Annotated in this window: 44 protein-coding genes (2 of these 44 cut by a window edge); 23 read left to right on the top strand and 21 right to left on the bottom strand. The window is 61.0% G+C overall.

What is annotated here, in order from left to right; all coding sequences use genetic code 11:
- On the bottom strand, window positions 1–453 hold the beginning of the coding sequence (locus CCANI_RS12265; protein ID WP_222432949.1) for a Na/Pi symporter. The gene continues 750 nt to the left of window position 1, outside the view; the window shows 453 of its 1,203 coding nt (coding positions 1–453); its start codon is at window positions 451–453; the stop codon falls past the left edge of the window.
- Between the two features lie 141 nt (window positions 454–594).
- A complete protein-coding gene (gene thiC / locus CCANI_RS12260) occupies window positions 595–2,298 on the bottom strand; it encodes a phosphomethylpyrimidine synthase ThiC (protein WP_146324608.1) in 1,704 nt (567 codons plus the stop codon).
- 201 nt (window positions 2,299–2,499) lie between these two features.
- Between thiC and CCANI_RS12255 the strand changes: the two genes are divergently transcribed.
- Complete coding sequence (locus tag CCANI_RS12255; RefSeq protein ID WP_290211321.1) at window positions 2,500–3,684, top strand: multidrug effflux MFS transporter; 1,185 nt, start codon at window positions 2,500–2,502, stop codon at window positions 3,682–3,684.
- On the opposite strand, the gene CCANI_RS12250 is transcribed toward CCANI_RS12255, so the two are convergent.
- From CCANI_RS12250 to CCANI_RS12230, 5 genes are all read right to left on the bottom strand, one after another.
- Window positions 3,681–4,049 carry a MarR family winged helix-turn-helix transcriptional regulator gene (locus tag CCANI_RS12250; protein ID WP_186750280.1) on the bottom strand — a complete coding sequence of 123 codons (369 nt, stop codon included), beginning with the start codon at window positions 4,047–4,049 and terminating at the stop codon, window positions 3,681–3,683. The genes CCANI_RS12255 and CCANI_RS12250 overlap by 4 nt on opposite strands.
- Before the next feature lie 215 nt (window positions 4,050–4,264).
- The gene (gene cls / locus CCANI_RS12245; protein ID WP_146324611.1) at window positions 4,265–5,731 is read right to left on the bottom strand and encodes a cardiolipin synthase; all 1,467 of its coding nucleotides are present in this window, start codon (window positions 5,729–5,731) and stop codon (window positions 4,265–4,267) included.
- Entirely contained in the window at window positions 5,731–6,510 is a 780-nt protein-coding gene (locus CCANI_RS12240) for an exodeoxyribonuclease III (protein ID WP_146324612.1), read from the bottom strand. Before CCANI_RS12240 ends, cls begins: the two co-directional genes overlap by 1 nt.
- Window positions 6,511–6,520: 10 nt before the next feature.
- Window positions 6,521–7,489 (bottom strand): N-acetylglutamate synthase, CG3035 family, encoded by a 969-nt coding sequence (locus CCANI_RS12235; protein WP_146324613.1) that lies wholly within the window; start codon window positions 7,487–7,489, stop codon window positions 6,521–6,523.
- Entirely contained in the window at window positions 7,482–8,078 is a 597-nt protein-coding gene (locus tag CCANI_RS12230; protein WP_146324614.1) for a peptide deformylase, read from the bottom strand. The genes CCANI_RS12235 and CCANI_RS12230 overlap by 8 nt, the downstream gene beginning before the upstream one ends.
- Window positions 8,079–8,121: 43 nt before the next feature.
- Here CCANI_RS12230 and CCANI_RS12225 point away from each other — a divergent pair, with 43 nt between their 5' ends.
- From CCANI_RS12225 to CCANI_RS12215, 3 genes are read left to right on the top strand one after another with little or no spacing between them, the layout of a single operon-like run.
- Entirely contained in the window at window positions 8,122–8,364 is a 243-nt protein-coding gene (locus CCANI_RS12225; RefSeq protein WP_146324615.1) for a DUF3263 domain-containing protein, read from the top strand.
- A 3-nt stretch (window positions 8,365–8,367) separates the two neighbouring features.
- Complete coding sequence (locus CCANI_RS12220; RefSeq protein WP_146324616.1) at window positions 8,368–9,009, top strand: LytR C-terminal domain-containing protein; 642 nt, start codon at window positions 8,368–8,370, stop codon at window positions 9,007–9,009.
- Entirely contained in the window at window positions 9,009–10,130 is a 1,122-nt protein-coding gene (locus CCANI_RS12215) for a glutamate--cysteine ligase (protein WP_146324617.1), read from the top strand. The genes CCANI_RS12220 and CCANI_RS12215 overlap by 1 nt, the downstream gene beginning before the upstream one ends.
- A gap of 1,817 nt (window positions 10,131–11,947) precedes the next feature.
- Here the strand turns inward: CCANI_RS12215 and mnhG are convergent.
- From mnhG to CCANI_RS12175, 8 genes are all read right to left on the bottom strand, one after another.
- Window positions 11,948–12,313 carry a monovalent cation/H(+) antiporter subunit G gene (gene mnhG / locus CCANI_RS12210; RefSeq protein ID WP_146324618.1) on the bottom strand — a complete coding sequence of 122 codons (366 nt, stop codon included), beginning with the start codon at window positions 12,311–12,313 and terminating at the stop codon, window positions 11,948–11,950.
- Window positions 12,310–12,582, bottom strand: a complete 273-nt coding sequence (locus CCANI_RS12205; RefSeq protein WP_146324619.1) for a monovalent cation/H+ antiporter complex subunit F — start codon at window positions 12,580–12,582, stop codon at window positions 12,310–12,312. The genes mnhG and CCANI_RS12205 overlap by 4 nt, the downstream gene beginning before the upstream one ends.
- A gap of 2 nt (window positions 12,583–12,584) precedes the next feature.
- Entirely contained in the window at window positions 12,585–13,079 is a 495-nt protein-coding gene (locus tag CCANI_RS12200; RefSeq protein ID WP_146324620.1) for a Na+/H+ antiporter subunit E, read from the bottom strand.
- The gene (locus CCANI_RS12195; RefSeq protein WP_146324621.1) at window positions 13,076–14,683 is read right to left on the bottom strand and encodes a Na+/H+ antiporter subunit D; all 1,608 of its coding nucleotides are present in this window, start codon (window positions 14,681–14,683) and stop codon (window positions 13,076–13,078) included. Before CCANI_RS12195 ends, CCANI_RS12200 begins: the two co-directional genes overlap by 4 nt.
- Entirely contained in the window at window positions 14,680–15,162 is a 483-nt protein-coding gene (locus tag CCANI_RS12190) for a Na(+)/H(+) antiporter subunit C (protein ID WP_146324622.1), read from the bottom strand. Before CCANI_RS12190 ends, CCANI_RS12195 begins: the two co-directional genes overlap by 4 nt.
- 3 nt (window positions 15,163–15,165) lie before the next feature.
- Window positions 15,166–18,024: a Na+/H+ antiporter subunit A gene (locus CCANI_RS12185; RefSeq protein ID WP_146324623.1), complete on the bottom strand. Its 2,859-nt coding sequence runs from the start codon at window positions 18,022–18,024 to the stop codon at window positions 15,166–15,168.
- Between the two features lie 252 nt (window positions 18,025–18,276).
- Entirely contained in the window at window positions 18,277–18,852 is a 576-nt protein-coding gene (locus CCANI_RS12180) for a 2-isopropylmalate synthase (RefSeq protein WP_146324624.1), read from the bottom strand.
- A gap of 248 nt (window positions 18,853–19,100) precedes the next feature.
- Window positions 19,101–20,456, bottom strand: coding sequence for a dipeptidase (locus CCANI_RS12175; RefSeq protein WP_146324625.1), 1,356 nt, complete (start codon window positions 20,454–20,456; stop codon window positions 19,101–19,103).
- Window positions 20,457–20,728: 272 nt separating this feature from the next.
- On the opposite strand from CCANI_RS12175, the gene CCANI_RS12170 reads away from it, so the two are divergent.
- From CCANI_RS12170 to ppk2, 13 genes are all read left to right on the top strand, one after another.
- On the top strand, window positions 20,729–21,295 hold the full coding sequence (locus CCANI_RS12170) for a hypothetical protein (RefSeq protein WP_146324626.1): 567 nt from the start codon (window positions 20,729–20,731) through the stop codon (window positions 21,293–21,295).
- On the top strand, window positions 21,292–23,895 hold the full coding sequence (locus CCANI_RS12165) for a vWA domain-containing protein (protein WP_146324627.1): 2,604 nt from the start codon (window positions 21,292–21,294) through the stop codon (window positions 23,893–23,895). The genes CCANI_RS12170 and CCANI_RS12165 overlap by 4 nt, the downstream gene beginning before the upstream one ends.
- Window positions 23,896–23,920: 25 nt before the next feature.
- Window positions 23,921–27,520 carry a tubulin-like doman-containing protein gene (locus tag CCANI_RS12160; protein WP_146324628.1) on the top strand — a complete coding sequence of 1,200 codons (3,600 nt, stop codon included), beginning with the start codon at window positions 23,921–23,923 and terminating at the stop codon, window positions 27,518–27,520.
- Window positions 27,520–30,273, top strand: a complete 2,754-nt coding sequence (locus CCANI_RS12155; RefSeq protein ID WP_146324629.1) for a hypothetical protein — start codon at window positions 27,520–27,522, stop codon at window positions 30,271–30,273. Before CCANI_RS12160 ends, CCANI_RS12155 begins: the two co-directional genes overlap by 1 nt.
- Entirely contained in the window at window positions 30,274–32,499 is a 2,226-nt protein-coding gene (locus CCANI_RS12150; RefSeq protein ID WP_186750282.1) for a SaeA-related protein, read from the top strand.
- Window positions 32,486–34,636 carry a GAP1-N2 domain-containing protein gene (locus CCANI_RS12145; RefSeq protein WP_146324632.1) on the top strand — a complete coding sequence of 717 codons (2,151 nt, stop codon included), beginning with the start codon at window positions 32,486–32,488 and terminating at the stop codon, window positions 34,634–34,636. Before CCANI_RS12150 ends, CCANI_RS12145 begins: the two co-directional genes overlap by 14 nt.
- Window positions 34,633–35,568, top strand: a complete 936-nt coding sequence (locus tag CCANI_RS12140; RefSeq protein WP_146324633.1) for a hypothetical protein — start codon at window positions 34,633–34,635, stop codon at window positions 35,566–35,568. Before CCANI_RS12145 ends, CCANI_RS12140 begins: the two co-directional genes overlap by 4 nt.
- Window positions 35,569–36,645, top strand: coding sequence for a TRAFAC clade GTPase domain-containing protein (locus CCANI_RS12135; RefSeq protein WP_146324634.1), 1,077 nt, complete (start codon window positions 35,569–35,571; stop codon window positions 36,643–36,645).
- Between the two features lie 73 nt (window positions 36,646–36,718).
- Window positions 36,719–37,009, top strand: coding sequence for a hypothetical protein (locus tag CCANI_RS12130; RefSeq protein ID WP_146324635.1), 291 nt, complete (start codon window positions 36,719–36,721; stop codon window positions 37,007–37,009).
- A gap of 177 nt (window positions 37,010–37,186) precedes the next feature.
- Entirely contained in the window at window positions 37,187–38,827 is a 1,641-nt protein-coding gene (gene groL, locus CCANI_RS12125) for a chaperonin GroEL (RefSeq protein WP_146324636.1), read from the top strand.
- Window positions 38,828–39,464: 637 nt separating this feature from the next.
- Window positions 39,465–39,605 carry a hypothetical protein gene (locus CCANI_RS12120; protein ID WP_186750284.1) on the top strand — a complete coding sequence of 47 codons (141 nt, stop codon included), beginning with the start codon at window positions 39,465–39,467 and terminating at the stop codon, window positions 39,603–39,605.
- A 50-nt stretch (window positions 39,606–39,655) separates the two neighbouring features.
- Window positions 39,656–39,778, top strand: a complete 123-nt coding sequence (locus CCANI_RS12115; protein ID WP_281285000.1) for a hypothetical protein — start codon at window positions 39,656–39,658, stop codon at window positions 39,776–39,778.
- Window positions 39,779–39,934: 156 nt separating this feature from the next.
- Window positions 39,935–40,834 (top strand): polyphosphate kinase 2, encoded by a 900-nt coding sequence (gene ppk2 / locus CCANI_RS12110; RefSeq protein WP_146324637.1) that lies wholly within the window; start codon window positions 39,935–39,937, stop codon window positions 40,832–40,834.
- A gap of 1,583 nt (window positions 40,835–42,417) precedes the next feature.
- Here the strand turns inward: ppk2 and CCANI_RS12105 are convergent.
- A complete protein-coding gene (locus CCANI_RS12105; RefSeq protein ID WP_290211282.1) occupies window positions 42,418–43,791 on the bottom strand; it encodes a helix-turn-helix domain-containing protein in 1,374 nt (457 codons plus the stop codon).
- Window positions 43,792–43,835: 44 nt separating this feature from the next.
- On the opposite strand from CCANI_RS12105, the gene CCANI_RS12100 reads away from it, so the two are divergent.
- The gene (locus tag CCANI_RS12100; protein WP_146325322.1) at window positions 43,836–44,084 is read left to right on the top strand and encodes a hypothetical protein; all 249 of its coding nucleotides are present in this window, start codon (window positions 43,836–43,838) and stop codon (window positions 44,082–44,084) included.
- 272 nt (window positions 44,085–44,356) lie between these two features.
- On the opposite strand, the gene CCANI_RS12095 is transcribed toward CCANI_RS12100, so the two are convergent.
- From CCANI_RS12095 to CCANI_RS12080, 4 genes are all read right to left on the bottom strand, one after another.
- The gene (locus CCANI_RS12095) at window positions 44,357–48,154 is read right to left on the bottom strand and encodes a Pls/PosA family non-ribosomal peptide synthetase (RefSeq protein ID WP_146325321.1); all 3,798 of its coding nucleotides are present in this window, start codon (window positions 48,152–48,154) and stop codon (window positions 44,357–44,359) included.
- Between the two features lie 6 nt (window positions 48,155–48,160).
- Window positions 48,161–48,610 (bottom strand): MarR family winged helix-turn-helix transcriptional regulator, encoded by a 450-nt coding sequence (locus CCANI_RS12090; RefSeq protein WP_146325320.1) that lies wholly within the window; start codon window positions 48,608–48,610, stop codon window positions 48,161–48,163.
- Window positions 48,611–48,776: 166 nt separating this feature from the next.
- Window positions 48,777–49,064 carry a rhodanese-like domain-containing protein gene (locus CCANI_RS12085; RefSeq protein ID WP_146325327.1) on the bottom strand — a complete coding sequence of 96 codons (288 nt, stop codon included), beginning with the start codon at window positions 49,062–49,064 and terminating at the stop codon, window positions 48,777–48,779.
- A 13-nt stretch (window positions 49,065–49,077) separates the two neighbouring features.
- Entirely contained in the window at window positions 49,078–49,554 is a 477-nt protein-coding gene (locus CCANI_RS12080) for an inorganic diphosphatase (protein WP_146325319.1), read from the bottom strand.
- A 101-nt stretch (window positions 49,555–49,655) separates the two neighbouring features.
- Between CCANI_RS12080 and dacB the strand changes: the two genes are divergently transcribed.
- From dacB to hpt, 3 genes are read left to right on the top strand one after another with little or no spacing between them, the layout of a single operon-like run.
- Window positions 49,656–50,873, top strand: coding sequence for a D-alanyl-D-alanine carboxypeptidase/D-alanyl-D-alanine endopeptidase (dacB, locus tag CCANI_RS12075; protein WP_146325318.1), 1,218 nt, complete (start codon window positions 49,656–49,658; stop codon window positions 50,871–50,873).
- The gene (gene tilS, locus CCANI_RS12070) at window positions 50,870–51,793 is read left to right on the top strand and encodes a tRNA lysidine(34) synthetase TilS (RefSeq protein WP_146325317.1); all 924 of its coding nucleotides are present in this window, start codon (window positions 50,870–50,872) and stop codon (window positions 51,791–51,793) included. Before dacB ends, tilS begins: the two co-directional genes overlap by 4 nt.
- Window positions 51,794–51,818: 25 nt before the next feature.
- A complete protein-coding gene (gene hpt / locus CCANI_RS12065; protein ID WP_146325316.1) occupies window positions 51,819–52,406 on the top strand; it encodes a hypoxanthine phosphoribosyltransferase in 588 nt (195 codons plus the stop codon).
- A 1,054-nt stretch (window positions 52,407–53,460) separates the two neighbouring features.
- Here hpt and CCANI_RS12060 read toward each other — a convergent pair.
- Entirely contained in the window at window positions 53,461–54,843 is a 1,383-nt protein-coding gene (locus CCANI_RS12060; RefSeq protein WP_146325326.1) for an MDR family MFS transporter, read from the bottom strand.
- A 308-nt stretch (window positions 54,844–55,151) separates the two neighbouring features.
- On the opposite strand from CCANI_RS12060, the gene ftsH reads away from it, so the two are divergent.
- Both ftsH and folE read left to right on the top strand, forming a co-directional pair.
- The gene (gene ftsH / locus CCANI_RS12055; RefSeq protein ID WP_146325315.1) at window positions 55,152–57,560 is read left to right on the top strand and encodes an ATP-dependent zinc metalloprotease FtsH; all 2,409 of its coding nucleotides are present in this window, start codon (window positions 55,152–55,154) and stop codon (window positions 57,558–57,560) included.
- Window positions 57,561–57,671, top strand: partial view of a GTP cyclohydrolase I FolE gene (gene folE, locus CCANI_RS12050; protein WP_146325314.1) — the beginning only. 468 nt of this gene lie beyond the right edge of the window; 111 of the gene's 579 nt are visible here — the first part of the coding sequence; the start codon lies at window positions 57,561–57,563; its stop codon lies beyond the right edge, outside the window.

Below are 57,671 nucleotides of genomic sequence, written 5' to 3'. Positions count from 1 at the left end.
GAAGAAATCGTGCACCGTGGAGGCCGCGAAGGCGCGGCGGAACTCGGCCTTATTGCCGATGTGACCGAGCGACGCCAGCGTGTTGGTCACGGAGGTGCCGATATTCGCGCCCATGATCATTGGGACGGCGACCTCCACCGGCAGCGCGCCCGCGCCGACGGCGGTGACCACCAGCGTGGTGGTGGTGGAAGAGGACTGGATGATTGCCGTGGCCAGGATGCCGACGAACAGGCCGATAAACGGGTTCGTAGCAAAATCGAACAGGCTCTGGGCAGTGTCTTTGCCCAGGCCTTTGAAGCCATCGCCGATCACGCCGATGGCGACGATCAGCAGGTACAGGGTGGCGAGGGTACCAAGCCACAAGAGCCAATGGGGAAGCGCGGCGCGTTGGGGGGCCTTTTTGGCCACCCCAGCGGTGGTCTTCTTGTCGGCGGTGGTGGTGTTCTGCGTCACGATGGACAGCCTCCGAGAGTAGGTAGAACGAGCAAGCGTACGTTTCCTACTCAACACACCGTGAGCTACGAACAGGCCTACGGGAGGTAAACACTAGGTGAACATTCCCGTAAGCCTTGGTGATCTATAGGTTGGATCCGGCTATTTCGTGGTGAGCGGAAGGTATACCCGATCGCCCCCGGCCTGGAATTCCGCGGATTTCTCCCGCATGCCGGCCTCGATCGCGGCGACCGTATCCAAACCATTGGCCGCCGCGTAATCCCGCACGTCCTGCGAAATGCGCATCGAACAGAACTTCGGACCGCACATAGAGCAGAAGTGCGCGGTTTTCGCCGGCTCGGCGGGCAGGGTTTCGTCGTGGAACTCCAACGCCGTGTCCGGATCCAACGCCAGTGCGAATTGGTCGTGCCACCGGAACTCGAAGCGGGCCTTGGACAGCTCATCGTCGCGTTCCTGCGCCCGCGGGTGCCCCTTGCCCAAATCGGCGGCGTGGGCGGCGATCTTATAGGTGATCACGCCGGTTTTCACATCGTCGCGATTCGGCAGGCCAAGGTGCTCCTTCGGCGTGACGTAGCACAGCATGGCCGTGCCCGCCTGGCCGATAATTGCGGCACCGATGGCGGAAGTGATGTGGTCATAGCCCGGAGCGATATCCGTGGCCAGCGGGCCCAGGGTGTAAAAGGGCGCGTCGTGGCACCACTTTTCCTCCCACTCCACATTCACCGCAATCTTGTGCATGGGAACGTGGCCGGGCCCTTCGATCATGACTTGACAGCCCCGGGAGCGGGCAATGAGCGTGAGTTCGCCAAGGGTTTCGAGCTCGGCGAGTTGCGCGGCGTCGTTGGCGTCCGCGATCGAGCCGGGGCGCAGGCCGTCGCCAAGCGAAAACGTCACGTCGTACTTCGCCAGGATGTCGCACAGCTCCACGAAATTGGTGTACAGGAACGACTCCTGATGGCGGTGCAAGCACCACGCCGCCATAATCGAACCGCCGCGGGACACAATGCCCGTCACGCGGTTCGCGGCGAGCGGCACATAACGCAGCAGCACGCCCGCGTGCACGGTCATGTAATCGACACCTTGTTCGCACTGCTCGATAATGGTGTCGCGGTAAATTTCCCAGGTCAGCTTGGTGGGATCACCGTTGACCTTTTCCAGCGCTTGGTAGATCGGCACGGTGCCCACCGGCACCGGCGAGTTGCGCAAAATCCACTCGCGGGTTTCGTGGATATCGTTGCCGGTGGAAAGGTCCATGATGGTATCCGCGCCCCAGCGGGTCGCCCACACCATCTTTTCCACCTCCTCGGCGATGGAGGAAGTCACGGCCGAATTACCCATGTTCGCATTGATCTTTACGGCGAATTTCCGCCCGATGATCATAGGTTCGATCTCCGGGTGATTGTGGTTCGCGCAGATCACGGCGCGGCCGGCGGCAACCTCAGCGCGCACCTCCTCCGGGGTGAACCCCTCGCGCTCCGCACAAAACACCATTTCCGGGGTGATTACGCCCGCGCGCGCCCACGCCAGCTGCGTTTGCACGCGCAACTCCGGGTGCTCTTCCGAGGCCGGAACCGGGGCGTGGCGCGGCCAGGTATCGCGAACCTTTTCGAGGCCCGCCGCTAGGTCCAGCTCCGGATTCTCGTGGGTGTAAATCCCAGACGTGTCGTACACATCAAACGTTGTGTCGTTTGTGAGTTCGATGCGGCGGGCGGGGATTTGCAGGGTGACGCCCTGGAATTCCACGGGCCTGTACACCTTGTGGCTGCGGTAGATCGGCCCCGTGGTTACCTCCCCCGCTGCTGGTGGCGCGCTCTTGCGTTTCTTGGCTTGGACACGTTGATTCATCAAAACTCCTCCCTACGTCGGCATGACCCGGACAGGTTCGAAAACGGTCGGCGCTCCTGATTAGCGCCCTCTCAGCGTGGTTGGATCGGCCACGCTCCCGCGGACACAGTGCATCCTACTGTAGTGAAAATTGCACCCGTTCATGTCACTTTCCGGCACGAGTTTCCACACTTTAGGGTGTAATGCGCCATGATCGAACACGTGAGGACTGATGTGAAACAACGTTTGAACCCGACGCTGCTATCCGCGTTGGCGCTGCTCGCGGCGGGCGGTCCGTTTGCCATTGATATGTACCTGCCGACCCTGCCGAACATCGCCGCCGACCTGCACACCTCGCCCGCAGCCGTGCAGCTTACCCTGAGCGGATTTATGTTCGGTATGGCATTGGGGCAGGTGGGCAGCGGGCCGATATCGGACGCGTGGGGGCGCCGCGGCCTTTTGATCGGAGGGGCGGTGCTCGCGGCCATCGCCTCATTGGCCTGCGCTTTTGCGCCCAATATCGGGGTGCTGATCGCCGCGCGCGTGATCCTGGGCCTGGGCTCGGGGGCCTGCGTGGTGCTTGCGCGTACCACGATCGCGGACCTTGCCACCGGTGCCGCAGCGGCGAAAGCGTTTTCGGTCATGATGACCATTCAGGGCCTCGCGCCGGTGGTTGCCCCGGTTGTCGGCGGTTTGCTCGCCCAACCCCTCGGGTGGCGAGGACTCTTCGTGGTGCTCGCCGTGATCGCGCTATTGCAGCTGGTAGTGGCCGTAACCATCGTGCGCGAAAGCCATCCACCGGAGCGTCGCACCGCCGCCAGCGTGGGTGCGTTTTTCGGTGGCATTGGCTACGTCCTGCGCAATCGACGCTTCCGCGGCTACACCGTCGCCTACGCCCTTGGATTCGGCGGTTTGTTCTCCTATATTTCGGCTTCGCCCTTCGTATTTCAGCAGCAATTGGGGGTAACCGAAGTGGGGTTCTCCGTGCTGTTTGCGCTCAATTCGCTCGGCATCATGCTCGGCAGCGCGATTAACGCACGTTTGGTCGATCGCTGCGATCCCCATGTGCTTGTGCGCAACGCAATGTGGGTGATGTTCGCGTGCGGCATCGGCGTGCTTATCGACGCCCTGTTCGGCCCGCACCTCTACGTCACCGCACCGTTGCTGTTTATTGCGCTCGCCAATCTTGGACCGGTTTTGGGCAATGCGACGGCCTTGGGCACGGGCGTAGTGCGGGAACGCGCAGGCGCGGGCTCTGCCATGATGGGTTTTGCACAGTTCATCATGGCAGGCTGCGTGAGCGCCCTGATGGGCGCAGGGGACAACCCGGCGCTGGCCATGGGGATTGGGTTATCCGCATGCCTAGCGGGCGGGCTGATCGGGCTGGGGAGCGCTCGAAAGGGTTAACTATTGATCTCGGAGGCGAGGTCGTGCGCGGCGGTTTGCAGATACTCAAAGGTTTCCGCGTAGCCGCGCAAGGCCTGCACGTCCTCCGGTCTCATACGTTCGACGATGGCACCGACAATCTCGGCCCATTGATCGAAGATGCGGGAGATGCACTCTAGGCCCTCATCGGTGAGGAATAGCTGCTGGCAGCGGCGATCTGTGGTGCTGTCGGCTCTCCGGATAAAGCCTTGCTTGGTGAGCAATCGTACTGTCGAGCTTACGTTCGGCGTGCGGAGCTGCCGCACGCGCGCGATTTCGCTGATGCTACAGCCGGGGAATCGTTTGACGTAGTACAGGATCTCAACCTCGGATTGGGTGAGGTCCATGTCACTGTTTGGCCTTTCGGCCAATCTACGTAACGATGCGACCGTGCCATAGAGTGACCGTGCCAAATCTTGCAAGTGGGCTTCATTGAGTGGTGGTCGCTCGACCATAAGTGGGCTCCTACGGGACGCAATATAACGATATTATTAACTTTATTGCTCAGGTTTTTGCTGGCCTAATCAATGGTTGTCGTGTATCCCCCCAAAATGGGGGCATGCTACTGTAATGCCGAGGTCAGACGCATTGCGTTATCAATGTAGCGCCTCCAGAACCCTCGTTCGGACCACTCCGAAAGGGGGAGTGGACGGGAGTTGTTGATGTACACCTCAGCCAAATCTGTAAGCTGATCGATCAGCACGCCGCGCGCCGCCATCACAGAAACTTCATAGTTTAATCCGAAGCTTCTCATATCCATGTTGGACGATCCCATGATCGCCACGGCATCGGCGTGCGGGTCCGCAACCATAAACTTGGAATGCAGCACCGCAGGGGCGCGATACAGGTGGATATTCACCCCCGCCTCCAGCAGACCCTGATAATAGCTGGATTGCGCGTGGCCGACCATAAACTGGTCGGACTCCTCGTTGACCAGCAAGTCAACCTGCACCCCACGATAGCAGGCGGTGGTAATGGCCTCCAGCAAGGATTCATCCGGGATGAAATACGGGGAGCACAAAATGATCCGCTCCTTGGCGTGATGCACCACCGTATTGAAGATCCGAAGGTTTGGCTCCGTGGTGTATCCCGGCCCCGAAGGCACCATCTGCAGGATATTCTCCGCGGAGGATTTCACCGTGGGGTTCGGGGCCACGATCGCCACGTTTTCACCCGACTCCTGGTACCAATCCACCGCAAACACCATTTCCATCGAGGCGACGATCGGGCCGGTGAGTTCAACCATAATGTCGATCCAGCGGCGATCGTGCTTGACGTTCTTTTGCAGTAAGTACGTGTCATCGATGAGGTTTTGGGAGCCCATGAAGCCGACGCGGCCGTCGATAATCACGAGCTTGCGGTGATTGCGCAGGTCAGGCCGCCGGAAACGCCAACGCCAGGGTTGCAGTGGCAACATCAAATGCCAATCCACGCCAATCTCCGTGAGGCGCCGGCCCAACGATAGATAGCCCCGGTATTTCCACGAACCCACCTGGTCAAACAGCAGGCGGACCTTGACGCCGCGGGCGGTGGCGCGCTGCAATGCCTGGAAAAACACGTCGGTGCTGGAGTCCCAGGCCACGATATAGACCTCGACGTGGACGTACTCCTTCGCCTCGTCGATAACTTCGGCCATACGGTCGAATGTGGCCTGGTAATCCGTGTGCAGGCCGACGACCGTGCCGGGCAGCGCGGGCATGCCGGTAAGGCGGCGATTCAGCTTGACCATCGAACAGAGTTCCGAGCCGACGTCTTCGCCGTCCGGGAGGTCCGGCAAGTCCGCATGGATATCACCGGTCATCGCCGTGGCTTCCTGCTGCACGCGGTGCCGGCGGCGGTTAATGTACGGGCTGCCCATGAGCAGGAACAGGGGCAAGCCCACGATAGGCAACACCAAAATGGCGAGCAGCCACGCGTTGGAAGAGCCTGGCTTGCGGCCTTCCGGCACGGTACCGATGGCCATGATCTTGATCGTGTAATCGAAAATCAGACCGACGGTCTGCCACCATTCCAGGTTGATATCTAGCATTAGACCTCGTAATCCACGATCACAGGGGCATGGTCGGAAGCGCCCTTGCCGGAGCGCTCATCGCGATCGATAAAACCGCCGGTGGCGCGTGCCGCAAGGGCAGGCGTGGCCAGCTGAAAATCGATCTTCATGCCCTCGCCCCGCTGGAACCGCGCGCCTTTGTAGTCCCAGTAGGAGTAGCCGGCGTCGAAACGCCGGGAGGTCTCCACCAGGCCAGCCTCCTCAAGCTGGGCGAAGGCGATGCGCTCCGGCTCCGTCACGTGCGTGGCGCCCGCAAAGGCCTGAATGTCCCACACGTCGGTGTCAAAGGGGGCTATGTTCATATCGCCCAAATAGACAGCCAGTTCGGGAGCCTGGAGGGCGTGGCGGCGCAGCGCATCCAGCCAGCGAAGCTTGTAATCGTAGTGGCGGTCCGCGATCTCCCGGCCATTTGGCACATACAAGCTCCACACGCGAACGCCGCCGCAGGTAGCGCCCAGCGCGCGGGCCTCGAGCTGTTGCGGCTTTTCGGGATCCTTATGAAAGCCGGGTTGGCCCGCGAAATGGTCCTCGACGTCGGTCAATCCAACGCGCGACGCGATGGCTACGCCGTTCCACTGGTCATAGCCCACGTGTGCGACTTCATAGCCGACGCCCTGGAACATGAGGTATGGGAATTGCTCGTCTTTACACTTGGTTTCCTGCATGGCGAGGACGTCCACGTCCTGCCTGCTCAAGAACTCAAGGACTCGATCCGCGCGGGTGCGAATCGAGTTCACATTCCAATTGACAATTCGCATGCGTTCAAGATTATCCTTCCTCCGCATAGCGGTGTCGGTGGTGCTCAATGAAACCGAGTGTTTTATACAATTCAATGCCCGGGGTATTCGATGAAATCACTTGCAAATAGGCCGCCGAAGCGCCCAATGATCGCCCCCAATGCAACATCGAATGCCCGAGGGCGGTGCCGAGGCCGCGGCGTCGATAAGCGGGGGCAACCTCAACCGCCGAATAGCCCAGCCATGCGCGCCCGTCTTCGGAATAGGTCACCGTGCCGCGGGTGATAGCCACGGTGCTATCGCCGCAGGTCAGCCGCCCGAAGCCCATGTGGCCTTCGATGCTAGTGCGCAGCAAATTCAGCGCATGGACGGGCAGCGGTTTGCCGCGGAAATGGTACATATTCAGCCAGGCCTCGTCGGGTTGGTCATCCACGCGGAATTCGTAGCCTTCCGGCAGCTCGCGGACATCGATGGTGTCCAATGGACGCGTCATTACCAGGATATCCGGACCGCGCTTCCACTTCGCGCACACTACCTCCGCCGAGCGCGCGATTCGATCCGGAAGTAGGATACGCGTAGGCATATTTTGGCGTCGATAGAATTCTCGAATTGCCTCGAGAGGCACCTGGGAAAGGCCGGCGGAACTCCCCAGCGGAGCCGCGGAATTCGAGCGTTCCGTAATGCCATCGCCCGCCCGCAACAGCCACCCGTTGTGCCAAATGTGTTCGGTGCCGGGAAACGCCGCAGCCGTCGCTTGCTCCACCGCACGTATGTCCGAATTGCGCACGCGGCGCGGGGGTAGCACCTTGCAAACCTGCACCTGCTCGGCGGGGATAACCACGGCGTCCTTGTCGGAAGGCAGGCCGCCCACCGCCTGCGGGCGCACGGTGAGCGGGTCCAAGTCCAGCACGTGCCCGATGATGTCCGAAAGGTGCCCCGCCGAGCCCGGCACGTGACGTCGAACAATTACTCGATCGCCGAGTTGGGGCGCCCTATTCATCTACGTCCTCATCGTCGTGGCCGAAGGGGTCCGGGTCCACGCCCGGCAGCCAGCTCAGCCCGGCCTCCGTCCAACCGTTGCGCTTGACCATTTTTTTGGCTTGGCGCCGCCATCGGCCGATCAGCGTGTCCGTGTACACCAGGCCATCGAGGTGACCCACCTCGTGTTGGAAACAACGTGCGAGGAAACCGGTGCCTTCGATGGTGACAGGGTCCCCGTGTTCGTCGATACCCGTGACGCGCGCCCACTCCGCGCGGCCGGTGGGGAAGGACTCGCCGGGGACGGAAAGGCAGCCCTCATCGTCCTCGCCATCGGTGCGCGGCATGGTTTTCGGGATTTCCGAGGTTTCGAGCACAGGATTGATTACGCAACCGCGATGATAAGTGCCGTCTTCGTCGGGACAGTTATATACGAACAGCCGTTTGCCTACGCCGATTTGGTTCGCGGCGAGGCCGACGCCGTGTGCGCGGTCCATAGTTTCATACATGTCCGCTATAAGTTCCTGCAGCTCTGCTACAGGTTCTGTGACCGGCGCTGTGGGTGTGTGCAGTACTGGGTCGCCGTGGATGACGATGGGCCTAATTGTCATGTCTTCACACTACTCTGTGGCGCATCATACTAATCTGTTGCGCATGACTAAATTGAGCCCGTTTGATTCTGCGGTACTAATGTTCGAACAGGCCGCACCGCGTTGCGTTGGCACCAAGGAAGACGCCATCCGCGACGAGTTCGGGCTCAGCGCCGTCCGCTACCACCAGTATTTAAACAAGCTTATCGACGCCCCGGAAGCCTACGCCGAGCACCCGCAGCTCGTCGCACGACTCCGCCGAATCCGAGATAACCGCGCATCTCGTCGAGCTGCCGCTAAGATCTAAAACATGAGTAAGCCAGAGCAGAAACCCGCTGCCGAGCCACGCTTGCCGTTACGCGGACTTGCGATGATCCTGCTGGCAATTGCCGTCCTTTTCATCGCCTGGGGCATCTTTATGCTGTCCCGTGGCGCCGGCACCTCCGGTACAGATACCCAAGCCGCCGCAACCACCACGAGCGCTAGCGCCGAGGCTGGGGCTGGTACTGGGGCTGGTGCGACGTCCGCCGCGTCGGATGCCCAGCCGAGCGGCGAACAATCAACCGCACAACAAAGCGAAACCAATACGGCTGTGGCGAGTAGCGCGGTGACGCAACAGCAAGAAACCAATAATTCCGGGGCCTCAGATAACTCCGCACAGGGCGGCAAGGTGCCTGTGCGTGTGCTGAATAATTCCATGGTTCAAGGCTTGGGTCAGCGCGTGGCGGACCAGGTGCGGAACCAAGAATTCACGGTCTCTGAGGTTGGCAACTACTCCGAAAGCACGTTCCCCAGCTCGGTCGTGTACTACACGCCGGGTAAGGGTGATGAGGAGAAAACCGCCCGATCCCTCGCCGAATCCCTCGGTATTACCGCAGCCCCCCGGGACGCCCAAGCAGAACGTTTGCCTGCAGGTGTTGTCCTAGTTATCACACAGGATCTCCACCGCTAATGCTTCAGCCTTTTCAAGGATCACCGAAACCGACGTTGGGCATTGAGTGGGAAGTCGCACTCGTGGACCCAGTGACCCGCGACCTCACTCCCCGCGCCGCCGCCGTTATCGAACGTGCGAACAAAAACCACCCGGAGATACACCTTGAACGTGAGTTCCTGCAGAACACCGTCGAGCTGATTACCGGGGTGCACACGAACGTCCCCGATGCGGTGGCCGAGCTCCGATCCGGGCTCGCCGCAGTGATCGAGGCGGCGCACGCCGAAGGCGTCCGCGTGTGGTCCTCCGGGGGCCACCCGTTTAGCGACTGGCGCGATCAGCCCGTCTCCGACAAAGGCATCTACCAGGAGATCATCAAGCGCACCCAGTACTGGGGCCGCCAGATGCTGATCTGGGGAATCCACGTTCACGTCGGTATTTCGGACGCCGACCGGGTCTGGCCGATTATCAACGCCTTAATGACCCACTACCCGCACCTATTGGTGCTTTCCGCCAGTTCCCCCGCGTGGAACGGCCTGGATACCGGGTATGCGTCCAATCGCACCATGCTGTATCAGCAGCTTCCCACCGCCGGTATGCCCTTCGGCTTTGTCGACTGGGAACAGTGGTCCGAATACATGTCCGACCAGGCGATTTCCGGGGTAATCAACCACACTGGCGCCATGCACTTTGATATCCGCCCAGCCGGAAAGTGGGGCACCATCGAGGTTCGGGTCGCCGATGCTACGAGCACACTTCGGGAACTCGCGGCCGTCGTCGCGCTTACGCACTGCCTCGTCGTCTACTACGACCGGCTCTACGACACCGGCCAACAACTGCCTTCCCTGCAGCCCTGGCATCTCGCCGAAAACAAATGGCGCGCGGCGCGATACGGTCTCGACGCCGAGATCATTGTCAGCCGACAAACCGACGAAGTGCTGGTCAGGGATGATTTATTGCGCATGGCCCGGTTGCTCGAACCCCTTGCCAAAGAGCTCGGTTGCGACAACGAACTCGCCACCATCCCCGAACTCATCGAACAAGGTGCCGCCTACCAGCGGCAACGCAAGCTTTACGAGGAAACCGGATCTTGGCAGGCCGTTGTGGACGCCACCTGCGATGAGGTGGAAAGCCTGAAATAGCTCGACCGAAATAGCTCGCGCGAACACTAAAGCCACCCTGCCATCCGGCAAGGTGGCCTCCTGCTGGGCGCGCTCTTGCTCCGCGCCTGCCGAATCCGAACACCCGCTGACGCTAGTCGCAGTGGATCTCATCTCGGCGACAACACCATAACCAAAACCTAAGCTGCTCGAACCTCCGTCAGTGCTGGGCGGGCGCAAAAGCGACATGGTTACCAGCATTAATAAATAACTAGGCTAGCGCAGGTAACGGGACGCATTTGCCTTACTTATTCACATCATCGACCTAGTTAGCAAAAGCGTTACGTACAAATAATCCAATTATTGGGGCACCGGCGTAGGGGGCTCCGGAGGCCGTTTGCGCTTCGCGCATCCGAGACGGATTTCGCCAAATCCATTGCCTTGTCTTTTGGCTGCAATCACCCAATCCGTCAAACTGATTTTCCAATTCGCCGAATCCACTCCCTGCATTATGCTCCCCAGCCTGCTGCCCATTTCGTGCGCAATAAACGCTCCCATTTTGGGCGAATATGCATTCGGTAGCTGCCGCATACTTCAACGCGAAGCACTCATTTCGTGGTTGCCCTAGCTTCCGCCACACCCCCAGCGGTTGCCCACCTTCGCCAGCCAGCAAATCGACTCGATTGCGTGCTAACTAGCGGCTTATTGCTTGGTGACGCTGCCGAGCCAACCCTTTCGCCCTCCCGGCCTATCGGCACGATGGCGCGCAACAGCTTCTAAGCCTAGCGGGTGCGCAGCAGCCTTCAAGCCTAGCCGGCGCGAAGCAGCCTTCAACACTAGCGGGTGCGCATGCCCCTACGGAGTCGGATATATGCAAATAAGTTTCCCCTGTTACTGGTTCCAGTCGCTCGGTGTTGAGACGTTCGCACCGGTGAGGGAGCGAAGGGCGAATGGATTCCAACCGCCGCCGCGCTCAAGTGGATCGCGCACGATTCAAAATGGCCATTTGAGGCCCTCTAGTTATTGCGTGGGTACTCCAGTGCCCCCAAAAACGCTCATGCGGCGAAATCGGTAGTGTGTCACTTAACAAGTTGAACGTTGTCTACCGATATTTTTTACATCAAAATCCCGAAATCTGTGTAAAAAATATCGCAGCGGCAGCCCTGGGCGGCCCAGAGCGATGAAAATTACACAAAATCGGCGTTTCGTGTGTAAAAAACTTCATGTGAAGTGCGCTACCTATTGCTATGGGCTGTCTTCCGATTGATTGGGGTACGTTGAGGGGAGTTTTACTGCGGCACATCCCAATGCAGCTGGATCTATCCGAAGTGTCCCCGCTGTCGATGTGCGATGCCTGTCTGGAAAGTGGGTATGAAACAATAAATGATTGGCCACTAATGAATTTCCGTCGTAGCAGCCCCTCTGAGGCCGTGAAATCCGCTACCCTTGGTCGACTATGGTCAACTTCCCTTAATTGCGCCATTTTGATGCGGTAGGCCGTCCACAACCTATTGGCAGGTCCGGAGTTGAACGTTGTCTACCGATATTTTTTACATCAAAATCCCGAATCTGTGTAAAAAATATCGCGGGGGTGGCCCTGGGCGGCTCTGAGCGATGAAAATTACACAAAATCGGCGTTTCGTGTGTAAAAAACTTCATGTGAAGTGCGCTACCTATCCGTATAGCTCCGATGGCGCCGAGTTTTGCAGCGCTAGCGCTAGGTTTGTCTCGCTGGCGCCTGATTTTGCTCGTCCGCCGCATGGTCTGCTGCTGGCCAAGGCGGATTTCTGCGGATCCGGGCCGGAAAGCTTCGCCGCGGCGCCATATAGGCCCACCCAACGAAGGGAACACTAAAGAACCTAGACGTGTTTGCGGGCGGCTTTTTTGCCTTCGGTGTCATCGCGGGACAGGAAGGCTTCTTCGTAGAGGCCTTCTTTGCGGGCGATTCGGCCCACGCGTTGCGCGACCACAGGGGCTGTGAGCAGGGCAAACAATATGATCAGGAAGAGCACGCCTAGGTCGCCAAGTTCGCCGGGTCCGAGTTTGTCGGAATTGAGCACGTGGAGGTTGGTTCCGGTGATGGTGCAGATCAGCCCCAGGGTCTGGGGTTTGGTCACGGCGTGGAGTCGGGACATGGTGTCGCGGAAGCGGACCAATCCGATGGCGGCGGAAAGTGCCAAGACGGCGCCGCAGAGTAGGAAGAAGAGGCTGAGGGCGTTCATCATGAGGCGTCGTCTCGCTTTCGGAATCGAGTCAGCGCCACTGTGCCGATAAAGCCGAGTAGCGCCACCACCATCATGGCGTTGGAAACGGTGGTGTCAATGGTCCAGCAAATATACACGGCCAAGGAGCATTGGATCATGGCGCCGGTAGCGTCCAGCGCCACGACGCGGTCGAGAGAATTTGGCCCAACGAGGAGCCGGTACCCGGTGATCAGAAAGCTAAGCATAAAGATGCCGGTGGCTAGGGTCAGGCCGATGGTGTAGTAGTCCATGGTCACCTCGTTACGAATATTTGGTTCAGCCGGGCCTCCAGCTGGTTGATGTTTTTGATCTCCCGTTCGATCGTCGCATGGGACGATCCGTCCAAGAGGTGCACGGTTAGTTCCCGGTTATCCAGGTCAAAGTCGCTGACGGTTCCCCCGGGCTGCAGGTTCAAAATCCCCACGGCGAAGGAAAAGACCAGGTCATCGGCGACGCGCATTGGTACGCGCACGAGCGCGGCGGGCGGTTGTTCGGTGCGCCTTAAGGCGATCCAGGCCACGTTGCAGGAGGATGCCACCAATTGCCAGCAGAACGTTAGTGCGAGCCAGCCGAGGGGTAGCCAGCGGATGCGCGTGACGGCGACGGGCAGTTTCGGCAGCGGCAGCCCAAAGGTGATCAGCAGCGCCAGCAGCAGCCCGGCCAGGAAGTTGCCTAGAGAAAGCTCGCCCCACATGAGGATCCACATGAGGGTGAGCCAGATGATGGAAACTGGCCGGAAGCGGCTCATTTTGCCTCCTGTCCGGGTAGGGTGCGCCCAGGGTTGTCGGCGTTGGTGCCGAGTACGGCGTTGCGGTAGTGGTTGACGTCCTGCGCGGATTCCGCCGAGCGCCCTGTGACGCCAGAGATTGGCCCCGCCAATAAGGTGACGCTTAACGACGCCGCGACTAGCAGGCTCGTGGGCAGCACCATGCCCCAGGGCATGCGGCCCACATCGGGGCGTTCGGAGACGGGAACCATATTGATGTTTTCGGTAAGCGGCCGGGGCCGAGCGAAGGCCATTTCGCCGTCGGGCGCGTCGGAGCGGTCCCGCCAAAAGGCCTTCGACCATACGATCGTCATGGTGTACAGCGTGAGCAGGGAGGTTATCACCGCGCCGCCGATTAGTAGCCAGGGCATAAAGCCACCGATTTCGGCGGCCGCCTCCAGGAGCAGGAGTTTGCCCAGGAAGCCGGAGAAGGGCGGGATGCCGCCGAGGTTCAAGGCGGGGAGCAGGTAGAGCACGGCGAGTAGGGGGGAGGTATAGGCGAGGGAGCCGAGGCGTCGTAACGAAGAAGAGCCGGCCTGGCGTTCGATCAAGCCCACCACGAGGAAGAGCGCGGTTTGCACGAGGATATGGTGCACCGCGTAGAAGATCGCGCCGGACAGCCCCAGGGCGGTGCCGAGTGAAATCCCCATAATCATATAGCCGATATGGCTGACCAGCGTAAACGACAGCAGACGCTTGATATCGTTTTGGGCCATGGCGCCCAGAATGCCCACGATCATGGTGGCGAGGGCGGCCCACATGAGCCAGGCGTCGAGGCGGCCGTCGGTAAACACTACGGAGCGCAGCCGAATAATCGAATACACGCCCACCTTGGTCAGCAGCCCTGCAAACACCGCCGTCACCAGCGCCGGGGCGGTGGGGTAGGAGTCCGGAAGCCACGAATACAGGGGGAACACCGCCGCCTTAATGCCAAAGGCCACCAGCAGGACGGCGAACAACGCGCCGCGGGTACCCGCCGGAATCTCTTCCATGCGCACCGAAATCTGGGCCATGTTCATGGTGCCCACCGCGGCGTAGATCAGGGCTAGGGCCAGCAGGAACACCAGTGAGCTAAGCATGGACACCATGACATAGGACACGCCCGCGCGCACGCGGCCCGGGGAGGCGCCGAGGGTGAGCAGCACATAGGAGGCGACAAGGAAGACCTCGAAACCCACGTACAGGTTGAACAGGTCTCCGGCCAGGAAAGACATGTTCACACCCATGCTGAGCAGCAGATATGCGGGCAGGAAGACCGCCACCGGCTCGTCTTTGCTGCCGTCGCGCACACCCTGAGCGATGGCGTACAACATCACGGTGAACAACACTAGGGCGCTGACCGCCAGCATCATTGTGGAAAGGCGGTCCGCAACCAAGGTAATGCCTACGGGAGCGTCCCAGCCGCCGACTTGCACGGCCTGGATGCCGTGGGCGTCGACAAGCACGACGAGCGCGCAGGTAAGCACGATCAGCGCGGTGAGCGTCACCAATGAAATCAGGCGCTGCAACCGGCGATTCGGAGAAACCAAGGTAAGCGCGGCGCCAATCGCGGGCAGAATCACGGGTAGCGGAACTAGGTAATTCATGTTTGCTCCTGCGCTTCGATCGGAGCTTCGAAAAACTGGGGGCCGAAATTATCGCCGCTGGCGGTGGGGCGGCCCGTCAGCGGATCATCGGAGGCGTCCCGGTCAGGGGCGGTAGCGGTAGTGCGGGAAGCGATAGCGGTATCCTCGGAATCATTATCAATCAGGTCGGCGGTGCGGTAGCGATACTGCCGGTACGCCAACGCCAGCAAAAACGCGGTCATGGCCATGGAAATCACGATGGCCGTGAGAATCATGCCTTGGGCGAGCGGGTCCGAATCGTCCACACGCAGCGCCGAATTGCGGCCCTGAATCGGCGGCGCGCCCGCCTTACCGCCGGCGATCAGCATCAAGAGGTTCAGCCCATTGCCCGCCAGGAGCAGGCCGAGCAACATGCGCGTCATGGAGCGGTCCAGCAATAGGTAGGCGCCGCACGCCACCAGCACCCCGCAGGTGAGCAACAGGAAGAAATTAGCAACCATGTGTTAACGCTCCTTTCGGGCCAACCGGCGGGCGCGGTCGCGGGCGCGCTGCTTACGCAGGTCTTGGTCGATATCCAATTGGGCACCCAAGCTGCGCAGGATATGCAGGACTAGGCCGATCACGATCAGGTACACGCCGGCGTCGAAGAACACCGCCGACACGATATGCAGCTCGCCGATCCGGGGCAGGGTCACGTCCCATACCGTGCTGGTTAATGGGGGATAACCCAAGGTCAGGGGCACAACCACCGAGGCGGCGGAGATAAGCAGGCCAACGCCGAGGATGCGGCCGGCGTCGATAGGTATCGCCTCCTCGAGCTCGTGCCTGCCGCCCGCCAAATACCGCAGCGTGAACGCCAGCGCCGCCACCAGGCCGCCCGCGAACCCGCCGCCGGGGGCGTTATGGCCAGCGAAGAAGAAGTACACGCTAAGCAGGATCATGCTGTGGAATAGAACGCGTGTGCTTACCTCGACCATGAGGGAGCGGTTGCGGTCCATATTGGCGTCCGACCTGTCCGTGGCCAACCACGGGCTGCCGCCGAGGCGCAGGATCGGCCGCCGCGACGCCCTGTTAAAGCTGCGCGTGCGGTACACGAGGGAGGCCACGCCGGTGGCCACGATCACCAGGACGGAAATCTCGCCGAAGGTGTCCCAGGCGCGGATATCCACCAGCAGGACGTTGACCGCGTTAGCGCCGTGACCGATATCCTTGGCCAGGGTAGGAATTACGTTCGAAATCGGGGTGGCGGTGCGGGCGCTAATGGCGAAGGCGCCCAGCACGGTGACCGTCAGCCCGACCGCGATGGCCAGCCACGCGCGCACCCGAATATAGCCCTGCGGTTCCGGCGAGTTGCTGGGGAGTTTGCGCAACACCAGTACGAATACCACCATGGAGATGGTTTCCACGAGCAGCTGCGTCAGCGCGAGGTCGGGCGCGCCGTAGAGTGCGAAAATCACGGAAAGCCCGTAGCCGGTCAGGCCCACCATGATCAGCGCGGAAAGGCGGTTGCGCAGTACCGTTGCGGCGATCGCCGCGATAATAATAAGGACGGCCACGAACGCTTGTACGGGTGTTCCCCAAAGCTCCATGCGGATGGTATTGCGCCTGCCGCTGATCAGCGCAAACAGCGGGAATAGGACAAGTGTTCCCAGGATAATGGCTTCGTTGAGCGGCAGCGAACCGCGTTGCGTCACGGCCGTCATGCGCATGGACACCCGCTGCAGCCCCTGAATAACCAGGTCGTATGCGGCGCTGGCATTGCCCAGCGCGGGCTGCCGGAAATGCAGCTTTGCCACCGTTGCTCGCTGCCAGTGCAAGACCGAACCGGCGGCGATAACTGCGCAGGTCAGCGCCAGAACCGGGGTAAACCCATGCCACAGCGCCAGGTGGTGGTCGCTTGCCGACGCCCCGTACACCCCCGTGATGTGCGTAGCGATCGCCGCGTCCAGTGGTTGCGGCAGCACGCCTAGGGCGAGGGAGCCGATGGCCAGCAGTACGGGCGGAATCCACAATCCCGGGATTATCGAATGCATATTTGCCACGGCCGGGCTGGTGCCGTGTTTGCTGGCGAACGCTCCGTAGAGGAAGTACAGGCTATAGGCCACGGTGAGGATCGAACCCACGACCGCACCCGCGAGCGTGAGCTTGGCCGGCATGCCGGTAAGGGCCTGTTCGTAGATCAGCACCGTAAGCACCTGCTCCTTGGCCACAAAGCCCAGCATCGGTGGCAGGCCCGCCATGGACGCCGCCGCGAGAATCGCAATGACGGCGAGGCCGGGTTGCTTCGCGCCGAGGCCATCAAGCTTGCGGATGTCCCGGGTGCCGGTGGCGTGGTCGATCGCACCCACCACCATAAATAGGCAGGCCTTGAAACATGCGTGCGCGACGGTGATGGCCAACCCAGCGAGCAAGGCCGCCCGCGAACCAATGCCCACAATGGATACGATAAACCCGAGCTGGGAAACCGTGCCGTACGCCAGCACCAGCTTGAGGTCCTGTTGGCGGAGCGCCATCCAGCCGGCCATGATCATGGTGAACAGCCCGCACGGGATGATCACTAGGTGCCACGCCGGGATGACCGAAAAGCTTGGCGAAAGGCGGGCGACCAGGTAGATGCCAGCCTTGACCATCGCCGCCGAGTGCAGGTAGGCGCTCACCGGGGTGGGGGCCGCCATCGCGCCCGGCAACCAGAAGTGCGCCGGGGCGATCGCAGACTTGGATAGCGCGCCCGCCAGCAATAGCACCACCGCGAATCGCACATTCGGCGTGCTGTACAGGTTCCTGTAATCCGCCAGGCCGGAGAAGGTCCACACCCCGGTTTGTTGGCCGAGCATGACGATGCCCATCAACATGGCTAGGCCGCCCAGCGTGGTCACCATCAGGGCTTGGCTGGCCGCGCGCCGGGAAGATGCGCGTTCCCCGTAATAGCCCACCAATAGATAGGAAAGGATCGAGGTGATTTCCCAGAACACATACATCAGCAGCAGGCTGTCCGAGATCACCAGGCCCACCATGGCCAGCGCAAACGCCACCATTTGGGAGGCGAACACCGCTAGCCGGCGGCGGTTGAATTCGAAATAGCCCCAGCAATACACCAGCACGAGCGCGCCGATGCCAAGGATAATCAGGCAGAACAATGCGGAGAGTGCATCCATGCGGAGATCCAGCGTGAGGTTCGCCGCGGAAAGCCACTCCATATGAAATGTCTGTGGGGTGAAACCATGAATAAAGAGGGAAACAATCCAGCCGGCCCCGGCCGCTGGCACCAAGGCAAGAACGCCAAACGCACGATTACCCATGCGAAGAACCAACAGCGGAGCGAGACAGGAACTAACAGCTAGGGCAGTGAGAAGCGTGAGCACGTGGTGGTTCTTTGAGTCCTTGAAGGTTGGGCGATGAACTAGCCTCGGACGCACTCCCCGCCGCCGGAAAGTGTGTCACGAGCGACATCTACCAGTGTACCTGTGGCGCGTTCATGTGCTGAATACACTCACTTCCGGTCCGGTAGTAGGCGGCTTGTTCGAGTGGTGCAAACCCATTGGTTGACGCCCATTGCATCGGCATGGGAAAACCCCAGGTGGGCAGGTTGTGCCGGGGTCCTGGGGTTGGGGATGCTAGCCGTGCAGGCGGTGAGCTGCGGAGCTCATCGCGGCAGCGGCGGAAAGGTCGCGGTTGGAGCCGAATCCCATTGCCCAAGCGCGGTGGTTGTTCTCGCAGGTGTAGATGAAGGTGACTGTGGCCTCAAAGATTTCGAACTGGTGGAATTCCAGGATTTCAACGCGGCGGCCGGCGTCGGCAAGCAGGTTGGTGCAGGCGGAGATGGGGCCGGTGGCGCGGATTTCGCGGTGCGTGGTGGTGCGAGAACCATCGCGGCTGTCCGTGATGGTGGCGGTAAAGCGGTAGGTGGATCCGCGCAGCTTGGTGGATTCGATGTGGTGAATCCGCAATTCGCTGGCGGGGGCATAGGTGGCGGTAAAGGTGCGCCATTCCATGCCGCGAGCTTCTTCACGCAGGCCGCGCGGCAATTGGTGGCCGAAGCGAGCCCGGAACGGGTCATCTGCAAAGAAGCGGGTGGTGGTGCGGATCGGCGATCCGACGGGGCTGCGCTGCGTGTCGCGGTGATATTCAACCGTGGTGGAGCGCATGGATTTGGTGGAGCGGGTCGGGCGAGTAGCGGTGGTAGTGAACATTTCGGTCCTTGGTGGATTCGTATCGGATTGTGTTGTAAGGGGACCGACTCTGATGCTGGGTTACTAACGACTACTTCCCCGAGGTGAAGGGGTCAGTCCTATCCTTCACCGGGGTACGTAGCCTTCGCTACTCGCCTAAGTCGTAGGGAATCAATGATGTAAGTCACAAAGGGCATGGTAACCAGCGTCACAACACGGTGCAAAAACCTGCGGAAAATTGGGGGTACCGCCCATACCCCCAATTCGGACTATTTTTTGTAGTTGAGTAGGAACAATGCCTCCGCAATGGCAATGTCCCGGATCTCCTCCGGCGCAACGGATTCATTGGCGGAGTGAATGGTGGTGAGCGGCTCCTCGACGCCGAACAAGGCCAGCTCAGCACCCGGGAACGCCTCCATGAGTTTGGTGCACAACGGGATGGAGCCGCCGGTGCCCACGGTCACGGTGGGGGTGCCATTGTAGGCCGCGGTCAGGGCGTCGGAAAGCGCCTGCACAGCGGGCCCTTCGGTGTCGCAGCTGAATGGATTGAACACCTCGAACGGGTGCACGGAAAGCTGGGCCCCGTATGGAACATTGTTGCGCAAGTGGGCGCACACGGCATCGACCACATCGGCGGCCTCCATGCCCGGCGGCACGCGCAAGTTTAGGCGGGCGGAAGCGGACGCGGGAACGGCATTGACGGCCTCGGCAACGGGGGTAGAGGTAAAGCCGGTGATGATGATCGCGGGCCGCATCCACGCCATATCTGCCGGCTGATCTTCCGAGGTGCCCATCAATTCGACCCCGTCCAGCACGCCGGCGTCGGCACGGAAGGCATCGCGGGGGTAGGGCTGGCCCTCCCACACGCCGGTGCAGTCGATGCCTTCGATGGCGGTGCGGCCGTGGGCGTCGAAAAGCGTGTTTAAAACGCGGATCAGCGTGGCGGTTGCGTCCGGCGCCGCACCCCCGAAACCGCCCGAATGTACGGGCGCACGCAAGGTATCAATTCGAACGTCTATTTGCGCCCCGCCCCGGAGCGTGGTGGTCAATGTCGGGGTGCCCAGCGCGGCGTTGCCGGTATCGGCGATCAGGATCACATCGGCGGCAAACAGCTCCGGACGTTCGGCGATCAGCGCGTCCAAGCCCTCGCCGCCGCGCTCTTCCGAACCCTCGATGACCACGCGAATGCCCAGGTCAGTGCCGCCCAGCTCGGCCACCGCGCGCAACGCCGCCAGGTGCATGACCAGGTTGCCCTTGCAATCGGCGGTGCCGCGCCCGTACCAGCGGCCGTCGCGTTCGGTGAGGGTGAAGGGGTCGGAAAGCCAGGCGGCGGGGTCCCCGGCGGGCACCACATCGTAGTGCGAGTACAGCAGCACGGTGGTCGCCCCGGGCCGGTTGCCGATGATGGTGGGCGCGTTGTCCACGGTCTCGTACACGGTCACGTCCAGGCCCAGTTTTTCCAGCGCCGCCGCCACCCAGTTCGCCGCAGCCGCGTGGTCTGCTTCGCACTGAGGTTCGTTGGATACCGAGTTGAAGGCGACGAGCTCGGTGAGGTCTTGGCGTATCTGTTCCTGCTGCTTTTCGACGGCCGCGCGCACGGCCGCCGCACTCAACTTGACGTTCATGCATGCCTATTCTAATCGGCCCGATACACCCTTGAGGGGGCGGAGCCGGACGCACGCGAAATCGAACACCCGCGGGGAGAAGTGCTGGTAGCTGCGGTCGCTCGAACGCTACCTTGAATAGGTGTGCCGCCGTGGGGCTACGGGAGCTGGGCGCGGCTAGCCGTTAGCAGATCTGGAGCGGTAAAACGCGGCTAGACTGGTTGCGTTTCATCCACCTCATAGCCGGTGTCCGCTCGCGGCGATCAGAGCCCCGTTACGGTAAGGAGTAATGAATGCCCCAACAGGATCCTCAGTTCGGTGGTTTCGGCACACCGCCAGATCCGAACAAAGGTTCGCTGCCGGAGTTTGGCGGGGCGTCGAGCCCGTTCGGCAACGGCGGCGGGTTCGCGCCGCAACCGCAGCCACCGGTGCAGCGGCCGCAATTCGAGGCACCCCCGAGCGGACCTAACGGAGCTGGCGGACCGAGTGGACCTAGCGGCGCGGGCCCCGCGGCCCCGGCGATGCCGATTCGTTCCACCTCGGCGCCCCTGCAGGCCCTGATCCCCAGCATGGTGATGGCGCTGGTGAGCCTGGTGCTTTCCGCGACCATTACCTTCGGGGATTCCACGCCCACGGAGTTTTTCTTTCGGGTGTTTTCCGTGACAGCCTGGGCGGCGGCCGGTGTCTTCGGGGTCACCATGCTGGGCCTGTTTTTCAATGCGGATAATAGGAAGCGGGCGGAGGGGTTTTATTCCGTGCTGGGGTGGAAATCCGCCGTGTATTGGGCGACGGTGGGTGGCCTGTTGTTGGGGATCGTATGGTCCGCAATCGAGATCGGACAGTGGGTGGGCAAACTATGAGCGGTTTTAGGCAACGCTTGTTGGCGGCGGCAGCGGCCTGCCTGGTGGCGGGGGCGATGCAGGCGATTACCTGCGTTGCGCCCATGGCGGCCGCCCAATCCGGCACCGGCGCGAACGCGCTCAGCGCCTTGGGGTCCTGCGTGTCCACCAAGGGCAAGCTTGACGTGATCCTGATGATGGATGAGACCGAATCTTTGATCCATCAGGTCAAGGGCGGAAATATCGATCCGAACACCCCCGGCGCAGATGCGGATCATAACCGCGTGCCCGCAGCCCAGAGCTTTGTCAACCAATTGCTGGCCCGGCACAACGATGAGGGCGTGGACGTGCGGATCCGCGTGGCGGGCTTTGGCCAGGAATATAAAAGCGGGGTGACGGACCCGGCGTACGGGGATTGGGTGCAGCTCGACGACGGCAGCGTGCAAGGCGTGAAAAGCACCATCGCCAGCTTTGCCAATCGCACAAGTGAGCAATACACCAATTACGCCAACGCGTTCGAAGGCGCGTATCAGGACTTCGCGCGTTCCGGTTCCGAAGACAGCTGCAAAATGCTGGTCACCTTTACCGATGGCGCGCTCACCGCACAGGAGGGTATCGACGCCGCGCAGGACGCCGTGTGCCGACCCAACGGCATTACCGATAAATACCGTTCCGCGGGCATTACCAATATCGGCATTGGCCTGTCCGATCCGAAAAACCCTTCGGACTTTAACCTATTTGCCGGGATTACCGAGGGTACCGGCTCTCCCTGCGGCAAGCTGGAACCCAATGGTGCGTTTTTCCCCGCCGATAGCGTGGGCAGTTTGTTTGCCAGCTTCCATCAGGCATTAAGCACCGGCGGCGAGTATGCGGCGGAGACCGCCGCCGACGATCCATTCGAATTTGTGCTCGATGATTCGATTGATTCCGTGCACTTTACCGCCATTGCCAAGGACGATCTCGGGCCGAACGCGGTGCTGAAACTTATCGCGCCGGATGGTTCGGAGATCGAGCTGGAGGGCGAGGGCAACGGTAAGGTGGGCGGGGCGTCGATAAGCTGGGCGGCAAGCGCGGACCCCGTGCAGAAAGCGGAGGGCGAGCTGAGCCTTTCGAAGCCCGAGGGATGGGTAGGCAAGTGGCAGCTGAAATTCGTTGGTTTTAGCGAAGACCGCAGCGACCACCGCGTGTTTAACTCCGTGAAAATCCAGCCTGACCTGCAGCTACAATTGCATGGTCCGGATGGTTTGGCAACCGGCAGTTTGAACGTACGTAGCAAGGACCCCGTGACCGTTCAATTGGTGGATCGCAATGGGAAACCGCGGGAGCTGCGCGGCACCGCGACCGTGGATCTCGGGTTCCTGCCCAACGGCAATGGGGGTCGCACAGAGTTGCTATCAGCGGCGGATATTTCCAATGGGCAGCCGGTGACCGTACCGCTGCAGCAATTGCCCGAGTTGCCCGCCACCGGCGTGCTGCAGGCCAGCGTACATGTGGTTACCGCGCCCGCCCCGGACGCGCCCGGTACGGCGCTGGACCCCATTACCGGCGAGGTGCCCGTCGCGGTCTCGCGCCCCGATATGCCGGAGCTGCCGGGGGCGCTGAGCTTTACCATGGAAACCCCGGAGATTAGCACAAGCATTCCAGTGGTTGGCCCGGGTAAGGTATGGGTCCCGGCGGGTACCACCTTGGCCACGGAAACCCTGCCGGAGGGCGTGGACGCCATCGATGTGTCCAGCCAGCACGCCGACGCCGGCACCGCATTGGAGCTTGGCGAGGGCGAGGAGGCTAGCCTTCCGGTGACCTTTTCCGTGGCGCAATTGCGGGATGGCTTTGTCTCCGGCACAATCCCCGTTTCGATCTCACGTGCGGACGGTTCGGAAAAAACAGTTGTGCCAATTGCCGCCACCGGAACCATGTCCATTCCGTTGAATAAGACGGCGTTTACCTTGGCTTTTGTGGCCGCTTTGTTGCTGGGGTTGCTGATCCCGCTGGCATTGCTTTACCTGGTGCGCTACCTGACCGCGCGCATTCCGGAACAGTATTTTGGCGCCCAGCGCATCTCGCTGCATTTTGAGGGTTCCGCATTGCGTTACGACGGCGCGGTCGCCCCCACCATCGACTTCGACGGCGCATCTCGAAATCAGATTCACCACGATGGTCGCGTCGCCTCCGTGCTCGGGCACCAACTCAAGGTGCATAGTTTCCAACCCAATCCGTTGGCTGGATCCTCGGTGATCGTGGAAACCACGCCGAGTATCAGCGATACTGGGTTGCAAAAATCCGATCGGGCTGTGCTGCCGTTGGCGGTGCAGGGGCACTGGTTTATCGCGGCGCGCGACGGTAACCTCGAGCTGATCGTGCTGCCGCGCCTGCCCATCGAACACGCCGCGGCCCAGCAATTGGTGCAAAACATTGTGGAACGCGCACCCGAATTGGCCGCCCAGCTTAAGCAACAAATCCCGCAACAACCGGCGGCAGGCCCGAGCGATTCCTGGCAGGGGCAGTCCGCTTCGGAGCCGCCGCAGCAGCGCAGCGATGGTTGGGGTACACAGGAATCGCAGGGTAGCCAGGATTCCTGGGGTGACAAACCCAACTGGGGTGACCGTCCTACATGGAACTAACAAGATCAACTAGGAGAAATACATAATGCATAAGGTCCTTGTCGTTGGTTGTGGTGGTTCCGGCGCGCAGACGCTGGCCTACATGATGGATCAGTTGAAAACCACGCTTGCCGAGCGGCTGCCCGAGCGATTCCCCACACCAAACGATGTGGTATTGCCCGCGGCCTGGCAATTCGTGAGCGTGGACGTGCCTACCGTGGCGGAAAAGGCGGGAAGGAACCTGCCTAACGTTTCCGAGGCGGGCGGCCACTATATTTCCTGCGGTAGTAGCGACCGTTACGCCACCGTCGACGCCGCCGTGTCCGATCAGCTGGGGATGAAGGGCGAACTTGGCACCATTGCGAGTTGGGCGTTGACGGACCCTACTGCGGAAACCACCGTGGTGGGTTCGGGGGCCGGCCAATACCGCGCCATCGGGCGCATGCTGATCCTGAGCAAGCTCAAGGAGGTGCAGGCTGAGCTGGCCAAGGCGTGGGATATTTTATTTAAGGCCGATACCAACCGTGAGCTGGCCGATCTCATGTCGGAGCTGTACGGCCGCACCGTGCTCGCCGGTGAGATTAGCAATCAACAGCCCTTGGTGTTTGTGGTTTCCTCCATGGCGGGCGGTGCGGGCGCGTCCATGGCCATCGATGTGTGCCGGTTGCTGACCGGCCTTGATCAATTGGCACCCTCGTTGACCTCCCTGTTTTTGGTCACGCCCGATATCTTCTCGGCATTATCGCCGGATGCGGTGGCCGGTACCAATCCCAATGCGCTGGCCATGTTTGCGGAGCTGGTGGCCGCGCAATTCGGCACCGCCACCGATGATGATGTGCGGGTATTTAGGGCATTAGGCGTGCCGGTTGGCGTCACCGACCAGGTGCCCATCGGGCGCGTCTTCCCCGTGGGTATTCGCTCCGGGGAAAAGGGGGCGCGCCTAGGCAATGGTGACCCGAAAACCGTCTACCGCGCGATCGGCCGCGGGTTAGCCGCGCTCATGGTCGATGCGACCTCGTTGCAGAATTATCAGGCGTTTACCTTGGGCAATAAGGGCGGCGTCGATGCGGATTACAGCCGTTTCGGTTGGGGAGTCGCGGAGCGCAAAAACATCCCCTGGGGTTCGTTTGGGTACGCGCAGCTATCTATGGGGCGCGACCGCTATGGCGAATACGCCGCCCAACGCCTGGCCAATTCCGCGGTGGAAAAGCTGCTTGAAGGGCATAAGGATGTGACCAACCCGGCGTCGGGCGACGCCCAGATTGAGGAAAAGCTCAATAACAACCTGCAGGGGATCCACAATCGCGTTGGCGTGATCCTGCCGCCCCCAGGCAAGGCCGGAAATTGGATCATGAATACGTTCTGGGATCAGATCAGCCAGTGGTCCCAACGCATTTCCAATAGCATCGAATCCCGGATCCCCTCCTCGGCGGGCCAGCGCGGCCGTGACTGGTTGCCGATCGTGGAACAGACCTTGCAATCGATCAGCCACGATGCGCGCCGCGACCTCGATGGCCTGCTGTATTCCGCCGTGTTCCATTGGGCCAGCCGCGAGGTGGTGCAGGAGAAATTGCTGGATATTATCCGCGCGGAGATTTCCAAATACGGCGTCCCCTACGGCAGCGCGGTGCTGGCAAAGATCCGTGGTTACCTGGAAGATTCCATGATCGGCGATGTGCGCAGCGTTGCCAATACCGCAGTAGACGTGAAGCTTTCGGGCGAGATGCGCGCCAACCTGTCCAATAACCGCGGGCACATCGCCGATGATGCCGCCTATAAAAAGCGGATAGCCCACGACGCGATTCGTGATTTGAATCGGTGCGCGGTGGTGCTGATCGCCCGCATGCTGGGCCCAGTTTTGGAGGACTTTTTAAAGAACTTCGTGGATCCGCTGGCCTTGGTCATGCGTGCCGAGCACCGCGAATTGGAGGTTGCCGCCGCCGCCAATAACGACCCCAACCTTGGTGTCGCACAATTGAAAACCAATGTGCCGCGGCTGTGGCCGAACGAAACCCAAACGACGGTTCCGGATCGCTTTAACCAGGCCGCCAACGAGGTGTTTTTGACGGATGTGGAAACCTTCCCGCGGCAATTCGAGCATGACATCATCGAATCCGCCAGGGACGCGGAATCCGGTGCCATCCATTTCGCCCGCGGCCTGCAGATTTCCGCGCAGCGCGTGATTAACGCCGATTGGGTATCCACTTCCGGGGCGGAACAAGCGCCGCGCGATCTATTGGTATTGCAGGAGACCTGGATCGCCCGCGACCTGACCACCGTGCCCGGTGCCAGCGAATACAGCAATCAAGACCCGCGCCCGGCCAAATTTGAATTCCGCATCGGTCCCGCCGCCGTGCTGGAACGGGCCCGCCAATATATCCGCCGGCCGGGCTTTTCCTTCCAGCAGTTTATTTCCACCTCGTTGCGGGAATACGTGACCAGCCAAGGGCTGCCCGAGCACGAGCGGCAATACCGCCGCAACCAGGTGCTGAACCGCTTTATTGAGGCGATGAGCAATGCGTTGCCGTTGGCGCAGATCAACCCGCAGCTTGTGCAGGCCTTCTATATGGGCGATATCAGCTACCGGTTTAACTTTTCCCGCATCCCGCTCGGCGGCGACGCCATTGCCCCGCTGTTGGAAAAGGCCGTGCTGGAGTACCCGAACCACACACCCGCGGATCGTGGCAAGCCGCTCGGCGGGGCGTTAAGCAATGAGGGCGATGAGCGCTCCATCGATATCTTTGGTTCTTACCCCAATTACGTTCCGGTTGTGTTTGAATCCTTGCTGCCGCCGATCGCGCAGCAATGGGACCGCACGGCAGGCAATAAGCAGGAGTTCTGGGCGGCGCGCCGTGCCAGGCCGCTGACGGCGGCGTTGCCGATGTCGGATAAGGATCGGCACGCCATGGTTGCGGGTTGGTATATCGGTCGCCTGACCGGCACCGTGTACTGCCCCGGCACGATGGACGCCCGCGACGATGATCCCGTCCAGGTGTACGATCACGCCGCCAAGACGTGGGTGAGTTTTGCCACCCCGATGCTTACCCCGGTGTCCCAGTTCCGATCCACCCTGGATTGGCTGCCCAACCTGCTGGAATCCGTGTCGTTGGCGTGGGCGCGCATCGGCGATTACCCACTGTTTGGATCCGTACGCCCCTATATGTTGCTGCGCAAGCTTTATGACAGCGAGGACATCCCCTCCAACCCGAACCGCACGCTCAACGCTCAGCGGTTGCTGCAGGCGTGGCTCTTTAGCGGCCACCGGGAATCGGGCGAACTCCACCAGATTCCGGGTACGGAATCCGGCGTCACCCCGGAGGAGCGGCTGGCGGCGGCCAAGGATTGGTTGCTGCGCCAGGGCAATAACGCGCAGGCCTATGTGCCATCGCAGATGGCGGGCGCGGGGCAGCTGCATAATCGGACGAACCGCGAGTTTGGCGATATCCGGGAACGCCAGGTCGCAGCGAGGGTGCCCGTCTACCACGACCTAGCCTCCGATGTTGCCAAGGTCACCGCCGAATTGGTCACGCTATTAGATAAGGCGTTCGCTGCGGGTCCGCCCTCGGCAGCTCAACCGGCCGCCGGGTTCGAACTTCACAACTACGCCGCCGAACGGTTCGAAATTCCCGGCGAAGGAGAGTTTTAATGGGAGCTCGGCTGACCGTTTTCGTTGGGCGCGGCCCGCTGTCCGCCGCGATCCGCCAAACCCTCGAGGACCTAGCGGCCCTAAACCTAGTGGTGGATTACCTGTGGGTGGATGCGGACGCGTTCCAGTCCTCCGCCTCGCTGACCAGCTGCGTGTTGGCGGCCCCCAATGGCGGCACCAGCGTGCACTTCATGCCGCTGAACGAGGCGCTGACGCGGACCCGAGCCACCAAGCTCAATATCGGCGTGATCAACGACGTTTCCGCAGCTGCGGGCGTTGTGCGCCCCGACCAACTTGCGGCCCTCACCGAGGCTATCGACGCCGTGGACATCGGTCGCCGCGCCCCTCGCACGAACCTGCTGCTCGCGGCCGTCGATACGCCTGGTAATGCCGAGCTGCCATTGCTGCGTGGATACAACAATCTGATGCTCGCCCCCGAAGACAGCATCGGTCCGGACGTCACCCCGGTGGCGTATGTGCACGGCCATGAGGGTACCCGGTACGTCTTGCATTGCGCCGCCGGAATAGCCAGTTTGTTTGGGCTGTGGGAGGGGCATGCGGACGCGCCGGTGCTGGAAATGGAACCCGCGCACGGCGAAACCTTCCGGCTCGTTCGTGCGTTCTATCGGCGTATAGACGGGCAAGAGGTGCAGCAGAAACTCAAAGAACGCATCTTTGACACGAGCAAAAACCCGCTGCCGCTGCTGGATCACCCTGGGCAAAACGTGGCCGCGCACTACGTCGCGGACTATCGCGCATTTAATAAGGAATGCGCGGACGAGCTGATTCAGGAATACCAAGAGCTGCTGCACGGGCCGCGGGTCGAAGGCGTGAGCGAACGCACCCGGCAACAAACCAATACCGGTGCCGTCGGCGAATTCCTACGCACCTATGGCAAAAACCTGGTCACGGCGCCGAAACGTTGGTTGCGCAGCAATAGCGATGAGCTGAGCAACCTGACCAGCCAGGCGATCCAAAGTTCCCTCTACGGCACGGATTCCCGCGTGCAGGTCGGCGGCGGGCCGCTCCTTGGGCAGGAAAACCCCCGGATGGCGGTGGCAAAACGCATCAATCGGGAACAGGTGGCGCGGGATTACGCACCGCTTTGGCAAAGCTACGAAAACATGGCGCTCACCATGATCGATGCCAAACCCCGCCCGTTCGGGCAATCGCCCGTGCCGCGCTACCCGAGCGCGGTGGGGACCAGCGAGCTCGGGCCTGTCTACGTTGCGCCCAGCGCGGAAGTGGTGATCCCCGGTCCCAGCGTTCGCTTTGGCAATAACCTGCCGCCGCAGCTCAAGGCGATGCTGCGCATGGATTCCATCGCCTCATACGATCAGATCGAGGCCGATCGGTACCGGGATACGCTTTCCAAACAGGCCGAATTCCGGCACCGTAATATCGGCCAAATCATTGGGGATTTCGGGCATTGGCGCAGTAAACACTCCGATAGCTTTGCGGTAAACGTGAGCGACCGGCTCGTGCAGACAATGCACGATCTGGACCGGGAAGCCACCAAATGGCAGGCAAGCGCCAAACAATTGCGCAATCGCCGGGAACAGCAGCCGAAGAACTTGGCGACGGCGATCATGGTGCTGCGCTGGTTGGGCTATGTGAGCTTCTGGTCCTGGGCGGCTTTCCTAGGCCTGTGGGCGGTATTTCGCACCAATCTGGATGCCCAAGGTTTGCCCACATACCAGTGGGTGCGGGCATTTGAAATGTCCGAAACCTCCACAAAGGCCACGTTCCTTGGTACTTGGTTCGTGCTGTGGTTGGTGCTTTATATGAGCCAGGTGTTCCTGGAAACCCGGGACGAAATCCGCCTGCTGAATCGCCGCCGCACGTTGATCAGCGATATCGAGGCCGCCGAGACTAACTATGTGACCTGCCTGGAGGCCCAAGAGCGGATCAAGATCGGCTACCACCAATTCGTGGCCTTGTCCCACCAGCTCGGCGCGGTCTGTGAACGCCCGTTCGGTACGGTGCGGCAATACCGTGTGGACAATGTGATTCCCACCAATGACATGCCGGATTCCGTGCTGCTCGCCGAAGCCACGCCTGACGACGCCGTGATAGAAAAGGTTGCACGCAGCTTCCGCGCCGGCATGTACCGCCAAGGTTGGATGCAGGGCCATGTGCACGAGGGACGCACATTGGCCACCGCGCAATTGGAACACCAAGCCGGGATCCCAGTACGCACCGATAACCTGCACGCATTGACCGGGCGCGGTACCGGCACCGCCCTGGATAGCATGGGCATACTTATGGCTGGGCCGGAATACAATTCCGTGGACCGCAGCGTGGACGAATGGGGCAGCATCACCCAGGGGCTCAAGGAGGTGGTGCGGCGCGAGCACGCCGAGATCCTGCAACCCATGCGAATTAATCGCGGCGGGAAGAAAACGCAGGCCCCGGCCCTGCAATCCTTGCGGTCCACCGCCCAAGTCGGTTCCTTTAACGCCGAATTTATTACCGAAGCTGGGCGTATCCATGCGGTAGATAAGGTGGATGTCGCGTATTTCCGCCCCGGCGGCTCCGAGCTTGACGCCATCGGGGTGAGCGAGGTGCTGATCCAGGTGAGCCGCCCGGCCCGCGCGGAAGATATCCGCGTCGGCGTACCGCGGCGGATGCGGGTGGAGAAACCCGAGGCGCAGCCGCCGGTATCCGGGGACGATTGGATGCCGCCACCGCCGTCGGCCGACCGTACGCCTACCGCTAGCCCCACCTATATGCCCGGCGAAGGAGAGTTTTAAATGGTTACGCGCGCCGAGGTCGTGTTCGACCTTTATATGCGGTGGCGAGAGCAAGCGGCACGCCTCTTCGATGACAGCCAATTGCCAACCATCGAACAGCTCAAGCAGGTGGCGCTGAACACCTCGCTGCTGCGCCGCGATAACGCCGACCCGCTGGTCAATGTGTGGAGCAAACCCCTGACTATGATCCGGGCCTTGGTCGACACCGATAACGCACAGGGATTTGATAAATTACCGGAGTCTTTTATGTTTACCCCGGTATTGGAAAACGGCACCTGGCCCGCGCCAACCCGCCAATCCGAGCCACCCGCCGCCGCCGAATTTACCCAGCCCCTGCCGCCAAAGCCCACGCCAAAACCAAAACCCGAGGCGAAATCCCGGCCCGAGCCCGAGTCTCCGCCCAAGCCGCAGCCTGAGCCAAAGTCCGAGCCGAAGCCAAAGCTTGAGCCAAAGCCTGAGCCGAACACGGAACCTGAGCCCGCGCCCGAACCGCAGCCCGAGACTCCGCCCGAACCGCAGCCCGAGCCGGCACCGCAACCGGAGCCGGTCCCGGCGGCGAGCGATCTGCGCGATTATCTGTTTACAGATTTCGCCCGCCTGGGATTGTTTACGGATCCCGAGCCGATCGGCGTGGTCAAGGCGCATCACAAGGACAACGTGGTGTGGTTGGAGTGGTCGGTTCCTGCGCCGGAGCCCGGCGAGGTGCGCCTGTTCCGTGTGATCAGCGAGGAGGAGGAATTCGAACGCAACCCCAATGATGGCGAGCAACGGTGCGTGACCGTGGCCACCAAATGGGTGGATCGAGACCCGCTGGGCACGGCGTTGCGCATGTACCAAATCTGGATGCACACCGGCACCAGCGAGCTGACCGCACTCAAGTCCGAGCCGGTATTGGTGGGGGAGGACGCCGTGATTATGCCGGTGGAGGACCTCGAATTATCCGTTGTGGGTGGGGAGATCCGTGGCCTGTGGTCGCCGAAGCAAGGAACCCACCGGGTCGCCGTGTACCAGGCGACCGAACGCGATCGGGTGCTGCTTAAACCGAAAAACGAGATTGAAACCGGCAAGCCAAACCTGCAGGGTTTCCGTATCACGCCGAAACAGCGAGGGTTGACCTACAAGTTCCTTGTGCAACGCCAAGTGAAATTCCGGGATGCGATCGTTTCTTCGCAGCCCTCTGCCGAGCAAACCATCGAGGTACCCGCCGAGGTTACCGATGTGGGGATTACCGTCACGCGCCGGGACATCGGTAATGATGTGCACTTCGATGTGTCCTGGGAAAGTACCAGTTCCGGCGAGGTACGACTCTACCGTACGCAGCAGGCGCCGGAGGATGGGCTGAGCGGTAAGGTGTTGGACGTCGAAACGCTCGAGGAGTATGGGTTATCGCAGCGTGACTGGGCCAACGACCTTGAGCGCGGCGAAGATCACTGCAGCGTGGTATGGCCCGTCGACTGGTTTACCATCTACCTCACCCCGGTATCGGTGGTCGGCGAAAAATGCATGGTGGGGCAGTCATATTCGCAGGTGCGCGTGGGCAAGGTAACTAATGAAATGATCCGGGAGCGCGTGATCAACCAGCTGGTTACCTTCGGCTGGCCGCGCAATGCCCACGAGGTCACCGCCTTCCTCGGCCAGGCCCCGCACCGGGAACAGCTCAGCGCGATCGATCAGGCCACGTACCAGGCGGAGGGCGGGATGCGGCTCCAGCTGCGGGTCCCCGGCGATATTTACCTCGTGCCTTCCGTGCATCATTGCGGGGAGATCGTGTGGGGCGAGGAAAGCAAACTCCATTACCGAGGGGTAAAACGCTTCGCCTATCGCATCGACTTTAGTAACGGGAAGCCTTTTATCGTGTTGTATTCGGAACGCCCCGAGCAGCAAGCCCGTTCCTTTACCCTGCGGTGGCGGCCTGAACGCCTGCCGCTCGAGGTCGGCGATGGCATTGAGGTGCGCACCCGAAAATACTCCGAGCAGGGGGTGGATCGGGATTTCCTGCAGGGAGTGCACGCCTCGCAGCTATTGCCCGATCAAACCCCCGAATATTGGGAGATCGACGGCGAGTTTTTGCGCTCCCGCGGCGGTGGTTTCCTCCGGCTGTTTAGCAACCAACAATTCGATACCGACGATATGGCGATCAGCTTGGAGGACCCGGCGGTGACCTCCCTTATGGTGAGCAACCTGGTGCGCAATATGCAGCCGCAATCAGCCGATGGCGGGAGGTAGTGCGGTGTCCGAGCAGGGGCAGCAACGGTGGGCGCAGGCAACGTACGCATCGTTTGGCAATTCCCGTGCCAGCGGCGGCGGTTGGCGCATCGGACCCACCCGCGGCACCACCGAAGCGGAGCAAACCTGGCTGCGTAAGCATGCGCCCACCCGTTTGATTCCGGTGGAGAGTTTCGACGATTTTATTGGCCAAGACGCCATTGACCAGCTGCCGCGTCGCCTGGAGTATTGGCCACAGGCCCTCGGCACGACGGACGCTTACCTGTATTCCGTGGCCGCGGGCAAGGACGCGACCGGACGCCCCGGCAATGTGTTTACCCATGCTGTGTTCGATCGCGACCCCGGTGCGCCGCGCGCCTGTGCCTACCCCATCGAGTGGTACGGCGCGCCCGAGTGGCGGACCCCGTTTCGCTTCCACGCCGTCAACGCCGTGACGCTCGAACACGAAGGCGAATTTGGTCCTGGCCCGCTGGACCCAGAGCTCGCGTGGATGATGGTGGATACCATGCTTGGCGACCGCACCGGCGCGCTCTACGCCCTGCAAAACGCCGTGGCCAGCGGGGGGCCGGTGGTGCTGCTGACGCAAAACACCCAGGAGGCCGCGTTCTGGCTGTACGCGCTTTCGCTTACCATGTCGCCGTCGGAGGCGCGACGCATCGGATTTTCCACATTCGACCGCGCCGAAAGCCTGATAGCCAGGCCGAATTGCGTGAGCTGTGTGCCCGTCGCCGATCGAGGCCGGTTGCGCGTTAACTGTCCGATCGTAGATGTGAGCGATTCCGCCACCGGTGTCGCCCCGGTGAGCGCGTGGAATCGCCTGACCGCCGCGGTATACGGCGTCGGCCGCGATATCGCCGAAACCATGTTCGAGCTGCGGCGTAGCGACGTCCATTCCGGCACGCTCGGTGCGGGGCTCGCCGCCACGGTCTTGGAATCCCCGGGCAGATTCGCGCCGGAGATCGTGGCGCTGGCGGGCACCATGACCGACTATCGGCCCGTCAGTGTGTTCGATGATCCCATGTGTTTGCTGCGCGAATTCCCGGCGGATGCCGTTGCGCGTCCCGGCGACCGCGAACGCCTCGCGGATATGCTCGCGCTGCTTCCGCAGCTTTCCCTAGACGAACGCACGATCGGGCAACTCTATGCCCTGTGGTTGGAATACGGGGTGCGCGCGGGCATCGTTTCAGAGGCGGAGGTGACCACCAGCTGGGCCCCGCGCATCGCGGAAGTAGATCAATTATTCGCATGGCTGCGCACCCCCGTGGATTTGGAGCCATTCGTTTGCGCGCCCGTTTTTGGCGCGGCGTGGCGGTGCCGTTTCGCATTGTCCGGCACGCGCGCGCGGCAGTGGTTGGGCGCGCCGGGAGCCACCATTCACCCGGTGAATTCCAAACAGCTCGGTTTTTCGAACGCGCCGGAGCCGCAATTGCGCCTCACGGACATCGCCTCCCGCATTCATTACAGCGGGCCAAGCGCCGCCTCCCTGCAGGAATGGGCAATCCTGTTTCAGGAGATGACCAAGCTGCAGCGCGCACACCATTACTCCATCCCGCTCGGCGGCGATGAGCTTACCGAACTCTGGCGGGACGTCGGCGAGGGCTTGCAGGAAACCGGCTACCAAGCCTGGTTCGACGAACACCAACAAGGGTTCGAATTATTGCGCGTGATTTCGATTGCCGAGCCGCTGCGCCATATCGTCCTCGCCCTGCAGACCCCGCGCGTGCAGCGCCTGCTTCAGCACGTGCCCGCGACCTTGGAGCATTCGCGGGAGGCGCAGCGTGCGCTTTTGCGGCTGGCGGTGATCCTGGTGCCGTTTTCGCAGCTGGGGAAGCTGTTTAGTTACGATGCCGCGGAGGAATCCGCAATCCGCAACCTGATTATCCACGCCCTTGCCACAGGGGTTTCCTGGGAGCCCGGCCAGTGGAACGTCGCGTCCGCATCGGAGTTTGTGTCGGAAACGCTGTGGCCGGATTTTCACACCGTGTGTACCGAGCCGGAGAGCGTGGCCGCGGCGCTGTTAAAGCTCGCGGAACTACCGGACTATTATTCGCCCATGCTTGCGGACGTCCCACAGCTTCGCGCGCTCCTAAACGAGCTGGCCACCCTTATTGTCACGCGCAAAGGAGAACCGACGTGATCATCAAAAAACTCACCCCCGGGCAACGCTTTCTCGCCTCCGGCGTGCACGAACTCTACGCGGAGTTTTCGGTAAGCACCAATAACGACGTCGGCTTTGAGTTTTCCGTGCCCAACGTCGATTCTCGACGCCGCGGAGACCACATCGCCGTGCAAGGGCTTACCGACTCCACCGAGGTAACGTTGCTACCAATGGCACAGGCGTTCCCCTCGCAGACGATCGCATTTGTCTCCCTTACGCTGGTGGGCGCGGATCACGATAGCGATGTCCAATTGGATTTCCCCGCCTTCGACGTCTCCAATCTGGCCTCCTTTACCCTCGGGACGCTCAGCATGACGCCGGCGGGCTTGGCCATCGATGTTGCGGACCTTGTGGAGGATGTGGGTCTGGACCCCGCCGCCAGCGAGATCCGCTCGGTTGCAAGGTCCACATTGGCCGCCGATACAGCGCCTGAAATGCGCAAACGCGACGCCACCATTATCGTCGACGTGAGCGCATCGATGGGTCGTTCATTGCATCAGGATCAGTTTCAAGCCATGTGCCAATTCGCCAGCGGGGTGTTGGCGGTGGCGGCCGCGGGCCGCACCATCCGGCTGTGCACGAGCGGCGCGGATTCGAGGCCGATGGTGCTCGCCAGCACGGAGGTCGAGGAAATTGCTCGCCGCCAGCTGCAATTCCACGAGGCCGGTTGGAACCTAGACCTCAGTAGTATCCCGCCGGATGAAGCCTTGGTGGTGATATCGGACGATATTCCCGCCGCGATCCAGGGGCGCCCGCATGTGCATGTGCTCACTTCCCGCCAGCCATTGGTTACGGGCTGCACCTACACTGTGTTCACCCCGGATTTTGTGCAGGCGGTCAGGGAATCGCGCAGCAATGCGCTCGCCCGCGACACGGAGATCATGTTGAACACGCTGACCGGAGGACAATAGATGGAAATGACCTCGGCGCTCTTGCCCACCAAATGCCCCTACACCTTTCAAACCATGGACGCGCAAGCGACGGAATCGCCCTTTGTGGATGATCCGAACGAATACCCGCTGCCCGAGGGCTGGCAAGGTTCCGGCACCATTACCATCGCCATGGCCGGCGCCCGCGCCTCCGGCAAGAGCCTCTATATCGCGGTGGTGGTCAAGCTGCTGCGGCAATTGGTTATTGCCAATGCCGGTGTCTTTCGGGCCGCGGACGAATACACCCGCACCACCTTTGAAAAGGAATACGAACGCCCGCTTTTCGAACAAATGGGGTTTCTGCGCCCGACGCCCTCGGCATCATCGGTGGACGCGCCGCAGCGCCGCCCGCTGATCTTTGATATCGGTGCCCACGAGCGGGACGAAGGGCTGCAAAAGGTCTTTGTGGTCTTTCGCGATGTTGCGGGCGAGGACCTGAAAGAGGAAGGCTTTGAAGCGCGCAAAGACGGCCTTTCCTTCTTTTGCCACGCGGATCGCATCCTGTTCCTGTTCGACCCGATGGCGGTGCACCGCATCCAACAATTGCTTGCGGGTGCCGTGGCCCGCCACGAGGTCGGCGACGACGACCCCACCATCGTCCTCCAAAACGTGTTGCGCGTCCTCGGCACGGATTACCGTCCGCCCATCGCGCTGACGTTGTCCAAGTTCGACACCATGCAATGCCTCGCCGATGTAAACCAAGGGGACAATTACTATTCCAGCAGCGTGAACTGGCAGCGCGTGATGAGCAATTACGGTGCCGGATTCTGCCGCGAAAACTCGGAATTGGGCAAGCAATTCAACTACGCCAATAATATGCTGCTGCACTACGAGGTGCTCAGCCTGTTGGAATGCCTCGGGGCAACCGAGCTTATCAACCAACTCCAGCAACCCATGTTTGGGCAACAGCCCTACCCCTTCCAATGCTTCGCGGTCTCTTCGCTCGGCGCGCCGCCCGATGGTGACCAGGTCAGCCGCAGCGGCATCGCACCATTTCGCTGCCTCGACCCGCTGCGGGAATTGTTCGGCAGATACGACCTATTGAATGGAAAACGCTGATGCGGCGCTACCGTGAGGTGACGGCCGAGGCTGGGGAGTCGGGGCGTCGATACGCAGAACAGGAGACCGCGCAATGACAGAACAACCGTTCGGTGGGCAGAGCCCGTTCCAACAACCGCAGCAGGCGTGGCAGCAGCCGGTGCCCGCGATGGCGAACACGGACGTGGAGCGGCTGGAACAGGCCAACGTGCAGCAGGGGCAGAAGCAGCTTAATCGCGCCGGGGTCCTCGTGCTCTCAATTTCCACCGCTGTACTGGTAATTCTTGTGGTGCTGGGGCTGATGATTTGGTTCTGGGGAAGCGGCGAGGCGCTGCGCTTATTCGACGATCCGGCGCTTAATGAATACCTCAACAGCCGGCAATAGCTTGCACACGAACTCGGTGACTGCTAAAAACGGATTTAGCACTCGCTATATCCGAGTGCCAATCAAACGCTGGAGCGGGTGAGGGTGGTACTTCACTCACACGCCACCCCTGCCGTCGCGGGCGCCCGCTTCAACAGACGTGAGTGTCGTCCTATATAACAAGGAGCACAAACAGATATGGCAAAGATCATCGCATTCGATGAGGAAGCACGCCGAGGCCTAGAAAAGGGCCTGAACACCTTGGCCGACGCAGTCAAGGTGACGCTTGGTCCGAAGGGCCGGAACGTTGTTCTGGAAAAGTCCTGGGGCGCCCCAACAATCACCAACGACGGTGTTTCTATCGCTCGCGAGATCGAGCTCGAGGACCCGTACGAAAAGATTGGCGCTGAGCTGGTCAAGGAAGTGGCCAAGAAGACCGACGACGTCGCTGGCGACGGCACCACCACCGCCACCGTCCTCGCACAGGCGCTCGTACGTGAGGGCCTGCGCAACGTGGCCGCCGGTTCGAACCCCATGGGCATCAAGCGCGGCATCGAGCAGGCGGTGGCCAAGGTTACCGCCCAGCTGCTGGATTCCGCCAAGGAAATCGAGACCGAGGAAGAAATCGCCGCCACCGCCGGCATTTCCGCCGGTGATCCCGCGATCGGTGCCAAGATTGCCGAGGCAATGTACGCCGTGGGCAATGGCAACCTGAACAAAGAATCCGTGATCACCGTCGAAGAATCGAACACCTTTGGCGTGGAGCTCGAGGTTACCGAGGGTATGCGCTTCGATAAGGGCTACATCTCCGGCTACTTCGCCACCGACATGGAGCGCCAGGAAGCCGTTTTGGAGGATCCGTATATCCTGCTGGTTTCCGCCAAGATCTCTAATATTAAGGAATTGCTGCCGCTGCTGGAGAAGGTCATGCAGACCGGCAAGCCGCTGCTGATCATCGCCGAGGATGTTGAGGGCGAAGCGCTTTCCACCCTCGTGGTAAACAAGATTCGCGGCACCTTTAAGTCCGTGGCCGTGAAGGCGCCGGGCTTTGGCGATCGCCGCAAGGCACAGCTGCAGGACATGGCTATCCTGACCGGTGGCCAGGTCATTTCCGAAGAGGTCGGGCTGTCCCTGGAGACCGCCGACCTGCCGCTGCTGGGCCGCGCGCGCAAGGTGGTGATCACCAAGGACGAAACCACCATCGTGGAAGGTGCCGGTGACCCGCAGCAGATCGAAGGCCGCGTGAACCAGATCCGCGCCGAGATCGAGAACTCCGATTCCGAGTACGACCGTGAGAAGCTGCAAGAGCGCCTGGCCAAGCTTGCCGGTGGCGTTGCAGTGATCAAGGTCGGCGCTGCCACCGAGGTGGAGCTGAAGGAGCGCAAGCACCGCATTGAAGACGCCGTGCGTAACGCCAAGGCTGCCGTCGAAGAAGGCATCGTCGCAGGTGGTGGCGTGGCCCTGTTGCAGGCCGCCCACGTGCTGGATGGTGACCTGGACCTGCACGGTGACGAGGCTACCGGTGTGAAGATCGTGCGTACCGCGCTGTCCGCGCCGCTGAAGCAGATCGCAGTGAACGCCGGCTACGAGGCTGGCGTGGTGGCCGATAAGGTTGCCTCCCTGCCCGCTGGTGAAGGCCTGAACGCTGCTACCGGCGAGTATGTGGACCTGATGGCCGCCGGTATCAACGATCCGGTGAAGGTGACCCGCTCTGCGCTGCAGAACGCCGCTTCCATCGCCGCGCTCTTCCTCACCACCGAGGTTGTTGTGGCGGACAAGCCGCAGCCTGCTGGTGCCGCGCCTGGCGCCGATGAAATGGGTGGCATGGGCGGCTTCTAAGCCTGGTTAGCCCCTCCTACCTTATAAGCCCCTTAGGGTGCCGCAAACACGCTGTGTAAGGCACCCCTAAGGGGCTTGTTTGCGTGCGCGCTAGCTGCCAGTTTGGAGGATCTGAAAGTGTACAGCAATATTAAAAGGAATAACTACGAAATAGCGGTGGTATAGGAGAAAAATAGGCTATAGATAGGCAGGCGGGCTGGGAGGCTGCGTCACACGTGCAGGTTTGCTAGGCGGAGATCGGGCCTAAACGGATTGCAGCTCGCGCGCTTTTCCCCCGAAAAGGGGTAAATTAGGGGGAATTTCTTTGGGATTTTTCAGCGATTTCGTTCTTTGTTCTCGCAGCTGGCGCTATATCGTGACCATAGTTGGCGGTGTTACCTTTCCTTGATGGAAATCTTGCCTAGATTTAATTTAAGGGGGCCTAGCGGCAAAAACGTGCAGCTCAGGTAAGCTAGGTGGGGTAAAGGTTTTGGTGGGGAAGTGATGCCGCTCACGGTTTTTGGGTGGTGCGATTCAGTGTCGTACAGGTTGACGTGAGTAGCGAGGGGCGTTTAGATTATTGGCAGACGTCCTGAGGGCGTCAGCAACTGGAAACTTACCAGCATCCATATTGCTGGTCCCTCTCTAGGAGATAACTATGGATATCAAGGCAATTGGCACCGCTCTGGGCGACTTCTCTGACCTCGTTGAGCACGTGAACGGCTTCTTCAAGCACCTCGTTCCGGCCTACGGTGAGCTCAACGGTCTGTCCGCAGCTCTGCTGTTCGGCTCCCTGTAAGCCCAGCTTCCAATCCAAACCTTCATCTCTTTCCTTATCAGGAGTAAATAATGTTCTCTGACTACGTTGTTCTTTCCCTCGACAACTCCTTCATCAAGTTCTTCTTCAACTACATCGATGACTTGGGCGCTATCGCTGGCCACATCTCCAAGCTGATCGGCCTGGTCAAGTAGTCGAAGCTTAAGCCTGAGCTTTTTGTAACCCCGCTGGATCGGATTTCCGGTGGGGTTTTTGCATGCCCTTTTCCGGTACGGTTGCGGGCAATTTCATGTCGCGTCTAGCTTCAGAAAGCTGCCCGATGAAACTTTCCAAAGAGTAGAATCACAGGTATGGCTGACAATACCGAGACCGAGCTCCCTGTAGTCGATTTGGCTGCGACCCAAGGCTACATAGTTGATGATTCTGACGAAGATGATCCGGTACTGATCCAACCTGATGGCACACCTGTAGAAACGTGGCGCGAAAACTATCCCTATGAAAAGCGGATGTCCCGCGCGGAATATGAACACACAAAGCGTGCACTTCAGATTGAGCTGCTGAAGTGGCAGAACTGGACCAAGGATACCGGTCAGCGTCACATCATCTTGTTTGAAGGGCGGGATGCCGCAGGCAAAGGCGGCACGATTAAACGCTTCAACGAACACCTGAATCCGCGCGGTGCGCGCACCGTGGCGCTAGAAAAACCCTCGCCGCGGGAATCAACATCTTGGTATTTTCAGCGATACATCGAGCATTTCCCGTGCGCCGGAGAAATCGTCTTTTTCGACAGGTCTTGGTACAACCGTTCGGGCGTTGAACGGGTTATGGGCTTCTGCACCGAATCGCAACACGCGGAATTCCTGCGCGAGGTACCCATGCTGGAGAACATGATCATGGGTTCCAATATTTCGCTGACAAAGTTCTGGTTCTCGGTCACCCAGAAGGAACAACGGACGCGCTTTGCTATCCGCCAAGTGGACCCGGTGCGGCAGTGGAAACTATCTCCGATGGACCTCGCTTCCCTGGACAAATGGGACGACTACACGCGGGCCAAGGAAGAACAATTCCGCTACACGGATACCGATGAATCCCCGTGGATCACCATTAAATCCAACGATAAGAAGCGCGCCCGCATCAATGCTATGCGATTCGTGCTGAGCAAGTTCGAGTACACCGGCAAGGATCATGAGCTTGTCGGCGAGCCCGATCCGAAGATCGTATTGCGCGGCCGCGATCAGATCGGCGACTAGCCGCTGTTCCGCAGCCGGACCCGCCCTTCCCACGAATGTGGGGAGGGCTCTTTTTCGCCCACATCCAAGATTTGTCGTGTACCGCTTTGATGGGGAACGTGCTAGGCGCTGGGGTTGGCTGCCGGGTTGCGTGGCGGGGCCGTCGTTAAGCAAACTGCGGACTGGGGGCAAGGGTCGGCGGCACGTTGCGCGGCGGGTTGCTGAGATTTGGATAGGTTGTGCAAGCGGTATACCTCTTGCGCTACAGGGCTGCAATGTGAATGTTTCGCCGTTCCCCCGAGCGGGTAGTTTCGTTCATATGATAGATCAATAAACACAGGCGAAGGGGTGTTTGGTTTGGGAAATTTCGATCGGTAGCGCGCTATAAATCTGTGATATTTCAAAAGTGTTTGCGGGCAAGGGACCCTAGAAACGGGGGGTCGGCTTTCTGTAATTACCCCCAGAAGGTGGCAAATGTGATAACAGAAAGATAAAGGCGTTTCAAAGGTCTTGCAATGTGTAATTGTTAGCGGGAGCATGGAGTCAACCGCTTAGTTCGGGCGGGACTCTACGATGCAGAAAGGAACGGGACGATGTTTGATTGCTATTACCCCTTCTCCTGGGCGTTTGGCTCTTGGTTCTGGGATGATTGGTTCTTCTGGTGGGACGACTGCTGGTTCTGGGACTGATTGATTGAACCACCTGCCCTCGGGTAATAAATGCCCCCGGTTGCGCTTTGCTTGACGGGGGCTTTTTCCAGGTTTTCTACGTTGATAGACGTTGTTGGTGACGCTAACGCGAATACCCACAAAATTGGGGCAGCGAATAGTGTGCGGGGCTTGGCATTTTCTGTCAAAATGAGAATTGACCGGCTTTTCTCAGGCTGGTTAAGCATTAACGAAAGGTGCTCGATATGATTTCTTGGTTTGACTGGGCTCTGTATGCTCTTTCTTGGGACCTCGGCTCCATCGGCTGGGGCTGGTTCCCGCCTCTGTGGGTCTGGTTCTAATTAAGAATCCGATCCATCCTCATAGCTGAGGAATACCTAGCCAGCTCCTAAAAACTGGCTAAACCGCGGTATAGATCTATACATTCAAAAGCGTTTGCTGGGTGACGATCCGGCAAGCGCTTTTCGTTTTTTTGCGAAGCGTTGAGCCCATTCGGGGGTGACGGGCTCGCACGGGGTTGCTTGGCGACGGTCGGGGGCGGTTAGTGGCGGCGCGCCCAGTGAACGACGCGGGCAGGCCCTGTCGAATCTGCCTCGGCGCGCAGAACCATTGGCCGATTCCGGCCCCCAAAACGCTTCACCACCGATAGGTTGTGCGCAACCACCCCAGCGGCAATTGGTTGTGCGCAACCACCCGTGGCGCCCGTGCTGCGCCCGCCCGCGCCGCGACTAGTTGTGCGCCACCGCCGACCTGGTACTCGTCTTTCTATTCTTCATTGGGGCCCCTAACGAAGAAATTCCGGACGAATCTTGGCCAAAAACGCTGTGTAGAATTTCGCGACCTTGGTAACACTCTGTGCCATCACCTTGGTAACAATCTGTATCATCACCTTGGTAACAACCAGTAGCATTACCTTGGTAACGCGCGAGCGGGTAGTTAATCCTCTAGTTCAGCAGCGGCGGTGGGGTGTTGTTGTAGCCATTGCTGCTGTCGTTTGAGAAACCACGGCGGGGCCTCGTGGAGGTACGCGCCGATGATTTTCCAAAGGGGTACGGTGGCGCCGATCGGTTCGCCGAGCACGTTTAGTGGCAGTGGGATTCGCAGGACCATGACGCCGTCGACGGAACCGAATAGCGCGTATTCATCGTCGGTGTGAACGACGTAGTAGTGCTTATCGGTAAGCCGTTTGGGGATATTGATGTAGTACCCCGCGAGCGCGAAACGTGGTCTGGACGAGGGTTTGATGTACAGCATTGCTGGATCTTGGTCGAGGCCATCTGCAGCGCTGGGGGACTCGCTCGAACGGGCTTGCCGGTATTTTTCAATCTCTGCAGTCAATTGCTCCTGGGTGATGGGCTCGCCGCTACTAGGGCGGTGTTCGATGCTGTCCCAGGCCTGTTTCGGGGTCATACCCCCGAGTGCTTGATGCCTCCGCTTGTTGTTGTAGTACTCCCGGTATTCACTGAGCAATTCCTTCAATTTGGCCTCAGTACTGGGCTTGTGCGCATCAAGGAACTTCACCAAGGTTTGATGGGAGCGTTCGTTTTTGCCTTGGGTTTGGGGATGATCCGCCCGGCCAGTAATGGCCTCACAGCCCTTGACGGCAAGAAACCGATGCAGCGCAGTGATCCGGCCCCGGCGAATCTGATTAAACGCGCCACCATTATCGCTCAGCAATTGGCGCGGTACCCCATAGACACGGATCGCGTTAACTACACAGTTCAACGCATCTGCCCCATTTTCCGGCTTGGTGCCATACGTAGTACCCACATCAAATCGGGTTGCATCATCGATGAGCTGGTAAATCGTGATCACAGTGCCCGCCGGAGTAGCGAGCCGATAGGAAAACGCATCCAGCTGCCACAACTCCATGGCACAGGATCGCTCGAAGCGCACTATCGATGAGCGAGGCCGCTTCCGGGGATTCTTCGCGACCACACCCGCAGCAGCCAGAATCCGAGCAATCGTCGACACCGAAGGAATCGGCTGCACCACATTCGGCTGATCAATCAACGCATACCAAATGGATCGCGGCCCATTATCCCAACCAAATTGGCCAAGCCGTTCCCGCATCGCAAGCACCATCGACACCGTAGCCTCATCATAGGTAGTTGCAGGCTTATGTGGCGCACTCGACCGCGGATGCAGCGCCCTAAATCCTTCCTGCTCAAAACGCTTTTTGATCGCATAGTACGTTTTCCGGCTAATGCCATGAACCGCACAAAACTCCGTAATGCTCATGCCGTTCGCGGCACACGGATCAAATTCAACAATTAAACGCCGCACATTCGGCGAAAGAGGACGAACCATGCACTTAATTGAAAACGAACACCACCAAAATCGTTTCCACGGTCATGAGACTCGTTGCATCCAAGGCCATGAGACAGACTGTTACCAAGGACATGAGACAGGTTGTCACCAAGGTGATGAAACAGGTTGTTACCAAGGTCCTGAGAGATGACAGGCCAAAAACGCTGCAAATCGTCTTTTTATTCTTCGTTGACCACCCTAATGAAGAAATTCCGGACGATCGCAGGTCAACGGCTGCACACAACCTATTAGGGCAAGCTGTTGGCAAGGCCGCGAAGCACGGACAAGATTGAACTTTCTCGAACCAACCCCCTTCACCGGATCTGCCTCAGGCAGATCCGACACGGCAAGTTCGGCTTCCTGCGGAAATACCGTCCCGAGCGCCCCGGCGTGTCGAATCTGCCTGAGCGCGGGACTCAGCGCAGAGCTCGGCGGCCGCTTCACCCACTCCAAATCACACCGCCGATGGGTTGCTCACAACCTATCCGGGGCTAGGCCCCAGCCCAGACACACCCAGCCCAGACACACCCAGCCCAAACACACCCCCAACACCCCCAAGCCGCACCTAACCCCGCCCCGCCGGTTCGATGGGGTTCCCCAGCCATGAGGTGTGCTCCGGAACTCGGTCGCCACGCATCACCAGGGAGCGCGGGCCGATGGTGGCGGCGCGTCCGATAAGCGACGCAGGTAGGGCGACGGAGTGGGCGCCGAGGGTGGAACCGTCGTCGAGGGTGACGGTGTCTAGGCTCATTACGCGGTCTTGGAAGAGGTGCGTTTGCACCACGCATCCGGGCCCTACGGTCGCGCCGCGGCCGATCTTGCAGAGGTCAGCTTCCGGCAGCCAGTAGCTTTCCACCCAGGCGCCCGCGCCGACAGAAGCGCCGAGCGCGCGGAGGAACCAATTGAGCGCCCCGGTGCCTAGATTGTGGTTGCTAAACCAGGGCGCGGCCAGCCCTTCCACAAAGGAATCTTGCAGTTCATTGAGCCAAACGAAGCGGCTCCATAAGGGGTGCTCACCTTGGCGGATTCGCCCAACGCAGCACCATTTCACGCAGGCGGTCAGGGCCGCCGCGATGGCCCCGGCGGCGATAAGCACGAAGCCGCTGAGCGCAAAGGCCACCGCCCAGCCGTGGTGTTGCGCCAGCCAGTACAGCACCGTGAGCACACCTACCGCGAGCGTTCCCGAGGCCGCCGGGGCTAGTAGCCGGAGGGTTTCGATCCCGCCGCGTGCGAGTTTGACGCTGAGGTTTGGCGCATAGGTGCGGGAGTCGCGGGCGTCGCAAAGCACTACGCGGCGGAGGCGTTCGGGCGGGCTACCCCACCAGTTGCTGCCGGTCTTCGCGCGTTTTGGGGTGAGCGAGAGTACGGCGATCAGGGATTCTTTCCCCAGCCTGCGCCCCGGCGTGAGGATCCCGGAATTGCCCAGGAAACTGCGTTTGCCCACCCGCGTCGGGGCGGTAAACAGCCAGCCGTGCCCGAGCGAATAGCCGCCTACGAGCGTGTCATCGGCGAGGAATGCGGCGTCGCGGACCTCCAGAAACGCGGGTATGGCGAGGGCGGTGGAGAGTTCCGCGTCCGCGCCGATCCGGGCGCCGAGCATGCGGAACCAAACGGGCGTGAGTTGGGCGGCGTAGAGGGGGAAGAGGTGGTGGCGGGCTTCGTCCATGAGGCGGACGATGGTCCATACGCGCCAGCCGGGGAAGGAGCGTACGGGGTGCACGCCGGGGGTGAGGCGGATGCTCAGCAGGCGCACCAGCACCAGCACGCACACCGCATAGAGGGCAACGGCGATAATAGCGCCGAGCGCGCCCGTGACCAGTAGGGATCGGGTCAGCCACCAGGCGGCCGCTAACCCAGCGCCGAAGGCCGCCACGGGCAGCAGGCCGATCAGCACGGCGGCCAGGGTATATAGCGCGGCCCAGGCGGGTCGGCGCGGCGGCATGGTGTCGGGGAAGCGGGAGTTCGTGCGGCCGATTTTCACGGCGGGGGAGCCTGCCCATCGCGTGCCGGCTTTGAGTTTCCCTTGCACGGTGGAGCCGGGTTCGATTTGTGCGTGCGCGCCTATGTTCGTTCCGGGCATGAGTACGCTGCGGGTGCCTATGCGCGCGCCGGTGCCCACGCGGATTTCGCCTACGTGGAGTATGTCGCCGTCGAGCCAGTACGTGGAAAGGTCTACTTCCGGTTCGATGGCACAGTAGTTTTCCAGGCGCAGCATCCCCGTTACGGGCGGCGGACTGTGCATATCGACGCCGCGACCTATGCGCGATCCGGTCAGCCTGCCGAACAGCGGCATTAGCGTGGACAATGCGGTGGATCGCGCGCCGGAGACATCCGCGACCCGTTCCGCAGCCCAGATCCGTAAGTGTACGCTGCCGCCGCGCGGGTAGCTGCCTGGTTTCACATTGTGCATAAGCAGCCGGATCGCGGCCGCCGCCAGCGGCAGCCTGCCAAAGGGGGTGAGGAATATCAGCACCGCGCTTATCACGAGCGGCAGCGGCGGGGCGGTGAGCGCGACGGTGGCGATCAGCAGCAGCCAGGTGACCCAGATCGCGCCGGACCAGGTCATGAGGAAGCATTGCGCGATCGTTTGCACGATGTGGGCGCGGCGCGGCACCGGATCGACCGTGCGTTCGGAGATTTGGGAGGCGGATTCCTCCGAAATGCGTTCCGCTAATGCGCCCAAACGGGGGTGGTCGTAAAGGTCGCGCACGGAAGTATTGGGGTACCGTTCGCGGATTTTTGCGATGGCCGTGGCGGCCGCCAGCGAGGTGCCGCCGAGGGAAAAGAAATCGGCGTGGATATCGGTGACCTCGACGCCTAGGACCGCCACCCAGATCTCCGCCAGCCAGTGCTGCGTCTCGTCCAGGCCCGTCGCGCTGACCTCAGCGTTTGGCAGCGGCCACGGCAGGGCCCGCTTGTCCACCTTCCCCGCCGTGGTCACGGGTAGTTCGTCCATGACGTGCAGGCGCGGCACCAGCGCGGCGGGCATCGCCGTGGCGAGCTCCTCGTATGCCTGTGCGGTGCTGAATTCTGTTTCGGGGTCTGTGAGGGAGAGGTAGCCCACCAGCATGGTGTTTCCGCCCTCGCTCGATTGTGCGACCACCGCCGCGCTGCGCACATTGGGCAGGGCCGCGACATGGGTTTCCACCTCGCCGAGTTCGATGCGTCGGCCGCCGATTTTCACCTGGTCATCCACGCGCCCCACGAAGTACAGGCCGTCCTCCTCGAGCCTGACGTGGTCCCCGGAGCGGTATGCGCGCGGCCAGCCGACCGAACGTAGGGGCGCAAAGCGTTCCGCCGTCTTCTCTCTGTCCAGGTAGCGCGCCATGCCGACGCCGCCGATCACCAGTTCGCCTGTTTCGCCGACCGCCACCGGCTCCCCGTGCGTATCGACGACCGCGAGGTCCCACCCGCGCAGCGGCAGCCCAATGGACACCGGTTGCCCGGCGTGCACCCGGGCGGCACACGCAACCACGGTGGTTTCCGTCGGGCCGTAGGTATTCCACACCTCTCGTTCCGGGGTGGCCACGCGGTCCACCAGCTCCGGCGGGCAGGCCTCGCCGCCAAAGATCAGCAGGCGCACCGCATCGAGGGCCTCCGCGGGCCACAGCCCGGCCAGGGTGGGGACGGTGGATACCACCGTGATATTGCGCCGGATCAGCCACGGGCCCAGGTCCATGCCGGAGCGCACCAACGAGCGCGGGGCGGGCACCAGGCAGGCCCCGTTCGCCCAGGCCAGCCACATTTCCTCGCAAGAGGCGTCGAAGGCCACCGATAATCCGGCGAGCACGCGGTCCTCGCAGCCGAGCGGGGCGTCCTGCAGGAAGAGTTCCCGTTCGGCGTCCACAAACGCGGCGGCGCTGCGGTGCGTCACCGCCACTCCCTTCGGGGTGCCCGTGGAGCCGGAGGTGAAAATGATCCAGGCATCGTCGGTGTGCCGCGGGCGGCGCCGATCCCCGCCGGGAGTGGTGCGCAATACCTCGATCCCGGTCGCCGAAATAATCGCATTGACGTTCGCCTCGGCGAACACCAGTGCGGCGCGCTCGTCGGGGTCGTCCACATCCACGGGAACATAGGCCGCTCCCGCGAGCAGCGTGGCCAGGATCGCCACATAGAGTTCCTTGGTGCCGGAAGGCATCCGGATCCCGATGCGATCGCCGCGGCGGATCCCCAAGGAATGCAATTCCGCCACGCGCTCGGTGGCGGCGTCCCACAATTCGGTATAGGTGAGGATACCGCCATCGTCGATGGCGGGGGCCTCCGGGAAGGCGGCCACCGTATCGCTCAAAATATCTATGAGCGTGCGTTTCTTCGGGGCCTCGTGGGAACGCAAAAACTGGGTTGGTATCTGCGATAACGCCATGCGAGCCTAAGCTTCCTCGGCGGCGAAAATCGCCTGCGCGAGCTTGCGCAATTGTTTCAATTGCTTCGGGGTGGATTCCTCAAGCGCCGCGTCCTCCGCCTGGGAGACCAGCACGGACAGCCGCTTCTGGGCATTCCGGCCCTTTTTCGTGGCCGCCACAATCTGGCGGCGCCGGTCCTTCGGATCGCGGGTACGTTTGCACCAACCGCGGGCCTCCAGGGCGTCGAGAAGCCGGACCATATCGGAAGCGTCCATGCCGAGGATGCTGCACAAGGTTGTTTGGCTGGCGGCGTCATCGGACGTCAAACAGGTGAGCACCCAATAACCGCGCAACGAGGTGTCATCCTTGGCGAGCACAGCTTCGACACGGTCGCGCGTACGTCGGCGCAGGCGCTCCAGCTGAAACGACGGGGAGGCCAGCAAATCCGACGGGATATCAAGCGAATGGGAACCCATGGCCCCAATCGTAGCCGCGAAACTCGGGGCAACCGAATTACTGGAGTTAACCCATGAATTAATCTATTTTTGCACTTGGAAAGGGGTAATAGAACCCAATGAGTGCCCCGATGGGCCGGCGTCGGACCGAGGGTCTTAGCGGCGGCGCCATCGAGGGGGAACCCAGCTACTCCGTGGGTAGGCCGGCGGCGATCCACGCCCCGGTCCCGCCCGTAACATTGATGGGGTCGAGGCCGCGGGCGATCAGGTATTCGCAAACCTGCGCGGAGCGGCCGCCGGCTTGGCAAATCACGTAAATATCCTGGTCGGCGTCTACCTCGGCGACGCGGCCGGGAAACTCGGACATCGGTATATTGCGGGCACCTGCGGCGTGGCCGGTGCTGAATTCGTCGGTTTCGCGGACGTCGATAAGCTGAACGCCGGAGGGGACTTCGGTGACGGAAACGGAACGCATGACGTAACTCACACTACTTTCCGTACCGGGCGACGGCTTCGTCATAAATGCGCTCGGCCTCGGCGCGGTCACCCCAGCCGGAACCGGTCACCTCTTTGTTCGGCTCGAGGTCCTTGTAGTGGACGAAGAAGTGTTCGATCTCATCGCGGAGGAACGCGGAAACGTCGGCGACGTCCTGGAAGTGCTCCCAGCGCGGGTCATCCAAAACGCACAACAGCTTGTCATCGCCGCCGGCCTCGTCCGTCATCTTGAACACGCCAACCGGGCGCGCCTTGACGATCACGCCGGGGAACACGGGCTCCGGCAGGATCACGAGGGCGTCCAGCGGATCGCCGTCCTCGCCGAGGGTGTGATCAATGAAACCGTAGTCGAGTGGGTAGGCCATAGGGGTAAACAGGTAGCGATCGAGGTACACTTTCCCGGATTCGTGGTCTACCTCGTACTTGTTGCGGGATCCCTTAGGGATTTCAATGGTGACTTCAATGCTCATATAGCGCACGTCCTTACAACTCAGAAAGGTTTTGGTTTCCCGACTATCCTAGCGCTGTCTACCCTGGGTGGAAATGTCGGGACCGATTGGAGAAAGCTAGCATGGCAGGATCAAAATGGTGGGCGGCCACAGTGGTGGTAGCAATGCTCGGCGTCGGTTCGGTCGCCGGATACGCCGGCTTTAAAGCCGCCGAGCAGAAAGCCATCCAACACGACCCACCAATAGCGATTCCCGTGGTGAAACAGGTTGTGCAGAAGGCCGACAACACCGGCGAACCGCCGAAAAACCTCGACGAGCTGCTGGGCGACCCCGCGCTTGGCGAGTTTGTGGGCAGGATCTCCAACGCTTCCACCGGGGAAACGCTGTGGAGCAAGGAGGACAACACGCCGGCGCGCCCGGCTTCAACGATGAAGGTGCTTACCGCGGCGGCCGCGTTGCTGAAATTGCCGCACGACCATAAGGTGCACACTAAACTCGTGCAGGAAAACGATTCTACGGTGGTGATCCAGGGCGGCGGGGACGTGCAGCTCGACGAGGAAGACCTGGATAAGCTTGCCGCGGCCGCCGGAAACGCGGACCAGGTGCTGGTGGATACCAGCGCGTGGAAGTGGGAGCCCATGCATCCGTCGTGGGACCCCGCCGATATCGGCGCCGGGTTTATCGCGCCCATGGAGCCCGTGATGCTTGAGCAAAGCCCGCGTTCCGCGACGCCCGGGCTGGACGTGGCTAAGGGCGTGGCGGATCGCATCGGCGCCACCAGCTTTGGGTATACCAGCGGCTCCGAGGGCAAGGAGCTGACCAGCATCGAATCCAAACCCCTGTTTGAACGGCTGCGCCATATGATGCTGGAGAGCGACAATGTGGTCGCCGAGTCCATCGGCCGCGAGGTGGCGCTGGCGGTGGATTCCTCCGGTGGCACCAACCCGCCGAGCGCCGTGACCAAGGTGCTCAAAGAAAACGGTATCGACCTCACGGGCGCCAAGGTGGAGGATTGCTCCGGCCTGTCCACGGACAACCTGCTCACCGCGAAAATCCTGGATAACATCATGTTAAAGGCCGTGACAAGCGACCAATTGCGCGACCTGATTTACACGCTCCCCGTGGCGGGCGGCACCGGCACCCTGAAAACCCGATTTAACGATACGGACGGCGAGGGCTGGGTGCGCGCGAAGACGGGCACGCTGACGGACACGTCGTCGTTAGCCGGAACCGTTACTTCGAAAGAAGGTGTGGTTTACACGTTCGCATTGATCTCTAATGGCTCCGAAGTGTTGGCCGCTCGCGCCGCCCTCGATGCCCTCACCACCGCGTTGCGATGACCGCGCCGTTTTGGCCCCGCGTCAGCCCCGCCTTCCTTCGCGTTCGCCTGGCTGTTCGACCATTTGCGGAGGGGCCGGTTCCGATCATCGGCCTTTCCGGCGGTCCGGATTCCGTCGCGCTTGTGGCCGCCGCCCGCGCCGAAGGGGCGCCTGCGCACGCCGTGATCATTGACCATGACCTGCAGAAACGCAGCGCCGAGGTCGCGCAACACGCCGCCGCTCTTGCCGCCCGCTGTGGTTGCCCCAGCACCATCGTGCGTATCGACGTCCCGACCGCCGACGAAGGCATGGAAGCCGCCGCCCGCCGCTCCCGGTACGCCGCCTTGGAAGAATTCGCCGCCGGGCGGGATATATGGGTGGGGCACACCATGGACGATCAGGCCGAAACCCTGCTGCTCAGCGCGCTGCGCGGCCGCGTGACCGGCATGCAATCGCGCCGGGGCAATATCGTGCGGCCCCTGCTGGGGGTGCGGCGGGCCGACACGGTCGCGGCGTGTGAGGAACTGGGGTTCGAATACTGGCGGGATCCGCATAATGAAGACACCCGTTTCCGCCGGGTGGCGCTGCGCAAACAGGTGTTGCCGGTGTTAAACGAAATCATCGGCGGAGATTGCGTTCCCGCCTTTGCGCAAGCCGCCGCTGACGCTGCGCTCGCACACTCGTTTGTGCAGGAGGGCATCGTGGTGGGAGACACCCTCGAAATTGCCGAATTGCAAGTTCACCCAGCGCGCCGCAGGCAACTCATCGCCGCGTGGTTACATCACCATAATGCGCAGGTGAAAGGCGACACCATCTCCGCTATCGAGCGCCTGGTCACGGACTGGCACGGCCAAGGCGAGGTATTAGTTGGTGCACAAGGCTTGGCTGTTCGGCGAAGAGGTGGCATTCTTTCAGTGTCTCATTCAACGCGTGACCGCTGATTTTTCGAAGGGTGCCCACCACACCATGCACGACACCAAAGACTTCAACGTCCCCACAGAGCGCTACGGTAACGACATCGAATCGGTTTTGATCAGTGAAGAGCAGCTGAAACACCGTATCCAGGAGCTTGCCGACCGAGTATCCGAACACTACCACGACGAACCGGACGACCTCATCCTCGTGTGCGTGCTCAAAGGTGCCGCCTTCTTTATCACCGACTTCGCCCGCGCGCTGAGCATCCCGAGCCAGCTGGAATTCATGGCAGTCTCCTCGTATGGAAACGCCTCCACCTCCTCCGGCGTGGTGCGCATCCTCAAGGACTTGGATCGTGACATCAAGGGCAAAAACGTTCTGATCGTCGAAGACATCATCGATTCCGGCCTTACCCTTTCCTGGCTGGTGAAGAACCTGCGCAACCGCGGCCCCAAATCCCTCGAAGTGGTCACCCTCCTGCGCAAGCCGGAAGCGGTAAAAACCAAGGTCACCCTGTTCGACATTGGTTTCGACATCCCCAACGAATTCGTCATCGGCTACGGCCTGGACTACGCAGAACGCTACCGCGACCTCCCCTTCGTGGGCACCCTCCACTCCCGCGTCTACGCCGGCGAATAACCGGCTAGGCGGGGTTCTGGTTTAGTGGGGCGGCCCGCCATTTTGACATTCGCCGTAGCAGCCCCGCTAAGCCCTCGAAATCCGCTACCCATGTTGAACCATGGCCGGATTCTCGTAATTGCGTCATTTTGATGTGGTAGGCCGCCCACAACCAATTGTCTAAACCAGAGTTGAACGGTGTCTACCGATATTTTTTACATCAAAATCCCGAAATCTGTGTAAAAAATATCGCGCTGGCGGCCCTGGGCGGCCCCGGATGATGAAAATTACACAGAATCGGCGTTTCGTGTGTAAAAAACTTCATGTGCAGCACACAACCTATCGCCACAGCGCCCTGTCAGCCACTCGACGGCCCGCCGATCACCCGGTTTGTGCCATCGCCACCGACGGTCCGCCGCTCACCGACGGTCCGCCGCTCAACGAGTCAAGGTGCAAGATGTGTTCTGCACTTCTGCGTGGTTGAAGCTCTGATGCTCGGTAGATTTTGGCAAAAGCTATGAAGTTATAATATGTGGCGCAAAGGTTGGCGCCGTGAGATTGGTGGCGCTAGAAACCCGACAGGATTCGCCACCTCGATACCGGCAAATCCTAATTCTGGGCCCGCAGCTTGTGACCCAGTAGCGCATATAAAACCATATATTTTGGCCAATAGAAAACTTTCGTCGTAGCAGCCCCGCTAAGCCCTCGAAATCCGCTACCCTTAGTCGACTATGGCCAACTTCCCTTAATTGCTCCATTTTGATGTGGTAGGTCGCCCACAACCAATTGCCTAAACCAGAGTTGAACGGTGTCTACCGATATTTTTTACATCAAAATCCCGAAATCTGTGTAAAACATATCGCGCTGGCGGCCCTGGGCGGCCCCGGATGATGAAAATTACACAGAATCGGCGTTTCGTGTGTAAAAAACTTCATGCGCAGCACACAACCTATCGCCACAGCGCGCTTACGGCCAGCCAACTCACCCGCCGAGGCCCGCCGGCCAACCCGCCGAGGTCCGCCCGCCTACCTACCGAGGCCAACCCGCCTCCCCGCAAGCAACCAAGGCATAAACCCTACGCGGCGGCGGGGGACGCCGGGCGGGATTTGGTGAACAAGGTGGTCACTAACGCGATAAGGGCCAGGGCAGCGCCAACCATAAAGGCGGTGGAGGTGCCGGCGGCGGTGGCGACTTCGCGGGCAAGAACGGAACTGTCGGTATCCGTGGCAGAGGCCGAACCGGCATTCTGGGCGGCAATAGTCATGGTGGCAACGAGCAGGGCGGTGCCCGCCGCGCCGCCCAATTGCTGCAGGGTGTTTAAGATGGCGGATCCGTGGCTGTAAAGCTGTTGGGGGAGAACGCTCAAACCGTCGGTCATCATGGGGGTCATTACAAAGGCCAAGCTCAGGCACAGGAGCATGTGGCATGCCAGCACCACATACAGGCTGGTGCCCGTACCCAACAGGGATAATGCGACTGAGGCGGTGAGCAGCCCGACGGCACCGGGGATAACTAGGCGGCGGGGACCGATAGAGTCGTAAAGCCGGCCGATCCCAGGGCTGACCAACCCTTGCAGGAGCCCTCCGGGCAGCATCAGCAGGCCTGTGGCCAGCGCGGATGCGCCTAGTGCGTTTTGTAGGAAGAAGGGCAGCACCACCGCTGTGCCTAGGAGCACCCCCATGCTGCAGCCGATGGCGATCACGGCGACTCGGAACACCGGAAAGCGGAACGGTTGCATGTCCAGCAAGGCTTCGCCGCGTTTGCCGAGTTTGATTTGGCGGAAGACAAAGACACCAACAAAGACTACGCCGAGCGCTAGAACGATAAACGGTGTTGGGTTGTGGTGTTCCACGGCGTCGCCAAGTTGGGAGAGGCCATAGACGACGCCGCCAAAACCCACCGCGGACAGGGGAATGGATGCCACGTCAAGTTTCGTGTGCGTATGTTCTGACACGTTGTGGGTATAGCGAGCGCCCACCGCCAAGCATAGTAGAACGATCGGCAGGATCAGCCAGAACAGCCAGTGCCACGTAAACGTGCTCAGGATTACGCCGGACACGGTGGGCCCCAACGCAGGTGCAACGGAAATGACGACGCCTATCAGACCCATCGTGGCACCCCGGCGTTCCGGTGGCACGATAGTCAGCGCGACCGTCATGAGGAGCGGAATAATGATTGCGGTGCCGATCGCTTGGATCATGCGTCCGAGTAGCAACACCCCAAACACCGGTGCGAGGGCGGAGGTCACCGTGCCGAGGGTGAACAGGGCGAGGGCGGCGACGAACATGGTGCGGGTGGAAAAGCGTTGTAGCAGCCAGCCTGTCAGCGGGATTACAATCGCCATAACCAATAGGAAACCCGTGGTCAGCCACTGTACTGTTGCGGCGGTGACGTGGAAATCCTCCGAAATGGTCGGTAGGGCGACACCCAAGAGGGTTTCGTTGAGGATCATCACCATTGTGGAAATCACAAGGACCCACAAAAGGAGTTTTTGTGCGACAGCATTCACGGCTAGGTTCTCTCATGCTTACGTTGTTAGAGTGAAATGACCAGAGTCTAGCTTAGATTTTTGTTTCTGCCCGTTGCATAACAAAAAGCTATTGTCATAGCGCATTTTCGGTTGATACACGTGAACACGCGGCGAAAGCGTCAGGTGTAGCTGGCACGGCGTTGCACGGTGTACGAAGGAACGAAGTAGGCTGGGAACGCGTTACGTAAAGTAAATGATGCGTGTGCTAAGTAGAAAGGCCCCCGAGCGGCAGCCCCATGGATAACAAGAAATTGCTGAAGTACGGCGGTATCGCTGCCGTGGTCCTTATGACCTTGTTCGCAATTACTGTGCTAACGGATGATTCCCGGAGCTTCCAACGCGTGGATACCTCAGTTGCGATCAAACAACTGGAATTGAAAAACGTTGCGGAAGCCAAAATCGAGGACCGCGAACAGCGCCTCCGATTAAAGCTGAAAAAGGAAATCACCGTTGATGAGCGCGAAGGCGTCAAGGAAATCATTGCGGATTATCCAGCCCGGACGGCCCCGCTGATTTTTGATAAAGTCGCCAGCGCCGAAACCGAGAAATACACCACCTCGGTGACTCGTGAGGGTTTCTTTTACACGCTCATCACCACCATGCTGCCCATTCTCATTATCTTCGGGTTAATGATGTGGGTGTTCAGCCGCGTGCAGGGCGGCGGCATGAGCATGTTCGGGTTCGGCGGCTCCCGCGCCAAGGAATTAACCAAGGACATGCCCACAAACACGTTTGCGGACGTGGCCGGTGCGGACGAAGCTGTGGACGAACTCCACGAGATCAAGGATTTCCTGCAAGACCCCGCCCGCTACGAGGCTTTGGGCGCCAAAATCCCCCGTGGCGTGCTGTTGTTCGGCCCGCCCGGCACGGGTAAAACCCTCCTTGCGCGCGCCGTCGCGGGCGAGGCTGGGGTGCCGTTCTATTCCATTTCCGGTTCCGACTTCGTAGAAATGTTCGTGGGCGTCGGCGCCTCCCGCGTGCGTGACCTATTTAAGCAGGCGAAGGAAAACAGCCCCTGCATTATTTTCGTTGATGAGATCGACGCCGTGGGCCGCCAACGTGGCTCCGGCATGGGCGGCGGACACGACGAGCGCGAGCAGACCTTGAACCAGCTCCTCGTGGAGATGGATGGTTTCGGCGACCGCCAAGGCGTGATCCTGATCGCCGCCACCAACCGCCCGGATATCCTCGACCAGGCGCTGCTTCGCCCGGGCCGCTTCGACCGCCAGATCCCCGTGTCCAACCCGGACCTCAAGGGCCGCGAGCAGATCCTGGAAGTACACGCCAAGGGGAAACCTTTTGCTAAGGATGCGGACCTGCACGCATTGGCGAAGCGCACCGCCGGGATGTCGGGCGCGGACCTGGCGAATGTGTTGAATGAGGCCGCGCTGCTTACCGCCCGCATCGGTGGCACGGTGATTACGGCGGATGCGCTGGAGGAGGCTACGGACCGTGTGATTGGCGGCCCGCGCCGCAGTAGCAAGGTGATCTCCGAGAAGGAGAAGAAGGTCACTGCGTATCACGAGGGCGGGCACACCCTCGCCGCCTGGGCCATGAAGGATATCGAGCGCGTATATAAGGTGACCATCCTCGCCCGCGGCCGCACCGGCGGTTTCGCAATGACGGCCGATGAGGACGATAAGGGGATGTATAACCGCGCCGAATTGTTCGCACGCATCGTGTTCGCCATGGGCGGCCGCGCGGCGGAGGAATTGGTGTTCGGCGAGCCCACCACGGGGGCGTCGAATGACATCGAGCAGGCCACGAAGATCGCCCGCGCGATGGTTACGGAGTACGGCATGTCGCCTTCCATCGGCACCGTGAAATATGGCGAAGAGCAGGGCAGTCCCTTCGGCCACATGCCGGGCATGGGGGAGCGCATTGAGTATTCCCAGACGGTGGCCGCGACCATCGATGATCAGGTCCGCCACGTGATTAGCTTGGCCCACCAAGAGGCCTACGATATCCTGCGCGATAACCGCGACGTGCTCGACCGCCTCGCCGAAAAGTTGTTGGAAAAGGAAACTTTGCGACGCCCCGACCTCGAGGCTTTGTTCGAAGGTATAACGCCGCGCGAACGCATCGAGGTATTCCCCGGTGAAAACGAATGGTTCCCCGGCCAGAAGGATCGCGATCCGGTAAAGACCCCTACGGAGCTGGCCATCGAACGCGGCGAGGAGCCCCCGAAGAAGTTCAGCATCCTTGAGGCCAGCAAGGCCGCGCGCGAGAAGCGGGCGGCGGAATTGGCGCAGCAGCGGCAGCAATTTGGCGGCCCGTCGCGCCTCGGTCCGCCGCGCCCGGGTGCGCAGCCTCACCAAGCCCAGGGCAACCAAGACCAACAACCCCAGGACCAAGGATCCGACGCGCCGCCGCAGCAACAACAGCCGCAGCGCACCTATGGCGGCAGCCAGCCGCCTTCGGATTGGGTGGTGCCCGGTTGGCCGCCGGCGAATGGTTCGCACCCGACTTCGCCGCCGCAGCAGCAATATGGCCGTCACCCGGGTTCGTTGGGCTCCTACCAGCCCGCCCCCCAGCAGCAGCGACAGCAGCAGCCGCAGGAGGAGATCGGTTTCCGGTTGCCGGAAAATGAGCAGCCGGAGCACCCCGAGCGCACCGACCAGATCGAACGGGAAGACGAGAAGTAGATGTCCGAAGCTGTGTTTGATCAGGCCCGCGCCGAAGCCGCCGTCCGCGAGCTGCTTTTCGCCGTCGGGGAGGACCCAGACCGGGAGGGCCTGCAAGACACGCCCGCGCGC

It is taken from the genome of Corynebacterium canis, assembly GCF_030408595.1.
Lineage (GTDB): Bacteria > Actinomycetota > Actinomycetes > Mycobacteriales > Mycobacteriaceae > Corynebacterium > Corynebacterium canis.
The sequence above is the reverse complement of the archived record's forward strand: the minus strand, read 5'-3'. Positions and strand labels throughout refer to the sequence as shown.

Bases quoted from the DNA above. Each gene is read 5' to 3' on its own strand.
- thiC (WP_146324608.1), bottom strand. From the start codon at position 2,298: ATGAATCAACGTGTCCAAGCCAAGAAACGCAAGAGCGCGCCACCAGCA.
- CCANI_RS12250 (WP_186750280.1), bottom strand. From the start codon at position 4,049: ATGGACCTCACCCAATCCGAGGTTGAGATCCTGTACTACGTCAAACGA.
- cls (WP_146324611.1), bottom strand. From the start codon at position 5,731: ATGCTAGATATCAACCTGGAATGGTGGCAGACCGTCGGTCTGATTTTC.
- CCANI_RS12240 (WP_146324612.1), bottom strand. From the start codon at position 6,510: ATGCGAATTGTCAATTGGAATGTGAACTCGATTCGCACCCGCGCGGAT.
- CCANI_RS12235 (WP_146324613.1), bottom strand. From the start codon at position 7,489: ATGAATAGGGCGCCCCAACTCGGCGATCGAGTAATTGTTCGACGTCAC.
- CCANI_RS12230 (WP_146324614.1), bottom strand. From the start codon at position 8,078: ATGACAATTAGGCCCATCGTCATCCACGGCGACCCAGTACTGCACACA.
- CCANI_RS12225 (WP_146324615.1), top strand. From the start codon at position 8,122: ATGACTAAATTGAGCCCGTTTGATTCTGCGGTACTAATGTTCGAACAG.
- CCANI_RS12220 (WP_146324616.1), top strand. From the start codon at position 8,368: ATGAGTAAGCCAGAGCAGAAACCCGCTGCCGAGCCACGCTTGCCGTTA.
- CCANI_RS12215 (WP_146324617.1), top strand. From the start codon at position 9,009: ATGCTTCAGCCTTTTCAAGGATCACCGAAACCGACGTTGGGCATTGAG.
- mnhG (WP_146324618.1), bottom strand. From the start codon at position 12,313: ATGATGAACGCCCTCAGCCTCTTCTTCCTACTCTGCGGCGCCGTCTTG.
- CCANI_RS12205 (WP_146324619.1), bottom strand. From the start codon at position 12,582: ATGGACTACTACACCATCGGCCTGACCCTAGCCACCGGCATCTTTATG.
- CCANI_RS12200 (WP_146324620.1), bottom strand. From the start codon at position 13,079: ATGAGCCGCTTCCGGCCAGTTTCCATCATCTGGCTCACCCTCATGTGG.
- CCANI_RS12195 (WP_146324621.1), bottom strand. From the start codon at position 14,683: ATGAATTACCTAGTTCCGCTACCCGTGATTCTGCCCGCGATTGGCGCC.
- CCANI_RS12190 (WP_146324622.1), bottom strand. From the start codon at position 15,162: ATGGTTGCTAATTTCTTCCTGTTGCTCACCTGCGGGGTGCTGGTGGCG.
- CCANI_RS12180 (WP_146324624.1), bottom strand. From the start codon at position 18,852: ATGTTCACTACCACCGCTACTCGCCCGACCCGCTCCACCAAATCCATG.
- CCANI_RS12175 (WP_146324625.1), bottom strand. From the start codon at position 20,456: ATGAACGTCAAGTTGAGTGCGGCGGCCGTGCGCGCGGCCGTCGAAAAG.
- CCANI_RS12170 (WP_146324626.1), top strand. From the start codon at position 20,729: ATGCCCCAACAGGATCCTCAGTTCGGTGGTTTCGGCACACCGCCAGAT.
- CCANI_RS12165 (WP_146324627.1), top strand. From the start codon at position 21,292: ATGAGCGGTTTTAGGCAACGCTTGTTGGCGGCGGCAGCGGCCTGCCTG.
- CCANI_RS12160 (WP_146324628.1), top strand. From the start codon at position 23,921: ATGCATAAGGTCCTTGTCGTTGGTTGTGGTGGTTCCGGCGCGCAGACG.
- CCANI_RS12155 (WP_146324629.1), top strand. From the start codon at position 27,520: ATGGGAGCTCGGCTGACCGTTTTCGTTGGGCGCGGCCCGCTGTCCGCC.
- CCANI_RS12150 (WP_186750282.1), top strand. From the start codon at position 30,274: ATGGTTACGCGCGCCGAGGTCGTGTTCGACCTTTATATGCGGTGGCGA.
- CCANI_RS12145 (WP_146324632.1), top strand. From the start codon at position 32,486: ATGGCGGGAGGTAGTGCGGTGTCCGAGCAGGGGCAGCAACGGTGGGCG.
- CCANI_RS12135 (WP_146324634.1), top strand. From the start codon at position 35,569: ATGGAAATGACCTCGGCGCTCTTGCCCACCAAATGCCCCTACACCTTT.
- CCANI_RS12130 (WP_146324635.1), top strand. From the start codon at position 36,719: ATGACAGAACAACCGTTCGGTGGGCAGAGCCCGTTCCAACAACCGCAG.
- groL (WP_146324636.1), top strand. From the start codon at position 37,187: ATGGCAAAGATCATCGCATTCGATGAGGAAGCACGCCGAGGCCTAGAA.
- CCANI_RS12120 (WP_186750284.1), top strand. From the start codon at position 39,465: ATGGATATCAAGGCAATTGGCACCGCTCTGGGCGACTTCTCTGACCTC.
- CCANI_RS12115 (WP_281285000.1), top strand. From the start codon at position 39,656: ATGTTCTCTGACTACGTTGTTCTTTCCCTCGACAACTCCTTCATCAAG.
- ppk2 (WP_146324637.1), top strand. From the start codon at position 39,935: ATGGCTGACAATACCGAGACCGAGCTCCCTGTAGTCGATTTGGCTGCG.
- CCANI_RS12105 (WP_290211282.1), bottom strand. From the start codon at position 43,791: ATGGTTCGTCCTCTTTCGCCGAATGTGCGGCGTTTAATTGTTGAATTT.
- CCANI_RS12100 (WP_146325322.1), top strand. From the start codon at position 43,836: ATGAGACTCGTTGCATCCAAGGCCATGAGACAGACTGTTACCAAGGAC.
- CCANI_RS12095 (WP_146325321.1), bottom strand. From the start codon at position 48,154: ATGGCGTTATCGCAGATACCAACCCAGTTTTTGCGTTCCCACGAGGCC.
- CCANI_RS12090 (WP_146325320.1), bottom strand. From the start codon at position 48,610: ATGGGTTCCCATTCGCTTGATATCCCGTCGGATTTGCTGGCCTCCCCG.
- CCANI_RS12085 (WP_146325327.1), bottom strand. From the start codon at position 49,064: ATGCGTTCCGTTTCCGTCACCGAAGTCCCCTCCGGCGTTCAGCTTATC.
- CCANI_RS12080 (WP_146325319.1), bottom strand. From the start codon at position 49,554: ATGAGCATTGAAGTCACCATTGAAATCCCTAAGGGATCCCGCAACAAG.
- dacB (WP_146325318.1), top strand. From the start codon at position 49,656: ATGGCAGGATCAAAATGGTGGGCGGCCACAGTGGTGGTAGCAATGCTC.
- tilS (WP_146325317.1), top strand. From the start codon at position 50,870: ATGACCGCGCCGTTTTGGCCCCGCGTCAGCCCCGCCTTCCTTCGCGTT.
- hpt (WP_146325316.1), top strand. From the start codon at position 51,819: ATGCACGACACCAAAGACTTCAACGTCCCCACAGAGCGCTACGGTAAC.
- CCANI_RS12060 (WP_146325326.1), bottom strand. From the start codon at position 54,843: ATGGTGATGATCCTCAACGAAACCCTCTTGGGTGTCGCCCTACCGACC.
- ftsH (WP_146325315.1), top strand. From the start codon at position 55,152: ATGGATAACAAGAAATTGCTGAAGTACGGCGGTATCGCTGCCGTGGTC.